The 55,492-nt window shown below is 63.0% G+C and carries 58 protein-coding genes and 1 tRNA gene (1 of these 59 running past the window's edge); 21 read left to right on the top strand and 38 right to left on the bottom strand.

Going from position 1 to position 55,492, the window contains the following annotated elements; all coding sequences use genetic code 11:
* Positions 1 to 19, bottom strand: the beginning of a protein-coding gene (locus IE125_RS10905; RefSeq protein ID WP_189444679.1) for an alpha/beta fold hydrolase. 866 nt of this gene lie to the left of the window's left edge; only the first 19 of its 885 coding nucleotides appear in the window; its start codon is at positions 17 to 19; the stop codon falls past the left edge of the window.
* Positions 20 to 114: 95 nt separating this feature from the next.
* Here IE125_RS10905 and IE125_RS10900 point away from each other — a divergent pair, with 95 nt between their 5' ends.
* Positions 115 to 273: a hypothetical protein gene (locus IE125_RS10900; protein ID WP_189444678.1), complete on the top strand. Its 159-nt coding sequence runs from the start codon at positions 115 to 117 to the stop codon at positions 271 to 273.
* 65 nt (positions 274 to 338) lie between these two features.
* The gene (locus IE125_RS10895; RefSeq protein WP_189444677.1) at positions 339 to 974 is read left to right on the top strand and encodes a LysE family translocator; all 636 of its coding nucleotides are present in this window, start codon (positions 339 to 341) and stop codon (positions 972 to 974) included.
* A gap of 71 nt (positions 975 to 1,045) precedes the next feature.
* Here IE125_RS10895 and IE125_RS10890 read toward each other — a convergent pair.
* The 4 genes from IE125_RS10890 to IE125_RS10875 all read right to left on the bottom strand — a co-directional run bounded on the left by IE125_RS10890 (position 1,046) and on the right by IE125_RS10875 (position 4,117).
* Positions 1,046 to 1,122: transfer RNA gene (locus tag IE125_RS10890), tRNA-Arg, on the bottom strand.
* A 116-nt stretch (positions 1,123 to 1,238) separates the two neighbouring features.
* Entirely contained in the window at positions 1,239 to 2,054 is an 816-nt protein-coding gene (locus IE125_RS10885) for a tRNA-uridine aminocarboxypropyltransferase (RefSeq protein WP_189444676.1), read from the bottom strand.
* A 158-nt stretch (positions 2,055 to 2,212) separates the two neighbouring features.
* Complete coding sequence (locus IE125_RS10880) at positions 2,213 to 3,184, bottom strand: bile acid:sodium symporter family protein (protein WP_189444675.1); 972 nt, start codon at positions 3,182 to 3,184, stop codon at positions 2,213 to 2,215.
* Positions 3,185 to 3,388: 204 nt separating this feature from the next.
* Complete coding sequence (locus IE125_RS10875; RefSeq protein ID WP_189444674.1) at positions 3,389 to 4,117, bottom strand: SIR2 family NAD-dependent protein deacylase; 729 nt, start codon at positions 4,115 to 4,117, stop codon at positions 3,389 to 3,391.
* Positions 4,118 to 4,238: 121 nt separating this feature from the next.
* Between IE125_RS10875 and IE125_RS10870 the strand changes: the two genes are divergently transcribed.
* The 5 genes from IE125_RS10870 (at position 4,239) to IE125_RS10850 (ending at position 7,913) form a co-directional block, all read left to right on the top strand.
* Positions 4,239 to 5,069: a pseudouridine synthase gene (locus IE125_RS10870; RefSeq protein ID WP_189444673.1), complete on the top strand. Its 831-nt coding sequence runs from the start codon at positions 4,239 to 4,241 to the stop codon at positions 5,067 to 5,069.
* Positions 5,066 to 5,929, top strand: a complete 864-nt coding sequence (tcdA, locus tag IE125_RS10865; protein ID WP_189444672.1) for a tRNA cyclic N6-threonylcarbamoyladenosine(37) synthase TcdA — start codon at positions 5,066 to 5,068, stop codon at positions 5,927 to 5,929. Before IE125_RS10870 ends, tcdA begins: the two co-directional genes overlap by 4 nt.
* On the top strand, positions 5,922 to 6,152 hold the full coding sequence (locus tag IE125_RS10860) for a DUF1653 domain-containing protein (RefSeq protein ID WP_373297403.1): 231 nt from the start codon (positions 5,922 to 5,924) through the stop codon (positions 6,150 to 6,152). Before tcdA ends, IE125_RS10860 begins: the two co-directional genes overlap by 8 nt.
* 154 nt (positions 6,153 to 6,306) lie before the next feature.
* The gene (gene purE / locus IE125_RS10855; RefSeq protein ID WP_189444671.1) at positions 6,307 to 6,804 is read left to right on the top strand and encodes a 5-(carboxyamino)imidazole ribonucleotide mutase; all 498 of its coding nucleotides are present in this window, start codon (positions 6,307 to 6,309) and stop codon (positions 6,802 to 6,804) included.
* 2 nt (positions 6,805 to 6,806) lie between these two features.
* On the top strand, positions 6,807 to 7,913 hold the full coding sequence (locus IE125_RS10850) for a 5-(carboxyamino)imidazole ribonucleotide synthase (RefSeq protein ID WP_189444670.1): 1,107 nt from the start codon (positions 6,807 to 6,809) through the stop codon (positions 7,911 to 7,913).
* Positions 7,914 to 8,019: 106 nt separating this feature from the next.
* On the opposite strand, the gene bfr is transcribed toward IE125_RS10850, so the two are convergent.
* From bfr to lptF, 4 genes are all read right to left on the bottom strand, one after another.
* Entirely contained in the window at positions 8,020 to 8,502 is a 483-nt protein-coding gene (bfr, locus tag IE125_RS10845) for a bacterioferritin (RefSeq protein WP_189444669.1), read from the bottom strand.
* 267 nt (positions 8,503 to 8,769) lie between these two features.
* Positions 8,770 to 8,973 (bottom strand): (2Fe-2S)-binding protein, encoded by a 204-nt coding sequence (locus IE125_RS10840; RefSeq protein ID WP_189444668.1) that lies wholly within the window; start codon positions 8,971 to 8,973, stop codon positions 8,770 to 8,772.
* Positions 8,974 to 9,281: 308 nt separating this feature from the next.
* Positions 9,282 to 10,346, bottom strand: coding sequence for an LPS export ABC transporter permease LptG (gene lptG / locus IE125_RS10835; RefSeq protein ID WP_189444667.1), 1,065 nt, complete (start codon positions 10,344 to 10,346; stop codon positions 9,282 to 9,284).
* On the bottom strand, positions 10,346 to 11,425 hold the full coding sequence (gene lptF, locus IE125_RS10830; protein WP_189444666.1) for an LPS export ABC transporter permease LptF: 1,080 nt from the start codon (positions 11,423 to 11,425) through the stop codon (positions 10,346 to 10,348). The genes lptG and lptF overlap by 1 nt, the downstream gene beginning before the upstream one ends.
* 430 nt (positions 11,426 to 11,855) lie before the next feature.
* Between lptF and IE125_RS10825 the strand changes: the two genes are divergently transcribed.
* From IE125_RS10825 to IE125_RS10810, 4 genes are all read left to right on the top strand, one after another.
* Positions 11,856 to 13,373, top strand: coding sequence for a leucyl aminopeptidase (locus IE125_RS10825; RefSeq protein WP_189444665.1), 1,518 nt, complete (start codon positions 11,856 to 11,858; stop codon positions 13,371 to 13,373).
* 186 nt (positions 13,374 to 13,559) lie between these two features.
* A complete protein-coding gene (locus IE125_RS10820; protein WP_229809055.1) occupies positions 13,560 to 14,660 on the top strand; it encodes a branched-chain amino acid aminotransferase in 1,101 nt (366 codons plus the stop codon).
* 133 nt (positions 14,661 to 14,793) lie between these two features.
* Complete coding sequence (locus IE125_RS10815) at positions 14,794 to 15,534, top strand: SDR family oxidoreductase (protein ID WP_189444663.1); 741 nt, start codon at positions 14,794 to 14,796, stop codon at positions 15,532 to 15,534.
* Between the two features lie 432 nt (positions 15,535 to 15,966).
* Positions 15,967 to 16,392, top strand: a complete 426-nt coding sequence (locus tag IE125_RS10810) for a DNA polymerase III subunit chi (protein ID WP_189444662.1) — start codon at positions 15,967 to 15,969, stop codon at positions 16,390 to 16,392.
* Between the two features lie 1,120 nt (positions 16,393 to 17,512).
* On the opposite strand, the gene IE125_RS10805 is transcribed toward IE125_RS10810, so the two are convergent.
* Positions 17,513 to 19,045: a methyl-accepting chemotaxis protein gene (locus IE125_RS10805; protein ID WP_229809054.1), complete on the bottom strand. Its 1,533-nt coding sequence runs from the start codon at positions 19,043 to 19,045 to the stop codon at positions 17,513 to 17,515.
* A 346-nt stretch (positions 19,046 to 19,391) separates the two neighbouring features.
* Between IE125_RS10805 and IE125_RS10800 the strand changes: the two genes are divergently transcribed.
* Both IE125_RS10800 and IE125_RS10795 read left to right on the top strand, forming a co-directional pair.
* Positions 19,392 to 22,244, top strand: coding sequence for a valine--tRNA ligase (locus tag IE125_RS10800; RefSeq protein WP_189444806.1), 2,853 nt, complete (start codon positions 19,392 to 19,394; stop codon positions 22,242 to 22,244).
* Between the two features lie 277 nt (positions 22,245 to 22,521).
* Complete coding sequence (locus IE125_RS10795) at positions 22,522 to 23,238, top strand: phosphatase PAP2 family protein (RefSeq protein ID WP_189444660.1); 717 nt, start codon at positions 22,522 to 22,524, stop codon at positions 23,236 to 23,238.
* 15 nt (positions 23,239 to 23,253) lie between these two features.
* Here the strand turns inward: IE125_RS10795 and IE125_RS10790 are convergent, their stop codons facing one another.
* Positions 23,254 to 24,408 carry a GGDEF domain-containing protein gene (locus IE125_RS10790; protein ID WP_189444659.1) on the bottom strand — a complete coding sequence of 385 codons (1,155 nt, stop codon included), beginning with the start codon at positions 24,406 to 24,408 and terminating at the stop codon, positions 23,254 to 23,256.
* A 275-nt stretch (positions 24,409 to 24,683) separates the two neighbouring features.
* Here IE125_RS10790 and IE125_RS10785 point away from each other — a divergent pair, with 275 nt between their 5' ends.
* On the top strand, positions 24,684 to 25,085 hold the full coding sequence (locus IE125_RS10785; RefSeq protein ID WP_189444658.1) for a DoxX family protein: 402 nt from the start codon (positions 24,684 to 24,686) through the stop codon (positions 25,083 to 25,085).
* Positions 25,086 to 25,158: 73 nt separating this feature from the next.
* Here IE125_RS10785 and IE125_RS10780 read toward each other — a convergent pair whose 3' ends face one another.
* The 3 genes from IE125_RS10780 to IE125_RS10770 are packed head-to-tail and all read right to left on the bottom strand — an operon-like array spanning position 25,159 to position 26,784.
* Complete coding sequence (locus IE125_RS10780; RefSeq protein ID WP_229809053.1) at positions 25,159 to 25,842, bottom strand: uracil-DNA glycosylase family protein; 684 nt, start codon at positions 25,840 to 25,842, stop codon at positions 25,159 to 25,161.
* A gap of 21 nt (positions 25,843 to 25,863) precedes the next feature.
* Positions 25,864 to 26,337 carry a TspO/MBR family protein gene (locus IE125_RS10775; protein WP_189444657.1) on the bottom strand — a complete coding sequence of 158 codons (474 nt, stop codon included), beginning with the start codon at positions 26,335 to 26,337 and terminating at the stop codon, positions 25,864 to 25,866.
* Between the two features lie 6 nt (positions 26,338 to 26,343).
* Positions 26,344 to 26,784, bottom strand: coding sequence for a VOC family protein (locus IE125_RS10770; protein ID WP_189444656.1), 441 nt, complete (start codon positions 26,782 to 26,784; stop codon positions 26,344 to 26,346).
* A gap of 157 nt (positions 26,785 to 26,941) precedes the next feature.
* Here IE125_RS10770 and IE125_RS10765 point away from each other — a divergent pair, with 157 nt between their 5' ends.
* On the top strand, positions 26,942 to 28,012 hold the full coding sequence (locus tag IE125_RS10765; protein ID WP_189444655.1) for a metal-dependent hydrolase: 1,071 nt from the start codon (positions 26,942 to 26,944) through the stop codon (positions 28,010 to 28,012).
* Between the two features lie 104 nt (positions 28,013 to 28,116).
* Here the strand turns inward: IE125_RS10765 and IE125_RS10760 are convergent, their stop codons facing one another.
* The 3 genes from IE125_RS10760 to IE125_RS10750 form a co-directional block, all read right to left on the bottom strand.
* Entirely contained in the window at positions 28,117 to 28,524 is a 408-nt protein-coding gene (locus IE125_RS10760; RefSeq protein WP_308430137.1) for a DoxX family protein, read from the bottom strand.
* Between the two features lie 29 nt (positions 28,525 to 28,553).
* Entirely contained in the window at positions 28,554 to 29,162 is a 609-nt protein-coding gene (locus IE125_RS10755; RefSeq protein ID WP_189444653.1) for an FMN-dependent NADH-azoreductase, read from the bottom strand.
* Positions 29,163 to 29,278: 116 nt separating this feature from the next.
* On the bottom strand, positions 29,279 to 30,088 hold the full coding sequence (locus IE125_RS10750) for an MliC family protein (protein ID WP_189444652.1): 810 nt from the start codon (positions 30,086 to 30,088) through the stop codon (positions 29,279 to 29,281).
* 419 nt (positions 30,089 to 30,507) lie between these two features.
* On the opposite strand from IE125_RS10750, the gene IE125_RS10745 reads away from it, so the two are divergent.
* Positions 30,508 to 31,434: a LysR family transcriptional regulator gene (locus tag IE125_RS10745; RefSeq protein WP_189444651.1), complete on the top strand. Its 927-nt coding sequence runs from the start codon at positions 30,508 to 30,510 to the stop codon at positions 31,432 to 31,434.
* Here the strand turns inward: IE125_RS10745 and IE125_RS10740 are convergent.
* The 7 genes from IE125_RS10740 to IE125_RS10710 form a co-directional block, all read right to left on the bottom strand.
* On the bottom strand, positions 31,409 to 33,043 hold the full coding sequence (locus tag IE125_RS10740; RefSeq protein ID WP_189444650.1) for an ATP-binding protein: 1,635 nt from the start codon (positions 33,041 to 33,043) through the stop codon (positions 31,409 to 31,411). The genes IE125_RS10745 and IE125_RS10740 overlap by 26 nt on opposite strands.
* 74 nt (positions 33,044 to 33,117) lie before the next feature.
* Entirely contained in the window at positions 33,118 to 33,837 is a 720-nt protein-coding gene (locus IE125_RS10735) for a winged helix-turn-helix domain-containing protein (RefSeq protein ID WP_189444649.1), read from the bottom strand.
* 319 nt (positions 33,838 to 34,156) lie between these two features.
* Complete coding sequence (locus IE125_RS10730) at positions 34,157 to 34,804, bottom strand: glutathione S-transferase family protein (protein ID WP_189444648.1); 648 nt, start codon at positions 34,802 to 34,804, stop codon at positions 34,157 to 34,159.
* Positions 34,805 to 34,832: 28 nt separating this feature from the next.
* The gene (locus tag IE125_RS10725) at positions 34,833 to 35,366 is read right to left on the bottom strand and encodes a carboxypeptidase-like regulatory domain-containing protein (protein WP_229809052.1); all 534 of its coding nucleotides are present in this window, start codon (positions 35,364 to 35,366) and stop codon (positions 34,833 to 34,835) included.
* A gap of 95 nt (positions 35,367 to 35,461) precedes the next feature.
* Positions 35,462 to 35,980 carry a retropepsin-like aspartic protease family protein gene (locus IE125_RS10720; RefSeq protein ID WP_229809051.1) on the bottom strand — a complete coding sequence of 173 codons (519 nt, stop codon included), beginning with the start codon at positions 35,978 to 35,980 and terminating at the stop codon, positions 35,462 to 35,464.
* A complete protein-coding gene (locus tag IE125_RS10715) occupies positions 35,977 to 36,267 on the bottom strand; it encodes a DUF3253 domain-containing protein (RefSeq protein WP_189444647.1) in 291 nt (96 codons plus the stop codon). Before IE125_RS10715 ends, IE125_RS10720 begins: the two co-directional genes overlap by 4 nt.
* Before the next feature lie 30 nt (positions 36,268 to 36,297).
* Positions 36,298 to 36,921, bottom strand: coding sequence for a YbhB/YbcL family Raf kinase inhibitor-like protein (locus IE125_RS10710; RefSeq protein ID WP_189444646.1), 624 nt, complete (start codon positions 36,919 to 36,921; stop codon positions 36,298 to 36,300).
* A gap of 213 nt (positions 36,922 to 37,134) precedes the next feature.
* Between IE125_RS10710 and aguA the strand changes: the two genes are divergently transcribed.
* Positions 37,135 to 38,250 (top strand): agmatine deiminase, encoded by a 1,116-nt coding sequence (gene aguA, locus IE125_RS10705; RefSeq protein WP_189444645.1) that lies wholly within the window; start codon positions 37,135 to 37,137, stop codon positions 38,248 to 38,250.
* A 21-nt stretch (positions 38,251 to 38,271) separates the two neighbouring features.
* On the opposite strand, the gene IE125_RS10700 is transcribed toward aguA, so the two are convergent.
* The 8 genes from IE125_RS10700 to IE125_RS10665 form a co-directional block, all read right to left on the bottom strand.
* Entirely contained in the window at positions 38,272 to 39,276 is a 1,005-nt protein-coding gene (locus IE125_RS10700; protein ID WP_229809050.1) for a TRAP transporter substrate-binding protein, read from the bottom strand.
* Between the two features lie 138 nt (positions 39,277 to 39,414).
* On the bottom strand, positions 39,415 to 40,683 hold the full coding sequence (locus IE125_RS10695; protein WP_229809049.1) for an alpha-hydroxy acid oxidase: 1,269 nt from the start codon (positions 40,681 to 40,683) through the stop codon (positions 39,415 to 39,417).
* Complete coding sequence (locus tag IE125_RS10690) at positions 40,670 to 41,725, bottom strand: TRAP transporter substrate-binding protein (RefSeq protein ID WP_189444644.1); 1,056 nt, start codon at positions 41,723 to 41,725, stop codon at positions 40,670 to 40,672. Before IE125_RS10690 ends, IE125_RS10695 begins: the two co-directional genes overlap by 14 nt.
* A 131-nt stretch (positions 41,726 to 41,856) precedes the next feature.
* On the bottom strand, positions 41,857 to 42,984 hold the full coding sequence (locus IE125_RS10685) for an L-talarate/galactarate dehydratase (RefSeq protein ID WP_308430136.1): 1,128 nt from the start codon (positions 42,982 to 42,984) through the stop codon (positions 41,857 to 41,859).
* A 218-nt stretch (positions 42,985 to 43,202) separates the two neighbouring features.
* Entirely contained in the window at positions 43,203 to 43,358 is a 156-nt protein-coding gene (locus tag IE125_RS10680) for a hypothetical protein (protein WP_189444642.1), read from the bottom strand.
* Between the two features lie 15 nt (positions 43,359 to 43,373).
* Positions 43,374 to 44,690, bottom strand: coding sequence for a TRAP transporter large permease (locus tag IE125_RS10675; protein WP_189444641.1), 1,317 nt, complete (start codon positions 44,688 to 44,690; stop codon positions 43,374 to 43,376).
* Complete coding sequence (locus tag IE125_RS10670; RefSeq protein ID WP_189444640.1) at positions 44,690 to 45,265, bottom strand: TRAP transporter small permease subunit; 576 nt, start codon at positions 45,263 to 45,265, stop codon at positions 44,690 to 44,692. Before IE125_RS10670 ends, IE125_RS10675 begins: the two co-directional genes overlap by 1 nt.
* Positions 45,266 to 45,337: 72 nt before the next feature.
* The gene (locus tag IE125_RS10665) at positions 45,338 to 46,393 is read right to left on the bottom strand and encodes a TRAP transporter substrate-binding protein (protein WP_189444639.1); all 1,056 of its coding nucleotides are present in this window, start codon (positions 46,391 to 46,393) and stop codon (positions 45,338 to 45,340) included.
* A gap of 200 nt (positions 46,394 to 46,593) precedes the next feature.
* Between IE125_RS10665 and IE125_RS10660 the strand changes: the two genes are divergently transcribed.
* Positions 46,594 to 46,821 carry a YMGG-like glycine zipper-containing protein gene (locus tag IE125_RS10660; RefSeq protein WP_189444638.1) on the top strand — a complete coding sequence of 76 codons (228 nt, stop codon included), beginning with the start codon at positions 46,594 to 46,596 and terminating at the stop codon, positions 46,819 to 46,821.
* Positions 46,822 to 46,829: 8 nt separating this feature from the next.
* Here IE125_RS10660 and IE125_RS10655 read toward each other — a convergent pair whose 3' ends face one another.
* Positions 46,830 to 47,528, bottom strand: coding sequence for an extensin-like domain-containing protein (locus IE125_RS10655; RefSeq protein WP_189444637.1), 699 nt, complete (start codon positions 47,526 to 47,528; stop codon positions 46,830 to 46,832).
* Between the two features lie 263 nt (positions 47,529 to 47,791).
* Here IE125_RS10655 and IE125_RS10650 point away from each other — a divergent pair, with 263 nt between their 5' ends.
* Both IE125_RS10650 and IE125_RS10645 read left to right on the top strand, forming a co-directional pair.
* Complete coding sequence (locus IE125_RS10650) at positions 47,792 to 48,568, top strand: EAL domain-containing protein (RefSeq protein ID WP_189444636.1); 777 nt, start codon at positions 47,792 to 47,794, stop codon at positions 48,566 to 48,568.
* Between the two features lie 49 nt (positions 48,569 to 48,617).
* Positions 48,618 to 49,973, top strand: coding sequence for a GGDEF domain-containing protein (locus IE125_RS10645; RefSeq protein WP_189444635.1), 1,356 nt, complete (start codon positions 48,618 to 48,620; stop codon positions 49,971 to 49,973).
* An 80-nt stretch (positions 49,974 to 50,053) separates the two neighbouring features.
* Here the strand turns inward: IE125_RS10645 and madM are convergent, their stop codons facing one another.
* From madM to IE125_RS10625, 4 genes are all read right to left on the bottom strand, one after another.
* Positions 50,054 to 50,818, bottom strand: coding sequence for a malonate transporter subunit MadM (madM, locus tag IE125_RS10640; RefSeq protein WP_189444634.1), 765 nt, complete (start codon positions 50,816 to 50,818; stop codon positions 50,054 to 50,056).
* Between the two features lie 14 nt (positions 50,819 to 50,832).
* A complete protein-coding gene (madL, locus tag IE125_RS10635; protein ID WP_189444633.1) occupies positions 50,833 to 51,270 on the bottom strand; it encodes a malonate transporter subunit MadL in 438 nt (145 codons plus the stop codon).
* A 105-nt stretch (positions 51,271 to 51,375) separates the two neighbouring features.
* Positions 51,376 to 52,929, bottom strand: a complete 1,554-nt coding sequence (locus IE125_RS10630; RefSeq protein ID WP_189444632.1) for a malonate--CoA ligase — start codon at positions 52,927 to 52,929, stop codon at positions 51,376 to 51,378.
* 27 nt (positions 52,930 to 52,956) lie between these two features.
* Positions 52,957 to 54,324 (bottom strand): malonyl-CoA decarboxylase, encoded by a 1,368-nt coding sequence (locus IE125_RS10625; RefSeq protein WP_229809048.1) that lies wholly within the window; start codon positions 54,322 to 54,324, stop codon positions 52,957 to 52,959.
* 189 nt (positions 54,325 to 54,513) lie between these two features.
* On the opposite strand from IE125_RS10625, the gene IE125_RS10620 reads away from it, so the two are divergent.
* Positions 54,514 to 55,197, top strand: a complete 684-nt coding sequence (locus IE125_RS10620; RefSeq protein WP_189444631.1) for a GntR family transcriptional regulator — start codon at positions 54,514 to 54,516, stop codon at positions 55,195 to 55,197.
* A gap of 22 nt (positions 55,198 to 55,219) precedes the next feature.
* Here the strand turns inward: IE125_RS10620 and IE125_RS10615 are convergent, their stop codons facing one another.
* Positions 55,220 to 55,378, bottom strand: coding sequence for a hypothetical protein (locus IE125_RS10615; RefSeq protein ID WP_189444630.1), 159 nt, complete (start codon positions 55,376 to 55,378; stop codon positions 55,220 to 55,222).
* Positions 55,379 to 55,492 lie beyond the last annotated feature (114 nt).

Raw genomic sequence — 55,492 nt, 5'->3', positions numbered from 1 at the left:
GCTGAAATCCGTCGAACATCGCTCTGCCTCATGCTCGCCGAGGAATATATTCAGAGTAGACGCGGCGACGATCTGATCCATAGTGGAGGGACAGTCACAGCGGAGGTGTTGATCATGGCCAAGCGATTTCAGGTCGTCGATGAGTCTTCTGAGGACGAACCGCGGTTCGGCATCGAGGATACCCAGACCGGCGAGCGACTCCCCGACGAGTTCGAGCTGAAAGAAGAAGCCGAGGAAGCCTGCGAGTGGCAGAACGTCAAACACGATCATTAGGCCAGGCGCCCGCACCGCCGCTCGTCCGCTATAGTCCCGCCTCTTATCGATAAGGATTCGAACCGATGGATCTCGCCGTCTGGCTTACCTACCTTGGCGTCATCGCAGCGCTGATCGTGTTCCCCGGCCCGAGCGCCCTGCTCTGTATTCACCACGGGCTGCGCCACGGCAGGCGCCGAGCATTGGCGACCGTGGCCGCTGGAGCGTTGGCCTCTCTGATATTGATGACACTCTCGGCGTTGGGGCTGGGGGCGATCCTCGCGACGTCCGAAATGGCCTTCATCGTGCTGAAGGCGGTGGGTGCGGGCTATCTGATCTACCTGGGTATTCAAGCGTGGCGCGCGCCTGCCGAGCCAATGAGCGCTACAGCCATCGAGCCGGAGCTGGCTTTAGGTGCTCGCTCCTCGCGACAGCTATTCATCAAGGGACTGACCGTGGGCCTGAGCAACCCGAAAGATCTGCTGTTCTTCGGCGCCCTGTTCCCCAACTTCATCGATCTGAGCCAGCCGCAAGGTCCGCAGCTCGCCATCCTGGCGCTGACCTGGCTCGTGGTGGATCTAACGACGATGACGACCTACGCCTCGGTCGGTTCCACGGTCAGCCGCTGGTTCGGTACACGCCGGCGCGTGCGTCTATTCAATCGGGCGACTGGCAGCCTGTTCGTCGCGGCAGGAGGGGCGCTCGCGGCGTCGCATCGCTGATCGCGACGCGGCTTTGCTTGGCGGATCACCGCTTGGGCGTGTTCTACGAGGATCGTTCTATAGGCGGGAGATGGCGCCCGAGGCAGGACTCGAACCTGCAACCCACGGCTTCGAAGGCCGTTGCTCTATCCAGTTGAGCCACTCGGGCGAACGGCGTAGACGATAACATCGACCCGGCCTGGAACGCGAGTCCGATCCCGCAGAAATTGCCTCAGGCCGCTTGGGAAGGCGTTGTCTTCGCTGAGTTTTTCGCTGAAGCCTGGTTCACTCCTCTCCCAGGAGTCTTGCGTGAGCGCTACCTGAGAGGCGGCGGTCGAGCAGTCGCTTCATGGGCGCCGTGGGCTTTTCGAGCTTGTGGTAGATCCGGCTCGCGGCGTAGCTCTCGTTGAAGGCATCGAAGTAGTCGTCGAGCACGTTGGCGGCGTCGGTGTCGCCGGTGTTGCGCAGCAGTTCGGCGGCGACCTCGGCGGTGCAGAGGTGCGAGGCGGAAGCCGGCTTACGCAGCCGGTAACGGGTCAAGCGGTCGGTGTGCAGCGGCAGGACCGGCAAGGCTTCCAGGTATGGGCTTTTGCGGAAGATGCGCCTCGCCTGACGCCAGGTGCCATCGATCAGAATGAAAACGGGGATGAAGCCATCCTGCTTGGCACTGACGACCGCACGTTCGTCGACGACGCGGTGCTGATAGTCCGGCTGATCGTCGGGGAAGATGACGAAGGGCACGAAGCGGCGGTCCGCGAGCAGCGCAAGCAGGCGCTCGTCCGGCGCGGTGCGGTACCAGGTGAAGGTCTCGCTCTGTGGCAGAACGTCGGCGATCAGCCGCCCGGTGTTGGTCGGCTTGTTGTGTTCGAGCGGATGCGTGAGCAGCCAGACCCGCGCCTCGCTGGTGGCGCTGACACGATAAGGGCAAAGGCAGTTGAGCACCGGCAGTCGACATCCCTCGCAGCGCTCGACAAAGCTGCCACGTGCCTTGAACTCGCGTCGCGGCGGGCGCGTTTGGCCGCTGGCCGGGTCGCGATCGCCGGTCTCTTCCCGCGTGGTGGGCGACCGGTCCTCGGTGGGGAATTCAGCGTCATCGCGCATGGATGGGGCTCTCTATCAGGGCTCTCTATCAGGGCTATCTGCTGCAGACAAATGCACAACACGCTCAAAAAAGCGGGGCGAGATTCTATCATCTCGCCCCGCTGTTCAGAGCCCGGAATTGCGCAAACATCTGCATCAATTCACGGCGGAGGTTCCGTTCAGCGGCCGGTGCCCCCGCCTGCCCCGCTTTCGGCCGAGGCGTTCGTATCGGCACGCCGCGCGGGAATGCCGCGCTGCTTCCAGTAGCCGGCGAGCAGTGAACCGGAGACGTTGTGCCAGACCGAGAACAGCGCGCCCGGCAGTGCCGCGCCGGCCGTAAAGAACTGGTTGGCCAGCGTGACCGCGAGCCCGGAGTTCTGCAGTCCTACTTCGAAGGCGATGGTGCGCGCGGTGCGCACGTCGAAGCCGATGGCACGCGTCAACCAGTAGCCGGCTGCGAGCCCGATGCCGTTGTGTGCGATGACGGCGAGCGCGACGATCGGCCCCAGCGTGGCGAGATTACCGGCATTCAACGCAACCACGATGGCGATGATCATCACGATGGCCGCCATGGCGAGCGTTGCCAGCGCGGATTCGATCTTGCGAATGCGCGCACCCAGCAAGTGATGGACGATGACGCCGAGCGCGATCGGTGCGATGACCAGCTGGGCAATGCTCAACAGCATGCCGAATACGGGCACATCGATACTCTGGCCGACGAGCAGCCAGGTAATGAACGGCGTGGCGACGACCGAGATGACGGTCGACACCATGGTCATCGACACGGAGAGCGCGACGTGGCCGCCGGAGAGCCAGGTCATGACGTTGGAGGAGGTACCGCCTGCTGTCGCGCCGACCAGGATCATCCCGGTGGTGAGCTCCGGGCTGAGCCCGAGCAGCCGGGAAACCCCGAGAGCGGTCAGCGGCATGATCAGAAACTGCAGTATGACGCCGACGACGATCGGCTTGGGCGCCTTCACCACGCGGGCGAAATCCTCACGCGTCAGCGTCAGCCCCATGGCGAACATGATCACCACGAGCAGCGTCTTGATATCGGCCTTGAAGCCGGTGAAAAGCTGCGGTTGCCACGCGGCGATGACGGCGAGCAGCACCGCCCAGACCGGGAAAAGCCGGTTGATGCGTTCAAACATGATGGTGTGTCCTAGCGATGGTTCTGGCTCGCGGGATGCGAGTCCGAGGCTGCTGAGCAGCTCTAGTCGGTTCCCCGACGGCGATCGCCGGGGGCCGCTATTCTGCCGCACGCGCGGCCGGGACTAAATAGGCAAAAGGCAGGTCAAGGATTGTCGAGCGTGATGATCGGTCCGCGCATCGCTCGCGAGGCGGCACCGGCGGGCTCAGGCGTCGAAACTGCCCCGCTCGACCCAGGATGCCGTCAGCGCGGGAACGCCGCGGCTTGCCGGCTCGCTCACGGGCGTAACGCCGGGCGGCGCCAGCTCGCGAGCATGGGGGTCGATCAGCCAGCAGGGCGCGCCGAACGGTGCCTGGTCGAGCAGCAGCGCGGCCGGCATCACCGCCAGAGAGGTGCCGACGACGAGCAGCGCATCGGCTTCGGCAACCAGCTCGCAGGCTTCGGCGTAGCGCGGAACGGACTCGCCGAACCAGACGACGTCAGGGCGTAGCTGGCTGCCCTTGTCGCAGAGGTCACCGAGCGCGATGCTGCCGCTTGCCGATATCTCGTCCACCGGGTAGCGCAGATTATCGTCTGCCGTCGAGCGCGCCATCAGGATCTCGCCATGCAGATGCAGCACGCTCCGTGAGCCGGCGCGTTCATGGAGATCGTCGATATTCTGCGTAACCACGCTCACCCGAAAACCCGCCTGCTCGAGCTCGGCCAGTGCCCGATGCGCCGCGTTGGGATGCGCGCGGCGCGTCTGCTCTCGGCGCTCATCGTAGAAACGCAGCACCGTCTTCGGATCGCGATGCCAGGCCGCAGGCGTGGCGACGTCCTCGACGCGGTGGTTTTCCCATAGGCCGTCGCCATCGCGAAACGTCTTCAGGCCGCTCTCGGCGCTGATGCCGGCGCCGGTGAGAACGACCAGGTGGGGCGTGCGAGTTTCGGTCATGGAAGATTCCTGGATTGGCACATCTCTGCGCACCCTAGCATGGTGCCACCGGGGCGGCACTTGAGATCGCCCTGCCCAGCCCCGACAATAAGCGCCCATTAGCCACGGTTCTCGCTGCCCGATGTCCACCTCGCCCGCGCCCCTCACGGTGATCTATCGCGACGAAGCGCTGATCGCCATCGTCAAGCCACCGGGGATGCTGGTGCATCGCACGGCACTGGCGCGCGGCGAGACGGTTTTCGTGCTGCAGACGCTGCGGGACCAGATCGGCCAGCATGTCTATCCAGTACATCGGCTCGACCGCCCGACCGGCGGCGTGCTGCTGTTCGCGCTAGATCCGGCCACGGCGGCAAAGCTGACCGAGGCCTTCGCGGCGCACCGCGTCCGCAAGCGCTATCTGGCCGTGGTGCGCGGCTGGGGGCCGGAAGCGATGACAATGGATGCACCGCTACGCGAGGAAGATGGGGTGCGCCCCAAGGCAGAGATGCCGGCGCATACGGCGGTGACACATCTGCGCAGGCTGGCGACGACGGAAATACCGGTCGCCATCGACCGCTACCCCAATTCGCGTTACTCGCTGATGGAAGCCTTGCCGGAGACCGGACGGCGCCATCAGATCCGCCGCCATCTGGCGCGAAGCGGGCATCCGATCATCAATGATGCCAAGCATGGCAAGGGTATTCACAATCGCTACTTCCGCGATCGATTGAACTGCCCACACCTGCTGCTCAACGCGGTCGGGCTCACCTTCGAGCATCCGTGCGCGCGCATCGAACTGACGCTGAGCGCGGCACCCGATGCCGACTTCGCGGCGCTGCTGACGCGCTTCGGTTGGCAGGCCTATCTGACCGAGACGGCTTGCTCGCGCACCTCGCTGCCGCGTGACGAAGCAAAGACGCCGACAGCTCGCGATAGCGTGCCTGCCGACACTATTACCGAAGAGATCTCATGACCGACGCGATTTCGACGCACGCCACCGACCGCCAGCACGATTCGGACGACTATCATTTCCGGTTCGGCGGCATTCGGCGCCTCTATGGCACCCGCGCCGCCAACGCCTTTCGTCACGCGCACGTGGTCGTGATCGGGGTCGGCGGCGTCGGCAGCTGGAGCGCGGAGGCGCTAGCACGCTCGGGCATCGGCAAACTGACGCTGATCGATCTGGACGACGTCTGCGTCTCGAACGTCAACCGCCAGCTCCACGCGCTCGACGGCCAGATCGGCCGGCCCAAGGTCGAGGTGCTTGCCGAGCGCTGCCGGGCGATCTGGCCGGGAATCGAACTCGTCGCCGATGCGGCCTTCATCACCCCGACCAATCTGGCCGAGCGAATTCCGGCGGATGCCGATCATGTGATCGATGCTATCGACCACGTCGGCGCCAAGGCCGCGCTGATCGACTACTGCCGCCGGCGCAAGCTGCCGATCACGGTGACCGGCGGTGCCGGTGGTCAGACCGACCCGACCCGCATTCGGATCGCGGACCTGACCCGAACCGAGCACGATCCGCTGCTGGCCAAGGTACGTTCGAAGCTGCGTCGGGATTACGGTTTCTCGCGCAACCCGAAGAGGCGCTTTTCCGTCGAGTGCGTCTATTCGGACGAGCAGCTGGTCTATCCCGGCAGCGACGGCGAGGTCTGCCTGCAGAAGCCGGCACCGGGTCAGGCGACCCGACTGGACTGCGCCGATGGCTTCGGTGCGGTCAGCGTGGTGACGGGCACGTTCGGCTTCACCGCCGCCGGCCGCGTGCTGACCCGGTTGGCGGAAAAAGCACGCCGAGACGATTCAACGCAGGAGAACGACGATCATGAGTGACATCCAAAAACCCGTGCCGGGCATCTATCGCCACTACAAGGGCCAGCTCTACGAGGTGCTGGACGTGGCGCAGCACAGCGAGACCGAAGCGTGGGTCGTGGTCTATCGCGCGCTTTACGGCGACTACGGTCTGTGGGTGCGCCCGCTGGAGATGTTCTGCGAGCAGGTCACGGTCAGCGACGAGCCGGTCGCCAGATTCGCGCTCGAGAAGGCGTTTCGCTGAGCGCCGCACGAAAACGGCCCTGTCGCGATACGAAGAGAGATCCATCGCTGTCTGCGGTCAGGATGGGTATAATGCGCCGCTTTCCCAACCCCACCCCGGCAGCGCCAGACAATCGATAAACCGCAGCTGCCGAACATTTCCCACGGGAGGAAGCATGAGCGTACGCGTCGGCGTGATCATGGGGTCCAAATCGGACTGGTCGACACTTTGCCACACCGTCGAGACCCTGGAACAGCTCGGTATCGACTACGAGACCCGCGTGGTCTCCGCCCATCGCACGCCGGATCTGCTGTTCGAGTACGCCGAAACCGCTGCCGAGCGGGGCCTGGAAGTGATCATCGCCGGTGCCGGCGGCGCCGCACACCTGCCCGGCATGTGCGCGGCCAAGACGCGCCTCCCGGTACTCGGCGTGCCGGTGAAGTCGAGCACGCTCTCCGGCGTCGATTCACTGCTTTCCATCGTGCAGATGCCGGCCGGCATTCCCACCGCCACATTGGCGATCGGCCGTGCCGGGGCGATCAACGCCGCTCTGCTCGCTGCAGCGATGCTGGCCAATCATGACGAGCGCATTCGCGATGCGCTCGATGCCTTCCGTGCCGAGCAGACGCAGAAGGTGCTGAACAACCCCGATCCCCGCCCGCAGGAGGATTGATCATGACGCGTTCGCTCACTCGCGTGGGTATCGTCGGCGGCGGCCAGCTCGGCCGCATGCTTGCCCAGGCCGGCGCACCGCTGGACCTGCGCTTCACCTTTCTCGATCCCGGCAGCGAACCCTGCGCCAGCGCTCACGGCGAACATCTTCAGGCCGATTGGCAGGACCCGGCGGCACTCGAGCAGCTCGTCGAGACCTGCGATGCGATCACCTTCGAGTTCGAGAACGTGCCGTTCGAGGCGGTCGAGCGTTTGGCCGAGCGCCGCCCGGCCTATCCGCCGGCGCAGGCGCTGGCCACGGCGCGAGACCGCTGGCTCGAGAAGTCGCTGTTTCGTTCGCTGGATATCGCGGTGCCGCCGATCGCGCGGATCGACAGTCAGGCTGACCTGGACGCAGCGGTCGCCGATATCGGCCTGCCAGCGGTAGTGAAGACCCGCACGATGGGCTACGACGGCAAGGGCCAGAAGGTGATGCGCGAGGCTGGAGATGTCGCCGGCACCTTCGACGAGCTGGGTGGCGTACCGCTGATCCTCGAAGGCTTCGTCGACTTCGATCACGAGATTTCAGCGATCGCCGTGCGTGCCCGGGACGGCGAAATTCGCTACTGGCCGGTGGTTCGCAACGAACATCGTCAGGGCATTCTGCACTGCTCGATTCCGCAGACCGCCCATGCGCTGCAGGCCCAGGCCGAGGACTACGCCAGCCGCGTGATGAACGAACTCGACTACGTCGGCGTGATGGCGTTCGAGTTCTTCGTCACCGCAGACGGCCTGCTCGCCAACGAGATCGCGCCGCGCGTGCACAACTCCGGCCATTGGAGCATCGAGGGCGCCGTCACCAGCCAGTTCGAGAATCATGTGCGCGCCGTGACCGACCTGCCGCTCGGCGAGACCGCCCAACTCGCGCCATGTGCGATGCTCAATATCATCGGTGCCTTCCCCGAACGCGAGGCCGTGCTCGCTCTCCCGGGTACGCGCTGGCACGACTACGGCAAGGCGCCGCGCCCGGGACGCAAGATCGGCCACATTACCGTGTTGGCCGTCGACGAGCGCCAGCTCGGCGAGCGCGTTGCCGCCGTCGAGTCGCTGCTGGTCAACGACCTGGGCTGATCGCTTCCGAACGCTGAGCGAAAGAACGGCCCGACAACCAAGAAGGCCCCGATATCATCGATATCGGGGCCTTCTTGATCGAAAAGCGTGACTTACCCTTGGCGGGTCACTCTTTCTCTTCGGTGAACATGTGCTTCTGCAGATAGTTCTGGATACCGACCTTGTCGATCAGTCCCAGCTCCGCTTCCAGCTTGTCGATGTGCTCTTCCTCGTCGTCGAGGATCTTGATGAACAGATCACGGCTGACGTAGTCCCGCACGGACTCGCAGTACGGAATCGCTTCCTGCAGATCGGCGCGCGCCTTGTGCTCGATCTTGAGGTCGCTCTCGAGCATCTCCTGGCAGTTCTCGCCGATGTTGAGCTTGCCCAGGTCCTGCAGATTGGGAAGACCTTCGAGAAACAGGATGCGCTCGATCAGCTTGTCGGCATGCTGCATCTCTTCGATCGATTCGTCGTACTCCCACTTGGCCAGGACGTTGAGTCCCCAGTCCTTGTACATCTTGCTGTGCAGGAAATACTGGTTGATCGCGACGAGCTCGTTGCCGAGCACGGTGTTCAGGTAGGTAATGACCTTCGGGTCGCCTTTCATTGTCGTGTTCTCCTCATCTGTTCGAGCGACTGGCGTCTGGCAATGGGGAGTCACGCTGGCGCCACGAGCTCCCGACATCGATCACGCTAACACAAAACGCTCAGCGTGAAGCGGTCGCGCCAGTATCGCCCGGACGGGGAAGTTTTTACAACCATTACAGCAACTTACGATTTCATCGCATCTGCCAGTCAGTGGCAGATGGAAACGCGGCTGATAACGACTCGCGCTATTGGCGCCAGAAGCGTGAATGGGCCGGCGGGGAGAGGCTCAAACGGCGTAGGCGAGATCCGGCGACATCGCGAGCTCTTGCGTGATCGCATCGCGCATGACGCTCTTCCCGGTGCAGGCACACTTGCCGCACTGGCCGGCGCAGCCCGTCGCCTCACGAACTTCGCGCCAGCTGCGGGCGCCATCGCTGACGGCATTTTCGATATCGCGGTCGGTGACACCGACACAGAGACAGACGTACACGGCTGGGACTCACTGTTAATGTGATAGCAAATGTAAATGATTCGCATAGGCAATTTCAACCCCTGCTTCGCGCCATGCCAGTCACGTTGATGTCAGCCGTGGCGACGTCGGCCTTGTTCACGTCGGCGACGATCACCCGCTTGTCGGCGCCAGGGACAGGAACACCCAGTCCGTGACGGCTATCAGCGTATTCCGCAGGGCTCAGCGAAGGCTTATCTAAAAATCACCGCATTGGAGGCGCGTGGCCCAACGAAAAACGCCGCGCTTGAACCAGCGCGGCGTTGTCGAGTGCGGGCTCTCCGGGAGCGTCAGCCGGTGCGTCGCAGCAGCCAGAACCCCAACAGATAGCAGGCTGCGGTCGGCACGGCGACGGCCAGCGACGGCGAGAAGCCGAACAGCACGGAAGCCGGCCCGAGTAGATCCTGCAGATATTTGAAGGTCAGCCCGACAATGACCCCGTAGAAGATGCGCGTGCCGGCAGCGACCGTGCGCAGCGGCCCGAAGACGAACGATGCCGCCAGCAGCACCAGCCCCGCCAGCGTCACCGGCAGCAGACTCTTCTGCCAGAAATAGAGCAGCGGCTGCGTGGCTTCCTGCCCCTGCCCTTCCAGATAGTTGGCATAGGCCCAGAGACTGGTCATCGGCTGGCTGTCGAGCGGGCGCAGCAGTCGATTGAGCTGAGCCGGCGTCATGTCCGTCTTCCAGGTCTCGCTCGGCAGCGTTTCGGCGCGCGTGCCGTTGTCACCGAAGTGTGTGATGCGAACGTCTTCCAGTGTCCAAGCCTTGCCGTCCCAGACGGCGCGCGCAGCCTGGGTGGCATCGACCAGACGTTGGCCGTCGAAGTGATAGCGGGTGACGTTGATCAGCGTGTCGTCGGCGCGGATGGTTCCGAAGCGATAGAAATCGTCCCCCTCGCGCTGCCAGCCGCCGCGGTGAGAGAGCACCGCATCCGCGCCTTCGGACTGCTCCAGCCGCCACGCTTCGGCGTACTGTTCGGTCTGCGGGCCGACGAACTCGCCGATCGCCATGGTCACCAGGATGACCAGAACCAGCGGCTTGAGCACGCCCAACAGAATGCGTCCGAGCGAGCGTCCGGCGGCCCGCATCACGGTCAGTTCGTTACTCGAGGCCATCGAGCCGAGGCCGACCAGCGCGCCGATCAGCACCGCGACCGGGGCGTATTCGTAGAAGCGCCAGGGCAGCCGCATGATCAGATAGATCAGCACGTCCAGCGCGGTATAGCCGCCAGAGACATCGCCCAGATCGTTGATGTAGGTGATCACCAGGTCCAGCCCCAGCACCATGACCTGGACGACGAGCATCGCGCCCAGCACATTGCGGGTGATGTAGCGGTCGAGACGGTCGAACAGCATCAGCGGCCTCCTCGGGTCTGGTCGCGGCGCAGCAGAATCAGGCCCAGCAGCAGATAGACCACGTGGATCGGCCACATGCCAACGCTGGCCGGCAGGCTGCCGCGAGAGATAGCGTCCTGCGCCGCCAGCAGCAGGCTGAGATAACTGATGTGAAGGAAGAGCGCCGGCAGCAGCTTGGCAAAGCGCCCCTGACGAGGATTGACGCGCGAGAGCGGCAGCGCCAGCAGCGTCAGAATCGGAATCATCAACGGCATGGATATCCGCCACTGCAGCTGCGCCATGGCGTCGTCGTCACCCTGTTCGATCAGGGCCGGCGTGCTCATCAGCTCGCTGTCGTCGTCGATTTCTCCGGTATCGTCGACCGCCAGACGCACCGCGTAGCTACCGAAGCTGAGCTTCTCGGCGACCGGACTACCGGGGTCGACGCTGTAGCGCTCGCCGTCGGTCAGCACCAGAAAGCGGCTGCCGGTCTCTTCGTCGACCGTCTGGTAGCCGCCCTTGGCCCGCGTGATGACCTGCTGGGTTCGACCGTTGTCGCTGGTCGGCTGTTCGCTGATGAAAACGTTCTCCATCCGCGAACGGTCGTCGTTGAGCGACTGCGTGAACGCCGTTCGGCCACTGCCGAAATCCTGGAAACGCCCTGGCGTCAGCAGCGAGAAGTCTAGCTGGCTCTGCTGCTCATCGATCAGCCGCTCGGTGTTGGCCGCCCCTGCCGGGGTCAGCCAGAGGCTGCACACACCGACCAGAATCGCGATCAGCGCCGCCGGCAGTAGCGTCACCCGCAACAGCCGGTTGGGGCTCATGCCACAGGCGACCAGCACGGTGATCTCGCTGTTGAGATAAAGCTGCCCGTAGGCCAGCAGAATGGCGAGGAAGAAAGACAGCGGAAGCACCAGCTCGAGAAAGCTGGGCATGTGGTAGAGCATCAGCGTACCGAGCGCGCTCAGCGGCAGTTCCCCTTGAGCGGCATCGGTGAAATACCGGATGAATCGGCTGCCCATGATGACCAGCAGCAGTACGCCCGCGACCGCTGACATGGTCAGCAGGATTTCTCGCGTCAAATAGCGGAATACGATCAATATCAACTCCTGACAACATCGACTCTGAGCCGGCTTCCGCCGCGACTGCCGCGCCGCCCCTCCGCCCGAGGCACCGCGCCCGTCAACACGCTATCTAACCAGCGCCCGGCTTGCTCATCAGCGCCCGGCTTGTGCAACGCAGGCCGGCTTTGCGTAGACTGACGGCATCGCGGAATCGATCTGTCGCGGCGGCCATTTCACGGCGATCGCTGTGTCTTCACGGCGATCACTGTGTCCTCACGGCGATCACAGTGTCGCGGCGCATGTCCGGGGCTCGGCTTTTCGAAGGTGCGCGCCGTCATCCACCGTTGCCGCCCGACCCGATCCCGCGCCATTATCCTGAATCCTCGCGTGCTTGTCTTGTCGATAGCCGAATCATCGGTGGCGAGACTGAGACGCAGCGCCATCGCAATCGTTCATTGGAGACGACATGGAATTTTCCGTACTGACCGTCAACCCGGCCAAGGTCGAGACCGCATGCCTTGTGGTGCCCTTGTTCGAGGATGGCGATCTGCTGTCTGCCGCGGCCAAGCTGGACGACGCCAGCGAACGTCTGATCGCCCAGCTCCTGGAGCGTGGCGATTTCAGCCCGGAACTGGCCAACGTCCAGTTGGTTCCATTCGCGCCCGGCCTGGCTGCCGAACGCCTGATGCTGGTCGGACTCGGCAAGCGCGACAAGTTCAACGAAGGCGCCCTGCGCAAGGCACTGGACACCGCGTTCACGGCGCTGGCCAGACTGCCGATCGACAGCGTGGCGGTGGCGTTCACCGATGCCACGATCGAAGACCGCGACATCGCCTGGAACGCGCAGATGACGCTGGAGTCCGCTACCCGCGCGGTCTATCGCTTCACCGAGTGCAAATCGACGCAGACGCCGCTGCCCCAGCTCGCCAAGGTCGAGCTGCTGATCGGCGAGCAGGCCCACAGTGATGCCGCCAGTGCCGGTGCGCGTATCGGCGCGGCGCTGGGCGATGGCGTCAACCTGGCGCGTACGCTCGGCAATCTGCCCGGTAACATCTGCACGCCGAGCTATCTGGCAAAGCAGGCGGAAACGATGGCCAAGGAATCCGCTGGCGCGATGACCACCGAGATTCTCGACGAGGCGGAACTCGAAGCCATGGGCGCCCATTCGCTGCTCGCGGTCGGCCGTGGCAGTGAAGAGCCCTCCAAGCTGATCGTGATGAAGTACCAGGGCGCCGACGACGCCGACGAAGCCCCGCACGTTCTCGTCGGTAAGGGCATCACCTTCGATACCGGCGGTATCTCGCTCAAGCCCGGCGCTTCGATGGACGAGATGAAGTTCGACATGTGCGGTGCCGCCAGCGTCTTCGGCACCATGCAGAGCGTGCTGGCGCTGAAGCCGAAGCTCAACGTCATCGCCATCGTCGCCAGCGCCGAGAACATGCCGGATGGCCGCGCGATCAAGCCGGGCGACATCGTCAAGACGCTGAAGGGACTCACGGTCGAGATTCTCAACACCGACGCCGAGGGACGCCTGGTGCTGTGTGACGCGCTGGCCTATGCCGAGCGCTTCGAGCCAGCCAGCGTGGTGGATATCGCCACCCTCACCGGCGCCTGCGTGATCGCGCTGGGCGACTATGCCAGCGGGCTTTTCGCCAACGACGACGATCTCGCACTGGACCTGCTGGACGCCGGCGAGACCGCCTGGGATCGCGCCTGGCACATGCCGCTGTGGGACGACTATCAGGCGCAGCTCGAGTCCAACTTTGCCGATCTCGCCAACATCGGCGGGCGCCCTGCCGGTGCCGTGACGGCGGCCTGCTTCCTGTCGCGTTTCGCCGAAAGCTACCCCTGGGCGCATCTGGATATCGCCGGCACCGCCTGGAACCACGGCAAGGACAAAGGCGCTACCGGCCGCCCGGTCGGGCTGCTGACCCGCTACCTGCTGGATCGGGAAAGCGAGCGGGTGGTCACCACGGAAGCGTGAAGACGGCGGCAGAAAAGAGAGGCGAAGCCCGGCTTCGCCTCTACCCAGCTCAACGCTTTGCGTGCTAATTTAAACGGTCCGCCGCGCGTTTGTGCGTGCAGCGCCCCATCGATGTCATCGACCGCCTGTCGAACGCGCCAAGGCGTTCGGTCCGACAGGCATCAAGGACTGTCAGGAGAAGTCGCAGTGTCCACCTCAGGTTTCGAAGCCCGCCCATCCGCCAATCCTCTCGACGCTGCCTTGCGTAACGAGATTCTTGCCAACCCGGGCTTCGGCCGCTACTTCACCGACCACATGGTACACGTACGCTGGACCAAGGCGACGGGCTGGCAGCGCGGCGAGCTGAAGCCCTACGGCCCGCTCATGATCGACCCGGCCTCGCCGGTGCTGCACTACGGCCAGGAAATCTTCGAGGGCATCAAGGCTTACCGTCATGCCGATGGCTCCGTCTGGACCTTTCGCCCCGAGAAGAACGCCGCCCGTTTCCGCGCCTCGGCGCGTCGTCTGGCGCTGCCGGAGCTCGACGACGAGACCTTCCTCGGCTCGCTCAAGACGCTAGTCGCACAGGACGCCGAATGGGTGCCGACGCCGAAGAACGACGCCGAGGAGTGCAGTCTCTATCTTCGTCCGTTCATGATCGGGAACGGCAAGTCGCTCGGCGTCAAGCCGGCCGCCGAAGTCGACTACTATCTGATCGCCTCCCCCGCCGCCTCGTATTTCAAGGGCGGCGGCAAGCCGGTGTCGATCTGGCTCTCCCAGCACTATAACCGCGCCGCGCCCGGCGGTACCGGCGCCGCCAAATGTGGCGGCAACTATGCGGCGTCACTGCTGGCCCAGGCCGAAGCAGAAGCTCATGGCTGCGATCAGGTCGCTTTCCTCGACGCCGCGGAGAACAAGTGGATCGAAGAACTCGGCGGCATGAACCTGTTCTTCGTCTACCGTGATGGCCGGTTGGTCACCCCGGCGCTGACCGGCACGATTCTCGAAGGCGTCACCCGCGATTCCATTCTGGAACTGGCGCGCGACGAGGGCCTCACGCCGGAGGAGCGCCCGATCAGCATCGACGAGTGGCGCGATGGCGTCGCCAGCGGCGAGATCGTCGAGGTATTCGCCTGCGGCACCGCCGCCGTGATCACGCAGATCGGTCAGCTGGTGACCGAGGAAGACCGTATCGTCACGCCGGAAGCCGGCGCCGAGGCCGTCAGCGGCAAGCTGCGCAAGCGCCTGCTGGACATTCAGTATGGCCGCGCCGAAGACAGCCGCGGCTGGCTCATGCAGCTGGCCTGATTTCGGCCTACGCTGAGCGTGTAACGCGATTCACCAACGACCGCCACTCGGCGGTCGTTTCGTCTGCGGGCCAACCCGGGGCGCCAGGGCTCCGGCTCGCTTCCCCGTCTGCCATCCATAGAAGGATTTCGTGATGAAGCCAGTGATGATCATTACCGGTGCCGGGCGCGGCATCGGCGCTGCCACCGCCATCGTGGCCGCCCAGAAGGGTTACGCCGTCGCGGTCAATTACCGTAGCGACAAGGCCTCAGCCGACAAGGTCGTCGCGGAGATCGAAGCCGACGGCGGTCAAGCGATCGCCGTGCAGGCGGATGTGGTCGACGAGGCTGCCATCGTTACCTTGTTCGAAACGGTCGACCGCGAACTCGGTCGGGTCGATGTGCTGGTCAACAATGCTGGCGTGGTCGACCAAATCAGCCGCGTCGACGAGATGAGCTTCGAGCGTGTCGATCGCATGATGAAGATCAACGTGGTCGGGCCATTCATCTGCGCGCGCGAAGCGATCAAGCGCATGTCGACGAAGCATGGTGGCAAGGGTGGCGCGATCGTCAACGTGGGCTCTGCGGCCTCTCATCTCGGCGGCGCCGGCGAATATATTGACTACGCCGCTTCCAAGGGTGCTATCGACGTGATGACCGAAGGGCTATCGAAAGAGGTCGCCGGCGAAGGTATCCGCGTCAACACCGTACGTCCCGGTGTCATCCGCACCACCATTCACGCCAGCGGCGGCAATCCGGACAAGCCCGACGTGGCCGGCGACGTGATTCCGATGGGCCGCATCGGCGAGCCGGAAGAGATCGCCAGCACCGTGCTGTGGCTGGCCGAGGCCGGGTTTACGACCGGGGCGCTGGTCGATGTCGACGGCGGCGTCTAGTCCTCCATCGATTGGCTGCGCGTCGCCCAGGCGGCGTTGAATCCAGCTGCGCGATACTCATTGAAGCCCCCCTCAACTGCGCTCGCTTAGCTGGATTCGCCTTGCCTGAGGCTAGCTCGCTCAATCGCTCGGAAGCGCCGGAGAGCCTTGTTCGTCTCAGGCTCTCTCAGTGTCAGGGCTGTATTAAATCCAGCTCCGCGATGCTCATTGAAGCCCCCTCAACTGCGCTCGCTAAGCTGGATTCGCCTTGCCTGAGGCTAGCTCGCGCAATCGCTCGGGTTCACCTCAGCCCATTCCTCTCGCTCGGCGACGATTCAGGTAACATTGGTAGCTCGCAACTTGGGCTCGTAGCTCGTAGCTAAAATCGTCTCTCTTCCCGCTTCCCGGCGCGAAGCGCCGCTCTTACTGCTTACCGCTCCCCGAAGGGGATTTATGACCAAAATCGATTTCTACATTCTCCAGGACACCACGTTAGAAGCCCGGCTGGCGTTCGCCTGCCGGCTGGCGGAGACGATCTATCGCAAGGGATACCGTCTGCACGTCCATACGCAGGACGAGGCAATGGCCCGGCAGATGGACGAGATGCTGTGGACGTTCCGCGAGGAGAGCTACGTGCCGCACGCCGTTGTCGGCGATGACGTGGCGCCGGTACCGCCGGTCACCATCGGCTGGGAGAGTACGCCTGAGCCCGGGGTACAAGCGATGCTCAACCTGCACGACGAGATTCCGGAGTGGTTCTCTCGCGTCGAACGGGTCGCCGAGATCATCAACCAGCACCAGGACGTGCTTCGCACCAAGCGCGCCTGCTGGCAGACCTACAAGGATCGCGGCTACCCGGTCGAGGCGCACAAGCTGTGAGACGCGAGCCCGGCCTTGCACCGACTTGCTTCCTCCAACATTAACGGCTCGGGGCATCTGGCAGGAGGGAGCATCACGAGCGAATGGGGTGCACTTGAGCCTTTCGCGAGCAAGCTCGCTCCTACCAAGAACCGGTCCGAGGGGGTTCGTGGGAGGGAGCTTTGCTCACGAGCAGGACGCACGGTTGAGCCTTTCGCGAGCAAGCTCGCTCCAACCAAGAACTGGTTCGAGGGGTTCGTAGGAGGGAGCATCGCGAGCGAACAGGATGCGCGGTTGAGCCTTTCACGAGCAAGCTCGCTCCAACCAAGACCCAGTTCGAGGGGTTCGTAGGAGGGAGCATCGCGAGCGAACAGGATGCACGGTCGAGCCTTTCGCGAGCAAGCTCGCTCCCACCAAGGACCGGTTCGAGGGGTTCGTAGGAGGGAGCATCGCGAGCGAACAGGATGCGCGGTTGAGCCTTTCGCGAGCAAGCTCGCTCCAACCAAGAACCGGTCCAAGGGGTTGGTAGGAGGGAGCTTTGCTCACGAACAAGATGCCCGGTTGGGCCTCTCGCGAGTAAGCTCGCTCCCACCAAGAATCGGTCCGAGGGGGTTGTAGGAGGGAGCATCGCGAGCGAACAGGATGCGCGGTCGAGCCATTCGCGAGCAAGCTCGCTCCGACCAAGACCCGGTTCGAGGGGTTCGTAGAAGGGAGCATCGCGAGCGAACAAGATGCGCGGTTGGGACTTTCGCGAGCAAGCTCGCTCCCACCAAGGACCGGTTCGGGGGGTTCGTAGGAGGGAGCTTTGCTCACGAACAAGATTCGCGGTTGAGCCTTTCGCGAGCAGAGCTCGCTCCAACCAAGAACCGGTCCGAGGGGGTCGTAGGAGGGAGCATCGCGAGCGAACAGGATGCGCGGTTGAGCCTTTCACGAGCAAGCCCGCTCCAACCAAGACCCGGTTCGAGGGGTTCGTAGGAGGGAGCATCGCGAGCGAACAGGACGCGCGATCGAGCCTTTCGCGAGCAAGCTCGCTCCCACCAAGACCCGGTTCGAGGGGTTCGTAGGAGAAAGCATCGCGAGCGAACAGGATGCGCGGTTGAGCCTCTCGCGAGCAGAGCTTGCTTCCACCAACAGCCCTGATCTAGACCTTGAAGCGCTGCACGGCGTCTCTCAGCGCCTGCGAGCGATCCTTCAGCGTATCCGCCATGGCAGAAGTCTGTTCGACGAGCGCGGCATTCTGCTGCGTGGTCTGGTCGAGCTGCGAAACAGCATCGTTGATCTGCTCGATGCCGCCGGTCTGCTCTACCGCAGCGCTGGCGATCTCATCGAATATCGTGTCGACCTCGCGGATGCGGGCATCGATCTCCTGCATGCGAGACTTCGCTTCGCCGACACGCTCGGCTCCAGCATTGATCTGACTGTTGGAGGTATCGATCAGCCGCTTGATGTCCTGAGCGGCGGTGGCCGAGCGATTGGCGAGCTGGCGCACTTCGCTGGCGACGACGGCAAACCCCTTGCCATGCTCGCCGGCGCGCGCAGCCTCCACTGAGGCATTGAGCGCAAGAATATTGGTCTGGAACGCGATGTTGTCGATCAGGCCGATGATCTCGGTGATCTCGCCGGCACTTTGACGGATCTCTTCCATCGACTCGACCGCGGCCAGCACCGATGCCTGTCCTTCCTGTGATGTCTCGCCGGTGCGTTCGACCAGTTCGCGTGCTCGGCTCGCGTTGTCGGCACTATGACGCGTGGTCGCCGTCATCTCCTCCATGCTCGAGGACGTCTGCTGCAGCGCCGCCGCCTGCTCTTCGGTGCGGCTGGCGAGCTCCTGATTGCCGGCCGAAATTTCCGCGGCGCCCTGCTCTACCGCAGAACTCGAGACATGGATCTCGCTGACGGCCTGCTGGAGTTCATCCTGCATGCGCTGGATATCTCGCAACAGGCTGTGTGTCCCGTTCGAGGTCGTGATGCTGCCGGTCAGATCACCGGCGGCGATACGCTCGACCACGCCAGCCGCATAGGCTGGTTCACCGCCCAGACGCCGCAGCACTCTGGCGATCATGAACCAGAACGCGAGCGTCACAAGCATACCGGCGACAAGACCGACAACGCTCGAGTGAAGCAGCTGGCTCAGTACCTGATCATCGACGTCGCCCATGAATACGCCACTTGCGACATAGAGATCCCAAGGCGCGAACCGTGCCACATAGGCGTGAACGCGCGGCTGAGACTCCGCTCCGCGGGCGAAATTGGAACGGTAGTCCGCGAACCCGTGACCCCCGGTGCGCGCCGCATCGATCATCGCGGGGAAGATTCGCTTGCCGGTCGGGTCCGTTGCCTGAGAGACATCCTGGCCCTGCTCGCGCTTGGGGTGCGCCCGGATCTTCAGGTCTCCGCCAAACGCAAACACGTAGTTGCTGTCGTTCTCGAAACGTATCTCGCGCAGCGCTTCGAAGGCGGCCTGCCGTGCATCGGCCTCTTGCATCGCGCCGTTCGCGGCAAGCTGCTGGTAATGGCCAAGCAGCGAAACGCCCATGTCGACCGCCGTGACCATACGCTGCTCGCGCTCCGCGACCAGCGCGTCGCGCATCTGCCAGGCGTTGATGACCAGCATACCGACGACGATGACCCAGAGGATGGCGATACCGATCCAGCGCTGGCGGCGCAGTGACATCTCTCGGCGCTCGCTCGGCGCGGTGCGGTTACGCCGCGTTGCCTCTTGCCGAGTGCTATTTGCGGCGGTAACCGGATAAACGCTTGAGGAATTCATGGTGTAGCGACTGCTCCCTTTCTTCTTCGAATTGACCACTCGCGACGTCCGCCGTCGAGCAGAAAGCTGATATCGCCTGTCGGGAAAGGGAGTTGAGTTTTGATGCTAAATAAAGTGGCGCCCTGACGCCGCATGGCCCCAGAGGGTATAATCGCCGCCATTTTCGCCACGTCGTCGCCGGGCTCTGCTCGGGCGCCGGCGAGCGTCTGTCACCGAATGCCGAGCCGGAAGCCTTCCTGTCATGAACGAGATGGACAAGACCTACCAACCCGATCAGATCGAAACCCGCTGGTACGAGCGCTGGGAGCGTGACAACCGCTTTGCGCCGAGCGGTGAAGGCGAACCCTTCTCGATCATGATTCCGCCGCCCAACGTGACCGGCAGCCTGCACATGGGCCATGCGTTCCAGGACACGATCATGGATACGCTGACGCGCTACCGGCGCATGCGCGGTAACAACACGCTGTGGCAAGTGGGTACCGATCACGCCGGTATCGCCACGCAGATGCTGGTGGAGCGCAAGCTGGCGGCCGAGACCGGCCAGACGCGCCACGACCTGGGCCGGGAGGCATTTACCGACAAGATCTGGGAGTGGAAGGCGGAGTCCGGCGGCCATATCACCCGCCAGCTGCGGCGCATGGGCGCGAGCGTCGACTGGACGCGCGAACGTTTCACTATGGACGACGGTTTCTACAAGGCGGTGCAGGAAGTCTTCGTGCGCCTGCATGACGAAGGACTGATCTATCGCGGCAAGCGTCTGGTCAACTGGGACCCGACGCTGCATACGGCGATCTCGGATCTCGAGGTCGAGAACCGCGAACAGCAGGGCCAGTTCTGGCACTTCCGCTATCCGCTGGCCGACGGCGTGAAAACCGCCGATGGCAAGGATCACCTGATCGTCGCCACCACGCGCCCGGAAACGCTGCTCGGTGACACCGGCGTCGCCGTCAATCCGGAAGACCCCCGCTACGCCTCGTTGATCGGCAAATTCATCGAGCTGCCGCTGGTAGGACGTCGCATTCCGGTGATTGCCGACGAGCACGCCGACATGGAGAAGGGCTCGGGCTGCGTGAAAATCACGCCGGCCCACGACTTCAATGACTACGAAGTCGGCAAGCGCCACGACCATGCGCTGATCAACATCTTCTCCAAGGATGCCACCGTTCTCGAGCGCGCCGAGGCGTTCGACCTGCAGGGCCGTCCGCTTGCCGATGTCGACACGACGTTGCCGGCGGCCTACGCCGGTCTCGGCCGCTTCGAGGCGCGCGAGCGCATCGTCGCCGACATGGACGCCGCGGGCCTGCTGGCGCAGATCGAGACGATCAACAACACGCTACCCTACGGCGACCGCTCCGGCGACGTGATCGAGCCGCTGCTGACGGATCAATGGTTCGTTGCCGTGGAACAGCTCGCCAAGCCGGCCATCGCCGCGGTCGAGAATGGCGATATCGAGTTCGTGCCCAAGAACTACGAGAACATGTACTTCGCCTGGATGCGCGATCTGCAGGACTGGTGCATCTCGCGCCAGCTCTGGTGGGGCCACCGCATTCCGGCGTGGTACGACGCCGAAGGCGGCGTCTTCGTCGCGCGCACCGAAGCCGAAGCGCGCGAGAAATATGGCATCGCCACCGATGTTGCGCTGACCCAGGACGAGGACGTGCTCGACACCTGGTTCAGCTCCGGACTCTGGACCTTCGGCACGCTGGGCTGGCCCGAGAAAACCCCGGAACTCGAGACGTTCCACCCGACCAGCGTGCTCGTGACCGGCTTCGATATCATCTTCTTCTGGGTCGCCCGGATGATCATGATGACGCTGAAGTTCACCGACGAGGTGCCGTTCAAGCAGGTCTACGTCCACGGTCTGGTGCGCGATAGTCAGGGCCAGAAGATGTCCAAGTCCAAGGGCAACGTACTCGACCCGATCGACCTGATCGATGGCATCGACCTCGAAACGCTGGTCGCCAAGCGCACCGGCAACATGATGCAGCCGCAGAAAGCCCGCGCGATCGAGAAGGCGACGCGGGCCGAATTTCCCGACGGCATCGAGGCCCACGGCACCGATGCGTTGCGCTATACCTTCCTGTCGCTGGCGACCACCGGGCGCGACATCAAGTTCGACATGGGCCGTCTCGATGGCTATCGCAATTTCTGCAACAAGCTGTGGAACGCTTCGCGCTACGTGCTGATGAACGCCGAAGGGCAAGATGTCGGGGCAAACGACGAACCGGTATCGCTCTCTCTCGCCGACCGCTGGATTCTGTCGCGGCTGTCGCAGACCGAGGCGCAGGTCACCAAGGCGCTGGACGAGTACCGCTTCGACCTCGCCTCTCAGGCGCTCTACGACTTCGTCTGGAACGAATACTGCGACTGGTATCTCGAGCTCTCCAAGCCGGTGCTGTGGGACGATGCCGCCGCTCCGGAGGCCAAGCGCGGCACCCGACGAACGCTGGTGCGCGTACTGGAGTCGATCCTGCGTCTGGCGCATCCGATGATGCCGTTCGTCTCCGAGGAGATCTGGCAGCGCGTGGCGCCGCTCGCAGGCACCCGGGGGAGCGAAGGCGATAGCCTGATGACCCAGCCCTGGCCGATGGCCGAGAATGCCGGCGTCGACGAGCAGTCGATTCGTGACATCGAGTGGCTCAAGGGCGTGATCATCGCCGTGCGCAACATTCGCGCCGAGATGAACATCGCACCCGGCAAGCCGCTCGATGTGCTGTTGACCAAAGGCGTGGCCGCCGACCGCGAGCGACTCGAGGCCAACCGCCTGTTTCTGGCCAAGCTGGCCAAGCTCGAGAGCGTCGCCTGGCTCGACGATCCAGCGCAGGCGCCGCTGTCTGCTACCCAACTGGTGGGCGATATGGAAGTGCTGGTGCCGATGGCGGACCTGATCGACAAGGAGGCCGAACTGGCTCGGCTGGCCAAGGAGATCGACAAGCAGGACAAGCTGATCGGCGGCATCGAGAAAAAGCTCGGTAACGAAGGCTTCGTTGCCAAGGCGCCCGAAGCCGTGGTCGAGAAGGAGCGCGGCAAGCTCAAGGAGTATCAGGCCGCGCGTCAGCTTCTGATCGAGCAGCGCGAGAAGATCGCCACCCTCGATGCTTGAGCCGGCGGGCGCCTCGTAGCGCTTCCCGCGCCTTGGCGCATCCTCCGATCGAGATCCCGCGCGATCGAATACGAACCCCGGCCCCGGCCGGGGTTCGTGCGTCAAGACCTCGCCCATTCACCGGTATGCGTTCGGCCCGCAATAGCCAGCGGTTAAGAAACATTGTTTCTTATGTTTGTCTTAAATTAAAATGGCACACCGCATCGATGCCCTCGTGCCGACGCTGTTCCGCCAGGTGCATCGAATTCGTCCGCTTTCTCTTTCGAGACGACTCGCCATGCCCCTGACCTCGCCCAATCTCAAACGCATCGTCGCGTTCAACCTGACCGGTCTGCTGCTGCTGCTCAGCTGGGCCTGGCCCCACGGCGTGTTCTGGTTGGATCTGGATGACAAGGTGTTCTGGACCTTCAATCACTGGATCACGCCGGACAACGGCCTTTGGGACGACGCACTGGCGCTGCTCAACACGCGCTTCTTCGATGCTGCCTCGTTCGGCGTCATGGGCGTTCTCTTTACCATCGCCATGCGTCGCGACGCACGCCCTGACCGCGTTAGACGCTGGGTCGGCATCGGCATGACGATGCTGGTGACAGCCGGGGTGCTCGCGCTCGTCACGGACAAGGCGATCACCTACGGGCATCCCAGTCCGACGCGCTTTTTCGCCAACGCCATGCATCTCACCGATATCGTCAGCATTCCGACCAAGGATGGTGCCGCCAACAGTTTTCCCGGTGACCACGGGCTGATGCTGATGATCTTCGCCGGTTACATGCTGCGCTTCGCCGATCGGCGTGTCGCCACGTGGAGCGTGGCTTTCGTGGTGCTGCTGAGCGCGCCGCGAATCATGGTCGGCGCTCACTGGTTCAGCGACGTCTACATGGGCGCGCTGAGCATTGCGCTGCTGGCCTTGCCCTGGGTGCTCTGCACGCCGTTGGCAAGCCGCAGCGCAGGTGCCATTCAGCGCGGGTTGTCACGTTTCAAGCCAACCCGCTGAGGCGGCCGTTCGCGCTCACGCCGTCTCTTTTTCACCGGCGCTGGCCGAGAGCGCACTCTCGGCCCCCTCGGCCAGACGCTGAGCATTGCGCGAAGCCGCGCTGCGATCATGACCTTCGACCACGACCCGATCCCGCCCCTCGGACTTGGCGGCGTAGAGTCGCCGATCCGCAAGTTCGACGACATCACGTAGCGATCGCCCTTCTCGAGACCTGGCGACCCCCATGGAGAGCGTGACCGGCAGCGCAACACCGTCGAACAGACAGGGCTGCCTGGCGAGACGGTCTCGAATGCGCGCCGTGGCGGTCAGCGCCTCACCCGACCCGGCCCCGGGCAGTAGAATTAGAAACTCCTCTCCGCCCACGCGGCCGATGCAGTCGTCGCCGCGCAGCGAATCCCGCAGCAGGCCGGCCAGGTGATGCAGCACCGCATCGCCAGCGGTATGGCCGTAGTTGTCGTTGATCTCCTTGAAGCGATCGGCATCGACCAGCACGACGGAAAAGCTGCGGCCCGCCTTCCACAGCAGCGAGGCACGCTCGAAAACGGCACGGCGATTGAGCACGAGCGTCAGCGAGTCGTGCATGGCGTCTCGGCGATAGCGATGCTCCAGCCGATCGGTGATCGTCAACGTGCGCAGAATCACGATACAGAGCATCACGAAGACCAGCGCCAGGCCAAGATCGGAGAGCAGCGAGTCAGCGACCGACACCGCGCTGGATGCCGGCATCGGCAGGTGAGTGACGATCAACGAGAAAACGATCAGCCCCGCCGTCGCGGCGATCTTGGTCCGCCGGTGCAAATCGGCCAGCATCAGCTCGACCTCGGCAAACAGCAGGTAGTAGATCAACGATGTCGTCTGTCCATCACCGACCACGACGACGCCGTAGCTGACGAAGAGCAGAAAGGCACTCAGCTTGAGCGCCAGCGCCCAGGCCACCAGCAGGCGACGATGGAGCCAGAGTGCACCCGCGTAGGCACAGAGGCAGAGCAGATCGAGATGGCCGAGAAAGGCGTGGCCCACGGCGTAGATCAGCGGTGCGGCGGCGGCCTGTACGCAGAACGCCAGCAGGTAGATCTCGGCCATGATCTCGTAACTGCGCCGGCGCTCGACCGCGAGCTCGTCGGGTGGCATGGCGATGGCGCGCCATATCGAGAACAGGGGACTCCGCATGGAAAGGACTCGTTATCTTGTTATGGCGGCGCACGAGCAGATCCCGAGGCATCCGGCGCCCCCAAACCGTTCGTCAGAGCATGCCGACTTGGGCCATTTTGTCGCGGAGAGTATGGCGCTTTTTACACGGGATTTACATGACGAAAATCACTGCCCGTGATGTACGCGAAGGCTTACACCGATTCGAGCGATTGGCCCCCGAGCAGGCTCGCGCCTTCTGGTAGCCTAGGCACGCCCACAAGGCACCGAACCGATAACCACAGGAAGCATTCCCCATGCGGTTTTTTCACAACGATGATCTCGGCAAGCTGCTGCTGCGGCTTTGCGTCGGCTTGCTCGTTCTCCTTCACGGTCTCAACAAGCTCGCCGATCCCACCATCCTTAACGGCATCGCCAACCAGCTGGTGCACATGGGGCTACCCTCTTTCGTAGCCTATGGCGTCCTGATCGGGGAGATCGTGGGACCACTGATGACGATCATCGGCTATCAGGCCCGCATCGGCGCGCTGCTCATCGCCATCAATATGGTCGTTGCCCTGGCTCTGATGCATCTCTCGCAGCTCTGGACCCTCAATGCCCAGGGGGGCTGGACGCTGGAGCTGCAGGGCATGTTCCTGTTCGGCGCGCTGGCGGTACTTTTCTTGGGCAGCGGGCGCATGGCGGCCAGGCCCGATTGAGCCCGTCGACGGCACAGCGTCTCACTCGATGCCGAGCGCTGTTGAACTCAGTCGACGCCGAGCGCTGCTGAACTCAATCGACGCCGAGCGTCTTTAGCCGCTGCTGCATCAGGTCCGGGAAGCGCTTGAACCAGCGCTGATTGAGAGGCGAAGGGTGGGGCAATGGCGCTAGCGTCAACTCCCGTGCCGTGCCATCCGCCAACGCGAGGCGTGTTCGATGCGTGGCGTCGAAGCGATCCTCGCGCTGCCAGAATGCCTCCAGCGACTGGCGTACGTCGCGGGGCTGGTCGAGGCCGAACCACAGGAAAGCTTCGCGCCCCAGCGTGATGACGGTCTCCCCTCGCCAGGTCTCGAGCAGTAGGCGGGCCATCATCGGTTGGAATCGTCGCTTAACCGCCATCGACCACGCCTTGTTGCCAAGCGGCTTGTACGGCACGGTGTTGATCCAGAAGACTTCGTGACCGACGTCTACTGAACGCTCGAAATCCGGCAGCGCCTCGCCGTGACGCCGCCGATACAGAGCATCCCTCACCTTCTGTCCGCCGGCGCCCACGAATGGCTGTCCGATTTCCACTTCCTTGCGACCGGGGTCGCGCCCCATGATCGCCAGCTTGGCATCAACCGGACCAAGACCGACGATCGGCGCCAACGGATCACGCTCGAATTCGGCATAGACATCGCGGTCGAGCCGCTCGAGCGCCTCGGCCTCGCGCCGCATCGCCCGTTCGAGCGCGGTCGGTATCGCGACCTTCTTCAAATAAATCGCCTCGCATCGCGGTCAGGGGAATGTGGCATTGAGCACCCACAGCGCCGCGTTGAGATAAACGGCAAAGCTGACCCACACGAGATAAGGCACCAACAGCCAGACCGCCAGCCGAGAGTGACGCGAGAAGCTCACCAGCGTCCACACGATCAATCCCCACAGCAGCAGCAGATCGAGGAGCCCGAGCAGCATCCAGTGCGCGGCGAAGAAGAGCCACGACCACAGACCGTTGGCGACGAGCTGAGCCACGAAAGGCGTCAATGCCTGACGTCGACGATTCGCCGGTGCCATCAACGTGACGCGCCAGGCAGCGACGGCCATCATCACGTAGAGCAGCGTCCACGCCGTGGGGAACAGCCAGTCCGGCGGCGTCAACGGCGGCTTTTCCAGCGCGGCATACCACGCCCCGGGCGGTGCGAGAATGCCGCTGCTGGCGGCGATCGCCACCAGCAGCAGCCAGCCGATCAGCAGGCGTGACGAGCGACTCACCGACGCTTACCAGCTGCCGGTGTTGGGCATGGAGGCCCACGGTTCCTGCGGCGCCAGGGAGTCACCCTTCTGCAGCAGCTCGATGGAGATATCGTCCGGCGAGCGCACGAATGCCATATGGCCGTCGCGCGGTGGGCGATTGATCGTCACGCCGCCGTCCTGAAGCTTCTGGCACAGCGCGTAGATGTCATCGACGCGGTAGGCGAGATGGCCGAAGTTGCGCCCGCCGGTATAGGTCTCGGGGTCCCAGTTGTAGGTCAACTCGACCATCGGCGACTTCTCCGCCTTCGCGCGAGGCGTGTCGTTCGGGGTCGCGAGGAAGACCAGCGTGAAACGCCCTTTCTCGTTCTCCTGGCGCGAAATCTCCTGCAGGCCCAGCAGGTCACAGTAGAAATGCAGCGAAGCGTCGAGATCGGTGACGCGAACCATCGTGTGCAGATATTCCATGGAATCTTCCTGATTCGTCAGTGTGTTGGACGCATTCATGGTAGACCAGGAACGACTGTCGGTGAATGCGGGCTCGACGTTTGCGCCGGGCTTGCGCAGACTCGGATCGCACGCCTGATGCGTGACAGGACGGCATATCCGCTTTCAAGGAGATCGAATGGACTCGCTGACCCAAGCCTGCCTGGGTGCCTCCATCGGCGGCGCGGTCATGCCCCGCCTGGGCAGGCGCGCGTTACTGATCGGCGCCGCGCTCGGCACCCTTCCCGACCTGGATGTCGTCATCGATTACGGCAACGCGGTCGCCGACTACACGCATCATCGAGGTTTCAGCCACTCGCTGTTCGTGCTCACCGGTGTGGCGACGCTGCTCACTCTGATCACTCGCCTGCTGCCGCGATCTCGAGATGTCGCGACATTCGGGCACAGGTGGCTGCTGTTCGCGCTCTGCCTGCTGACTCATCCGCTGCTCGACGCCTTCACCACGTATGGCACGCAGCTGCTGTGGCCGCTGAATACCCCGCCGATCGCCTGGCACAGCCTGTTCATCATCGACCCGTTCTACACCCTGCCGCTGCTGATCGGTGTGATCGTGGTCGCCGTCTGGCCCCGACGGCATCGCCTGCTCCGCTGGGTGCTGGGCCTCTCCTGTCTCTATATCGGCTTCAGCCTCGGTGCGCAGGCGTTCGTGGAATCACGGGTTCGCACGGCGCTGGCCGAACGCGGCCTGGAGAGTGCCCCGCTGATGGTCCAGCCGGCGCCGCTGACCACGCTGCTCTGGCGCGTCACCGCGGTGGGCGACACCGACATCCAGGAAGGCTGGGTGAGCCTGTTCGATGGCAACGCGCCGATCGTCTTTCAAGAGTGGCCGATCGGAACGCTCGGGCGCGATGTGGCTCTGAAGACCGACGACGGCCAGCGCCTTGCCTGGTTCAGCGGCCCCTTTCTGCGCTATGCGCATCAGCCAATGCCGGACGGCGGCGACCGTCTGATCGCGATCGATGTTCGCCTCGGCATTCCCGGCACGCATCCGTTCGCCTTTCCGCTGGCGCAGCGTGCCCCGGCCGAAGGCGGTGCCCAATCACAGTGGCGCGCTATTCATGGCGAGCGATTGAGCCAGGGGCGGCCGGATGGGGCCGTGCTGACGCGCCTGATGCAGCGCCTCGTCGACCCGACGGTCGTGCCCATTCCGGCACCGCCTGAAGCCGATGCCTTGACGTGGGCTCGCTAACGCACCAGCGGCGCTCGGCCACGGGAGCTCCCGACAGGCGAGAACGCAAACCGCCCGACATCGACGATGCCGGGCGGTTTCCAGGTCGACCGTGAAACGAGCGATCAGTCAGGCTTGACGGCGAATCGACCGCTGCCGAGGAACATCACCACCAGCGCACCGAGCAGGTACATCGCCTGCAGCTCCAGCATCCAGCCGCCCTGCTCCGTCAACAGACCGAATTGCGGCAGGTGTACCAGGGCGACGGCGACGATCATGTTGCCCGCCATGAGCAGGCCACCGATTCGAGACTGCCAGCCGACGATCACCATCAGCGGCCCGACTACCTCCCCCAGCAGCACGCCGTAGGCAATGAAGGACGGGAGGCCATGCGCAGCGAGGGTCTGTCCCAGCCAATCGAACGCCGCCGGGTGGGCGATCTTGTTGATGCCATGAAGCAATATGAGGCAGCCCACACCCAACCGCAGAATGAGCTTGCCCAGGTCGTCCTGCTGCAGCAGCTGACGCATCATGTGTTCCTCGTAGGATGAGCGTCGAGCGCTCAGAAGTGGGACGCCACGTAGTGGCCAACTGCCTGCTCGGCTTCCTGAAGCGACTGCTGCTTGCGCGCATCGCCCATGTTGAGGCCTTCGGCATAGATCGCTTCGACATCGGCAATGCCGATCAACTTGAGCATGTGCTTGATATGCGGCGTCTGCGAATCCATCTCGGTTCCGGCGTACATGCCGCCGCGCGCCGCCAGGATCAGACCGGACTTGCCCTCGAGCAGGCCGACAGGACCCTTCTCGGTGTACTGGAAGGTCTTGCCAGCGCGCAGAATACGATCGAACCAGGCCTTGAGCTGACTCGGGATACCCAGGTTGTAAAGCGGAACCGCGAGCACGATGACGTCATTGGCGTCGATTTCCGCCAGCATCTCGTCGGAGATCGCGGCCAGCGCCTGCTGCTCCGCGCTGCGTTCGGCCGGGTCGGTCATCCAGCTCATCATCTCGGCGCTCGACAGGTGTGGCAGCGCCTCGGCCACGACGTCACGCTCGGTCAATTCGACATCGTGCCCGGCGAGCGATGCCTTGAAGGCCGCGGCCAGCGCGCTGGACTGGCCGTTTTCACCGAAGAGGGAACTGGTAACGAGGAGAATGCGCTTTGTCATGACAATGCCTCCGTGGAGCCGCCCAGCGGGCGTTGAATGTGGAGGCATTATTCATTGCGCTTTTTCAAATGAAAAACGCGAAAAATGGGATATATCGTTCGATTTCATAATCGAAATCAGCGACTCGCCTCGACCCCCTGGCCACACCCATGCCATTCACTGTTGCCGTAGCGCAGCGTCACCTTCACCGGCCACGGCTGGCCGCTCATGTCATCGAAGCAGGCCCCGGCACGTAGATCCATCTCCAAGGGACGGCGGCCGCTGTCACTGACCAGCACCATGCGCGCCTGACTGCCGTTTTTCACCGAGGCGACGCGATAGTCGAAGGTGTCTCTCGCCTGGCCGTAGTCGGAAACCAGCGTCAACGTCGTCGTCCTGCGGTCCAGCGACACGTTCCAGCCCGGTTCATTGCCGCTGGCGTAGAAAATGCTCTGTGGATGCGCTTCGCGCGTCGTGGTTTCCCGCTCGCTGCCGATCGTACAGACCAATTGCCCGTTGTCGCTCTCGACGCGCGCGTCGCGCCCCTTGCGCCAGAACGAGAGTCCGCCCAGCGCGTAGCGCTCGCCACTGCCGACCACCGCCGCCGGCAGCTCCGTTTCGCCCAGCGCCGTCCACAGCCGCAGTCGCTCCTTGTCCGGCGTGGTGGTGACCAGATCCTGCGACGGCGTACAGCGCCAGGCAGTGAAGCGTGCGCCGCCGTCGGCAAAGAAGGCGCTCGGCAGCAGCGGTGACTGGACCGCATCGGCAGCGACCGACATCGACGAGGCCGCATCGACGCCCTCGCCATCCTCGACGGAGTGCGGCCCGGTCGCGCAGCCCCCGACCGCCGCCATGCCGAGCACGAGGAGTCCACGGTGGCAAACGCGACTGACGGCGGCAGAGACGGCATGGGCAGCGAAGGCGTTAAGGCGAGCGGCTTGAGGCATATGAGAACTTCCCGAGCTGGCGACAGGGTCAAGGCAACAGGGTCAAAGGATGAACCCGTGAAAGCGCCGTGAGGTCGGTTCGCGGCGCGGCACAAAGCCTAACACGTCACGTCATCCCCGTTGACCGCCGGCTCACCACACCGTTCGGGACGACCGGATGGCGCGGGGTCGAGCCAGCCGCCGACGGTGAGTGAATCAGGCTCGGCATTGCGCTTCGCCCGCTGCCTGGGTAGGGCCTTCCGGCGTTAACAGGTAGAATGCGCAGATGACGTCGTGAGGTTCGCTTGGCGCGTGTCTCGTATCGTCCGGCGCCAGTCTGTCTATTGCCTTACTATCGCCTCATTATCGTCTCACTCTGTGCGGCTTCAGCCTGAACCCGACACACTTGTCCCATCTCCCACGTGAGCTAAATTCACAGCATGCTCGAACTCCGCCACCTTCGTACCCTGATTGCCCTGCGTGACACCGGCTCGCTGGTCGAGGCGGCGGAACGCGTTCATCTCACGCAGTCGGCGCTTTCGCACCAGATCAAGGATCTGGAGTCGCGACTTGGCATGCCCCTGTTCACCCGCAAGACGAAACCGGTCAGTTTCACTCGCGCCGGCGAGCGCCTGTTGATGCTCGCCGAACAGGTGCTGCCTCAGCTTCGATTGGCCGAGCGCGACCTGGCCAGGCTTGCCGGCCACGAACACGGTCGTCTGAATATGGCGATCGAATGCCATAGCTGCTTTCAATGGCTGATGCCGACGATCGATCATTTCCGCGATCACTGGCCGGAGATCGAGATCGATATCCCCAGCGGGCAGAATTTCGACCTGCTCCCGGGACTGACGCGCGAAGCGCTGGATCTGGTCATTACCGACAACCCGGAGCCGCTGCCCGGCGTGCACTACGAGCCGCTGTTTCGTTACGAGGGACTCCTGGCCGTCGCCAACCAGCACGCGCTGGCCGGCCGGCCCTGGGTCGAGCCGGCCGATCTGAGCGCGGAGACGTTGATCGTCTATCCGGTCGATCAGTCCCGACTCGATGTCTTCACCCAGTTTCTCGATCCTGTCGGCATTCGCCCGCAGGAGATTCGCAGTGCCGAACTCACGGTCATGATGATGCAGCTGGTCGCCAGCGGTCGCGGCGTCTGCGCGCTGCCCAACTGGGCGCTGACCGAGTATCTGGACCGAGACTACGTCAAGGCACTGCCGCTCGGCAGAGAGGGGGTGTGGAGCACGCTCTACGCCGCGATCCGGGAGGACAATCGTGCACTGCCGTGGATGGAGGATTTCGTGCGCACCGCTCGGGATACCTCCTTCGCGGTGCTCAGCGGCATCAAGCCGGCTCTTCCTCGAAGTTGAGCGGGTGAATCGCCTCGCGTCCCTGGATCGGCAGTAGCAGACTGAATCGGGCGCCGCCGAGGGTCTCGCTGCGGTCGACGACGACGTTACCGCCGTGCCACGCCATGATCTTCTGCACGATCGAGAGCCCCAGGCCGTAACCGCCGGAGCGCCGCGTTCGGCTATCATCCAGCCGGGCAAACGGCTTGAAGATGGCGATGCGATCGGCTTCCGGAACGCCAGGACCGTCGTCCTCGACATCGATTCGCACCGCGCGAGGCTCCTGATGCACGGTGACCGTAACGCGCTGCTCGGCATGACGGCAGGCGTTGGCGACCAGGTTCTGGACGGCCCGCTGCAGATAGCGAGGTTCGGCCTCGACCTCGAGTTCGGCACCGTCGGTCACGCTGAGCTCCAGATGCGGATGTAGCGGGCTCAAGGTCTCGACCACCCGCCAGGCGACGGCACGACACTCCAGACTCTCGGTTTTCAGGCTCACGCCCTGGGCATTTTCGCTGTCGAGTTTGGCGTAGGTGAGAATCTCGTCGATCAGACGATCGAGCTCGGCGATATCCTCGTCGATGCCCTCCAGCTGCCGACGCGCGATATCCTCCTTGCTCAAATCCTCGAGCATCTGCACGGCAAACCGGATTCGCGCGACCGGCGTGCGCAGTTCGTGAGAGACCGCACGAATCATCTCCTGCTGGCTACGCAACAGCGACTGCACCTGCGCAGCCATGCCGTTGAGCGCCATGCCCAGACGCCCGAGAAAGTCGCTGCTGTCGACGCGCACCCGCGAGTTGAGGTGCCCCGCCGCAATTCGGGTGGCTGCCCGCTCCAGCCGGCCGACACGCCCTTCGACGCTCCACACGATCAGATAGATCGCCCCGGCCAGCGTGATCAACACCATGATCAGCAGCGCCAGGGCCAGCGACAGCGGCATCGCCTCGAAGCTGGGTAGCGGACCGATTCGCAGCCAGCGGTCCGGACCGACGCGAGCGTGGATGTAGAGCGAGCTGAGGCCGGTGTCGAGACGCACCACGACTTCGCCGGCGTCGAGGCGCGTCGCCTGGATCGGGTCGACATCCGTCGGCGGCGTGGTGTAAAGCCCGACGGGGATATCGAACTGATGCTCTATGCGATCGAGACGCTTGGTCTGCACCTGCTCGGACTCGCCGCTCAGCCAGGTTCGCATCACCTCCGTGATACCGCGCAGCTGCATCTCGTTGAGACTGTTGATGCGGGCCGCCAGCACCCAGTCCGAGTGGGGCAGCTGATAGAGCGAGCGCCAGCCATCCTCCGTCGACTCGATCACCGGCCGCTCGCCGCGCAGCCGCGCACGCTCGAAGTAGTTGAGCGATAGATCGTCGAGTTCGAAGAGGCCCAGCGGCATCCCGAGTGTCGAGGCCATCGAGGCCAGCCAGTCGTTGCGGTTTTCCAGCGGCTGCCGCGAGACGAGGTCAGCCAGCAGCGCCAGCGGGCCGCTGACCAGGTTCTCGCGATAGTGCTCCTGGCGCACCTTGTCGACCATCAAAAAGCCGAACAGCGCCAGACCGAAAGTGATGATTAGCGCCGCCAGCAGCGACGCGTAGAAGCGCAGAAAAGTGCTGTCGGTCAAAGAACGGCGCATGGGGATCTCGCGCGGGGAGTGCGTTTCGGAAATGGCTTTCGCGAATGGCGGGGGCGGCCGTCGACCGCCCCGGCTCAGCTATCCCTCACGAACAGGTAACCTTTGCTGCGCACGGTCTTGATACGGTGAGGATGATTGGGATCATCGCCGATCTTCGGCCGGATTCGCGAGACGCGCACGTCGATGGACCGATCCTGGCCGTCATACTTGATCCCGCGCAGCTGCGAGAAAATCTCTTCGCGGGTCAACACGCGGCCGGCGTTGTCCGCCAGCAGCCACAGCAGGTCGAACTCGGCGCTGGTGAGGTCGATCCGCTCCTCTTCCAGCCACGCCTCGCGCGTCGCGCTGTCGATGACCAGATTATCGAACGTCAGCCGCGTGGCGCCGCTCGATGACACCAGACTATCGGCCCGACGCATCAGCGCGCGCATTCGCGCCAGCAACACTCGCGGCTGTACCGGTTTGGGCACGTAGTCGTCGGCGCCCATTTCCAGACCCAGAACCTGATCCATGTCGTCGGTACGAGCGGTCAGCATCAGAATGGGGCCGGCGTAATGCGGTCGGGCACGGCGGCAGATCGACAGGCCGTCCTCGCCGGGCAGCATCAGGTCGAGAATCACCATATCCGGCTGCTCTTCGACGATCCGCTCCACCCCATGGGCGCCATCGTGCTCGAGCCCGACCTGAAAACCGTTGGCTTCCAGATACTCTCGCGTCAAATGGGCAAGACGCTCGTCGTCTTCGATGATCAGTACGCGATCTTGATGTGCAGTGCTGTCCAAGCTGTCTTCCATCCCTATGAGTTGGCCTCGAAACCCTGCATACCACCGATTCATTTATTATGAGGCATCGTCTTTCGCGTGACCGGCCGAACAACCCCGCCCAACCAGCCGTTTCACGAAACCCTCAAGAAACGATACCTGACGCTACGCTAGACTGCTAAACGTAGCGGATAGACCCGCATCATACCCGAATTGTTCCCTTTGTAATCCTGTAACAGGATCACGAAGCGCATTGTCGGACGAAATGGCGGGATAATTCGCCGGTTAGCGACCCAATTTCCCATCCAGCACCATTCTCTTCTAGAACTATCTCGTACTCGACGGGGATGGTTCAGTACGCCAATCGGCCGTATAACTCTTCGAAAGGACGCATGACGTTGCACCGGTAGGCCGGACGATCCATGAGCCGCTCATACCATGCTTCGACATTGGGTAACGACGGCCGAGGGATATCGAGTTCGAAATAACGATACAGCGTGGTACCGGCAGGAATATCCGCCAAACCCAGCGCTTCACCACTGAGGTAAGGGGCTTTTGAAAGTTGAGCATCGAGTATCGAGTAGAGTCGGGCACATTTTTCCAAAGCTCGTGTGATCGCTTCGGCGTCATGCCGTTCGACCGGAGTGCGATAGAAACCCCAGAACACCCCAGTAAAGAATGCCGGTTCCAGACTCGTCGACGCCCAGGCCATCCAACGGTCGATATGGGATTGCGCGGCGGCCGATCGCGGCGAGAACGCCCTGCTGGCGTAAGCCGACGAAAGATAACGGAGAATCGCATCGGTTTCCCACACAACGAGATCGCCGTCCTCGAGCACAGGTATTCGGCCGTTGGGATTCATGGACAGAAAGGATTCGGCGTCCAGCCCACCGGTTTCACCCCCGGCCAGCCGGTGCCGATAATCAATGTTCAGCTCGTCAGCCAGCCATAGAACCTTCTGGACGTTATAGGAATTGCGGCGGCCCCAAATAGTCAGCATTAGCCTCTACTCCCTATCCCTATCCCCATCACCGGCTCAGATCGACGTCACGCGTCTGTCCATCGCCGAGCTCGACCTGACGAATGATGATCGGGCTACGCGACTTGCCGCCCGGCATCAGCACGCTGCCGGCGACATAGAAAACGCCCGACGGAATACCGCGAACGACGAAGTAGCCGCTGTCGTCGGTGGTGGCGTAGTGGGTGTATTCACGAGCCCGCGGGTCGGCAGGTTCGATCTTGCGTCCGGAGAGCGCGACATCGGCGGCTTCGGCCGCATAGCGCGTTGCCGGCGCGACGGAGACGGTCTCATCGGCGCCGATCAGCGTCTGACCGGCATCGGTGGTATAGGTCAGTCGCCCCTGAACGGCAGAGGTGCCGTGCTTGTCGAGCCGGGCGTACTCCTCGGCGGGAAACGCTATCTGGCGCTTGACCACGTTTTCGTCGCTGGGCGAGCTATCGAATATCTCCGGCATCGAAAAGGAGCCGGTCGACAGGCTCCCGCAGCCCGCAAGCCCCATCATCACTGCCGCCATCGCCCCCTGGCGCATCCTGGCCATCATCGATATTCCTCCCTGGCTTTATTCGCACCGAGCGCCCCGAATGCGCCCGCCAGCGCGAAGCATAACCGACAATTCCGCATCTACCGCGCAAATCGTCAGCGCGTAGCAGGTGCAACGACCATCTCGTCGCCGCGAATGCGAATGTCGTAGCGCCCCAGAAAGCTCATCCCCAGCAGCACGGTGTCGTCGTCGAATCCGTCGTGAATCGACCCGGGCACATGCCGGGACCGCAAGCCACCCAGCGTCACGCTATCGAGCGTCGTCAGATGGCCGCTGACACGCCCATTGGCAGTGGTAAAGGTCACCTCGGGGCCGGGCTCTAGCTTCAAGGCATCGGCCAGATTTCGCGACAGAGAGACGTAGGTTGCGCCGGTATCGACGAGAAACGTCACGGCGTGACCGTCGATGTCGCCAGGGGCCACGAAGTGGCCATAGGCGTTGCGCTTCAGCTGGACCGGCTGGTGGTCGACGGTGAGGCTGGCAAGATCGGCGTTAGGGTTCTGTCGGTGCTGCTCGAGATCGCGGAACCAGAACATCGCCAGCGCCAGGAGCACGATCCAGCACAGCACCAGCATGCCGATGCCTGCACGCCGCCCTGCCTTTCGCTCGCTCACCGGGTCTGCCCGCTGTTCTCACCGCCCGGCGGCAACCCCAGTCGTATCGCGCCCCGCCAAGTCTCGTCGACATCCAGCGTCTGGCCGCGCTGTGTCGCCGCCAACCGGCCTTCATCGACCAGCTCACGGGCCGCCTGGCGAATCTGCGGCATCAGCGCTCGCCAATCGTCGGGCGGGCCGAGGCGCCTGGCGAGCTCGGAGGGACAGAACGTCTTGCCATGCCCTCGCTCGCTGGCCAGCGCCAGCATCTCCCGGTGCAGTCGCTGTGCCGAGAACGTCGCTTCCATCCTGGACTGTCCAAAACGCGGCGATACGCGTCAGCGTACCTTCGGGTTGAGTGTGTAGGTCCCGGTGACGCTCGCCTCCGCGAGGACGTGGCCAGCCATCGCCTCGCGCACCTGCTCGCCAGTGAATTCGCCCGCGAGCCCCAGGGTAGGAATATCCAACGCATGAAGACTGAAGGTATAGCGATGGACGATCTCGTCGTTCCACGGCGGGCAGGGACCGTCGTAGCCGCCGTAAACCCCGGCCATGTCGGGATCGCCGGCGAGAAATCCGGTATAGCCGTTGATACCGGCGATGCCCTTAGCAGTCTGCCCGTGCGGCTTGCCTTTGGGCACGACGCCATCGGCCATCTCGCCCTCTTCGATCAGCGCAACATCGGCGGGAATGTCGACCAGCACCCAGTGATAGAAGTCGACTCGCGGCAGGTCGGCGGGCAGCGTCTTGCCCTCCTGGTTGACGTCATCGGCTACGCCCGGCACGTCCGGGTCGGTGACCAGCACCACGAAACTCTGCGTACCTGTCGGCGCATCCAGCCAGCGCAGCTCCGGATTGCGATTATCACTCAACCGCATGTGCTGATCGGGGTCGGGAACGGCAAACGCGAACTGGGCCGGAATCGGTCGGTTGTCCTCGATACCCTTGACGGTAAAACGCATGACGCTCTCCTCCTTATGAACGTGCCGAGTGGTGAACGTGACGATGTCTGACAGACGTTTCGATGTCGAGGACTCGCTGCGCAAGCGAAGGTCCGGTGCTACAGTCGCCGTCAGAACGTATCGTCGATCGATGTAAAGAAAATCGATGTACGAAAAATCGATGTATCGAAAACCTATTTACCGAAAACCTTAGTTTCCCTGCGGGCATTTGTCATGAGCGACGTCTTTGTGCCGAACTCCTCTTCTCTTTCCACCACGCCGGCGCAACTGGGCTATCGTATGCCCGCGGAATTCGCCGTGCACGACGCCTGCTGGATGCTGTGGCCGCAGCGGCCCGACAACTGGCGGCTAGGCGCCAAGCCGGCACAGCGCGCATTCGTCGAGGTCGCGACGGCGATATCCGAGAGCGAAACCGTCTTCGTCGGCGTCAACGACGAACAGTACGAGAACGCCAGGCACCATCTCCCGACGCAGGTGCGCGTGGTCGAGCTCTCCAGCAATGATGCCTGGATGCGCGACGTCGGCCCCACCTTCGTCATCCATCCGGAAAGACGACTCGCGGTGGTCGACTGGGACTTCAATGCCTGGGGCGGCCTCAAGGGCGGACTCTACTTTCCGTGGGACAAGGATCGCCGCATCCGCCGCAAGATCGCCGAAATGCTCGGCGTGCCGTGCTTTTCGGCGCCGCTGGTGCTCGAGGGCGGCGCGATTCACGTCGACGGCGAAGGGACGCTGATCACGACCGAGGAGTGCCTGCTCAACCCGAATCGCAACCCGGAGCTGACGCGCGATACTCAGGAGCGGCTGTTGGCCGACTATCTGGGGATCGAGAAGGTGATCTGGCTGCCGAGCGGCTGCTACCAGGACGAGACCGATGGCCACGTCGATAACCTCTGCTGCTTCGTCGCGCCGGGTGAAGTGGCGCTGACCTGGAGCGATGATCCCGACGATCCGCAGCGGGCGATCTCTCAGCAAGCGCTGGACATCCTGGAATCGAGTACCGACGCCCGGGGCCGCCGGCTCAAGGTGCACAAGCTGCCGCAGCCGGGTCCGCTCTATCTGCAGGAGGAGGAAGCGGGCGGCGTCGACCGGCTGTCGAGCTCGCGGCCGCGCCGCGGCGGCGACCGCATGGCCGCCTCTTACGTCAATTTCTACATCGGCAACCGCGCGGTGGTCATGCCGCTGCTCGACCCCGCCCACGATGACGAGGCTCGCGCCAAGCTGGCCGAGCTGTTTCCCGGCAGACGCATCATCGGCGTCCCCGCGCGCGAGATTCTACTCGGCGGCGGCAATATTCACTGCATCACCCAACAGCAGCCGAGGCCCTGAACGTTCACGGATGCCAGACACTCAAGGCGTCGCATCAGCCCCTTTCGAGCTGGATGGCATCAGGCCGATCTGGCGCATGTACGCCAGATGCGCATCCAGCGCTTCGGTGGCCAGCTCGCTGCGTTCAGCGTACTCGCGCCAGGCGGTCTCGGCGATCTCGCGGAACCTGTCGCGCTCGGCCTGCGGCCAGTCGATCACCGTGATATCGCCCTTGGCCTTGTCGCGAGCCGCCAGCTTCTCATCCTGCTGGTGGACCACCTTGGCCAGATCCTCGAAGGCGGCGTAAAACCACTGATGCAGCGCCTGTCGATCCTCTTCGCTCAGGCTCTTCCAGACATCCTGATTGAGCGTGAACTGCTGGGCTCCCATGCTGTGGATGCCCGGATAGATCGGATACTTGGCGATATCGTTGAGGCCCGCAGCGTCGTTATTGACGTAGGCGCTGGCATCGGCGGCGTCGACGACGCCCTGCTGCAGCGCGGTGAACACTTCCGAGTAAGGCAAATTTACCGGCGTGGCGCCCGCCTGCTGAAATACGGCCGCTTCCAGCCCTTCGGGTGTCCTGATCTTCACTCCGTCGAGATCATCGACACCGCGAATCGGCACGGCCGCCACCAGCGACTCCTTCTTGTAGGGGCCGCAACCGATCACATGAATGCGGTCAGGCAACTGCTGGTCGATCGTCTTCTGCAGCGCCTGTTCGCCCCCGCCGTCGCGACAGAAGCCCAAAAACTGCTCCGGCGTGTCGTAGCCGGCGACCAGATCGCCGAGGATCGCGAAGGCCGGATCGCGTCCCGTGAAGAAGAACGGCGAGGTGAGCTCACCATCCAGCAGACCCATCGCCGTGGCATCGAGCGTCTCCTTGTAGGGCACGACACTACCGATCGGCATGATGTTAAGCGCCACGTCACCGCCGGTCATCGACTCGACCTTCGGGACCCAGTTCTCCTTGAGATACTGGAAAGCGTAATCCCCGGCGTTGAACGAAGACTGGATGCTGAGCGTCTGCTGCGCTTGTGACGGCACTGGAGACGAGGGCAGCGGCGACGACTGCGGTGTGGAACTGGCTTGTCATGAGCTGGCGGATCATGAGTGCTCCCCTTCTCGTCGATATCGTTATGGTGATTCCTGCTGGGACATCCATCGTTCACCGGGGCCAAGCGTTCAACGAACCCGGTAGAGGCGCTCGGCGGTCATCTCCTCGAGAGCATTGATCCCGAGCATGCCCATGTTGCGGCGCACCTCCGTCGCGAGAATACCGATGGCATGATCGACGCCCGCCTCCCCCGCCGTGGTCGCCGCATAATTGAACGGGCGGCCGACGAAGACGAATTTCGCGCCCAGGGCGATCGCCTTCAACACATCCGAGCCGCGTCGGAATCCGCTGTCGATCATCACGTCGATGGTGACTGCCGCGGCGATCCCCGGAAGCACCCGCAGCGGCGAGACATCGCCGTCGAGCTGGCGCCCGCCATGGTTGGAGACAACGATACCGTCGATGCCCATCGCCTCTGCGCGCGTGGCGTCCTCCACCGCGAGAATCCCTTTCAACACCAGCTTGCCCTTCCACTGCTCGCGGATACGGGCGATGTCGTCCCAGTCGAGGTGCTCGCGCCCGGAGAAGTCGCGCTCGACGTTTTTCGCGACCAGCGCGACACCCCGCTCGGCATTGACGTTTTCGAAGTGCGGCATGCCATGACGCCGAATGGTGCGCATGAGCGTGCACAACGCCCATTCGGGATGGGTCGCGCCCTGCCATATCAACTTGAGATCGGGCCGAATCGGCGTCTTGTAGCCGGAGCGGACGTTATTCTCGCGGCTCGGCACCACCGCCGAATCGACGGTGATGACCAGCGTCTCGATCCCGGCCTTCGCGACTCGGTCGACCAGCGCGCGAATGCCCTCCGCATCCGGCGGCATGTAGGCCTGGAACCAGACATCCGGGTTGACCGCGGCAATCGACTCCATCGCGATCAATCCGGAGGCGCTGATGACCATCGGAATGCCGGCACGCCGCGCGGCGCTGGCGAGGCGAATATCGCCGCGATAGGCCGTCAGGGCGCTCACGCCCATCGGCGCGATACCGAACGGCTGGGCATACTCCCGGCCCATCAGCGTCGTGCCTGTCGTGCGCTGGCTGACGTTGATCAGCGAGCGATGAACGAAGGCGTAGTCGCGAAACGCGCTAAGGTTGTCATCGTGGGAGGCATTGGTCTCGGCCGCGCCGGCCACGTAGCCGTAGATCGAACGGGGCAGCAGGCGCCGCGCATGGCGTTCGAAGTCTTCCAGGCAGAGAACGTCTTTCAGTCGCCGCGCGAACCGCCAGCGCTCCCAGGCGGTGATCGCCAGGCTGACGCCCTCGGCGGACGATGACGAAGCGCCCTCGCTACGGGCTGCCATCGCACCGCCCGAGAGGCGGTCACGAGTCGCCATCGCTCTCCCCTTCGTCCATCAAGCCAATCCGCTTCATGTAATCCAGATGCGCCTGCAGTGCCGCCTGCGCTTCGGGCGTCGAATCGGCGTAGCGCATCCAGGCACCGCGGGCGATCTGACGGAACCGGTCGCGCTCCGACTGCGGCCAGTCGACCACGGTAATCTTGCCGCCCTGACGATCTCGCGCCACAAGCTCCTCGTCCTTGGCATGCACGACCTTGGCGAGATCGTTCATCGCGGCGTAGAACCACTCATGGAGCGCCTGGCGGTCCGCCTCATCGAGCGACTCCCAGGTCTGCTGATTGAGCGTGAACTGCTGGCTCGACATGCTGTGGATGCCCGGATAGATCGGATAGTGGGCAATCTCGTTGAGCCCGGCGGCATCGTTATCCGAGTAGGCACTGTTGTCGGCCGCATCCACTACGCCTTGCTGGAGTGCTGTGAATACTTCCGACAGCGGGATATTGACCGGCGTGGCGCCGGCGCGCTTGAACACATCGGCGACGAGGCCTTCCGGCGAGCGGATCTTGATGCCCTGGAGATCGTCGACGCCGCGAATCGGCACCGCGGCCACCAGCGATTCCCGCTTGTAGGGGCCACAGCCGACGACATGCACCTGATCCGGCACGACGGAGTCGATGGCGGCCTGCAACGCCTGCTCGCCACCGCCTTCGCGGCAGAAATCGAGAAACTGCTGGGGCGTGTCGTAGCCTGCCGGCAGGTCACCCAGAATCGCGAACGCCGGATTGCGACCAGTGAAATACGCCGTTGCCGTCAGCTCTCCGTCGAGCAGCCCCATGCCGACCGCATCCAGGGTCTCCTTGTAAGGCACGACACTGCCGCTCGGTAGCATCTGCAGCGTGACGTCGCCATCGGTCATCTCCTCGAGCTTGGGTACCCATGTCTTCTCGAGGTACTGATAGGCATAGCTGCCCGCGGTCCAGGAGACCTGGATACGAAAGGTCTGCTCGGCGCTGGCCGCAACCGACCAGCCGGCAGCCACCATCGCAGCGGCGAGCGTCAAGATCTTGAACTGGCGCATAGGTCATTCCCCGTTATCGATTTATCGTGATGAGCCCGTTATCGATTTGTCATGATGAGCCCGTTATCGATTTGTCATGGAGAAAGGCAGAGGCGAGCGGCCGGGCGTGCGCTACCGCTCACCGGGCAAGATCAGGCGCTGCCGTAGCGGTCGCTGGCCACGGTCCAGTGGCGAGTCTGCTCACTGATACTGAGCCCCAGCCCCGGGCGCGTCGGCACCTGCATGCAGCCATCGCGAATCTCGATGCGCTCCTCGAACAGCGGCTCCAGCCATTCGAAGTGCTCGACCCAGCAGTCACCGGGATAGGCCGCGGCGAGCGGCAGGTGGATCTCCATCACAAAGTGCGGTGCCAGCTTCAAGCCGGCTTTCGCGGCCTCGCCAGCGAGACTCATGAACGGGGTGATACCGCCGATACGCGGGGCATCCGGCTGCAGAAAACCGACCGAGCGATGATCGATCAGCTGCTGCAGCGATTCCTGGCTGGAGAGCATCTCGCCAGTAGCGATCGGAGTGTCCAGGTTGGCGTTGAGCCAGGCATGACCTTCATAGTCGTGCGCGCTGACAGGCTCCTCGATCCAGGTCAGCGAGAGATCGTCCACCGCGCGGCCGAAGCGCATGGCGGTCTCCCGATCCCACTGCTGGTTGGCATCGATCATGATCGGCACCTCGTCGCCGAGATGTTTGCGCAGTGCCGTCACGCGGCGGATATCCTCGGCCACGTCAGGCTGTCCGACCTTCATCTTGACGCCGCGAATGCCATTGGCGCGAGAGCGGTCGGCGTTGGCGCACACCTCCTCGATGGAGGTACCGAAATAGCCACCGGACGTGTTGTAGGTAGGCACCGCATCCCGATACGGACCGAGCAGCTTGGCAAGCGACAGACCGGCGCGCTTGGCCTTCATGTCCCACAGCGCGGTGTCGAAGGCGCCTATCGCCTGCACGGCAACGCCACAGCGCCCGACAGAAGCCCCCTGCCACGCCATCTTTTCCCACAGCCGGGGAATGTCGTTGGGGTCTTCGCCGATCAAGAACGGGGCCAGATCCTGCGCGTGAGCGTACTGCGCCTTACCGCCGGCACGCAGCACGTAGCCGAAGCCCATGCCCTGGTGCCCATCCTGCGAAGTGATCTCGACGAACAGCAGCGAGACCTCGGTCATCGGCTTCTGAACGCCGGTCATGACCTTGGCGTCGCTGATCGGTTTGGGCAATGGCAGCAAGACATGGGAAAGCGCTATCTGGGTGATCTTATCCTGGGACATGACTCCTCCTGAACGGAACGCAACGGGTGACTGGACGACCGCTAAGTTGTCATACATCGTATGTAAAGCCATAGTAGACCTTGGATTCACGACCAAAGTCGCAAGTCGCACGATCAGGCGCTTCCGGCCTCGCCTACCCCGAAACGCGAAGCGCCCGCCGGTGATCGGCGGGCGCTGACGCAAAACGCGAATATCGACCTGCGAACGAGGTTCGCGCGCTACTGGAACATCCACCAGATGATCGCGAGCGTTCCGATCAGCCCGACGATCTCCGGCCAGACCCCGAAATCGAACTGATTGACCTCTTCGGGCGACTCGGTCAAAACGATGTCATCGTCCTGGCCGTCGCGGATCAGCTTGTCATCGAGTTTCATGGCGTTCTCCCGGCGTTAGTTGAACAGCAGATTGGGCAGCCACAGCGCCAGCTGCGGGAAAAACAGCACCAGCAGCATGCCGATGATCTGCAGCCCGATGAACGGCAGGACCGCGCGGAAGATATGCTGCAGCTCCACGCCTTCCGGTGCCACGCTCTTGAGGAAGAAGCAGGCAGGTCCGAACGGCGGCGACAGGTAGTAGATCTGGATGTTCATGGCGAAGAGCACACCGAACCAGATCGGATCGAAACCGAGACCGACCACGACCGGCGCAAAGATCGGCACCGTGATGAAGATGATCGCGATCCACTCGAGGAAGGTCCCCAGAATCATCACGATCCCCATCATCACGGCGATCACGGCCAGCGGCGGTAGATCGAGTCCTTCCAGCACCCCGCGCAGGAAACTGATGCCGCCGATCAGGTTGTAGATACCCACCAGACTCACCGCGCCAAGCACCAGCCAGATGATCGAACCGACCGTCAGCACCGTCTGGCGCATTGCGTCGCGGATCATGCGGTAGGAGAACTGCTTGAGAATGATCGCGATGATCATCGCCCCGACGGCGCCCATCGCTGCCGCTTCGGTCACCGTGGTGATGCCCGAGTAGATCATGCCGAGAACCGCACCGATCAGAATGAACGGTAGCACCGCACCTTTCAGATACTTGAGGCGCTGACGCAGCGGCAGCGCGGCTTCCGGCGCATCGTTGATCGGCGCCAGCGAGGGGTTAAGCCGGCAGCGGATCAGAATATAACCGACGAAAATCGCGGCCAGGATCAGGCCGGGGATGACCCCGCCCGCGAACAGCTTGGTGATCGAGACCTGCGCGGCAAGACCGTAGACGATCATGACCACCGAAGGCGGGATCAGCGTGGCCAGCGCCCCGGCGGCACAGATGATGCCGATCGACAGATTGCGATCGTAGCCCAGACGCAGCATCTGCGGCAGCGCGATCAGGCCGAGCATGACGATCTCGCCCCCCATGATGCCGCTCATTGCCGCGAGAATGACCGCGACAACGCAGGTCTGCACCGCTACCGAGCCGCGAGCGCGGCCGCCGAGAATCGACATGCTGTCGAACAGCGCGCGGGCAATGCCGGAGCGCTCGAGCACATTGGCCATGAAGACGAAGAAAGGCACCGCCACCAGCTCGTACTTCTCGAGCACGTGATAGACGTTGGAGGCGACCAGGAACAGGCCCTTGGGACCGAAATAGATCAGTGACGTGGCGACGGAGACCGTCAACGTCGTGACGCCCAGCGGAATGCCGAACGCCATCAGTCCCAGCAGTGCCAGGACGATCAGCAGCGTGACGACTTCGATACCCATCAGACGTCCCTCTCCCGGTTGGCGTGGTTGGCGTTATCGGCAAACTGGTGGTCGCTGCCGGCACTGACGGCAGCGCCAGTCGACGGACCTTCGAACCAGTGAATGATGTTCGACAGCAGCTGCAGGATGTAGAGAATCGCGCCGACGACCAGCATCGGCTTGAGGTACGCAGGCAGCGGCGGATTGAACGAACTGCCGCTGCGCTCGGGGCCGTGCATCGACATCAGGGCCGGCTCCCAGGCCGCCCAGACCAGCGCAGCCAGCGCGAACACCGCGACGACCATCGCCACCAGTTCCATCTTTCGCCACACCGAGGCCGGCACGACCAGTTCGATCATGGTGATGGCGATATGCCGACGACGTTGCGTCACGTAGCCGCTGGCCAGCACCCAGCTGGTGGCACAGACCGCCATGACGGTCTCGAAGGTCCATTGCGTCGGCGCATTGAAGACGTAGCGCATCACCACTTCGAATGCCGAAAGCAGGATGCAGACGAAGAACAGCACGGCGCACCCATAGCCGATGAAGGCGCTGAGGCGATCCATGCCGGCGGCAAGTCGACTGAGTAGTCGCATGTCAGGCTCCAGTGACAATCGGGCCGCGACGAGAACGCCGCGACCACAGGATCGGAATGACCGGGTGGCGAATTACTGTGAGGCGCTGTCGCCGTCACCCTTCATCAGGCCGATCTTCTTCATGTAATCGAGGTTGGCCTGCAGTGCGGCTTGGGCTTCCGGGCTCTTCTTGGCGTAATCGCTCCATGCCTGGCGAGCGATCTCGCGGAACTTGTCGCGCTCGGCCTGCGGCCAATCGATCACCGTGATGTCACCCTTGGCCTTGTCTCGCGCCACCAGCTTCTCGTCCTGCTCGTGGACCGCCTTGGCCAGATCCTCGAAGGCCGCATAAAACCACTCGTGCAGCGCCTGCTGGTCCTCGTCGCTGAGCGACTCCCACAGATCCTGGTTCAGCGTGAACTGTTGGCTTGCCATGCTGTGAATGCCCGGATAGATCGGATACTTGGCAATGTCGTTGAGACCTGAAGCGTCGTTATTGACGTAGGCACTGGCATCGGCCGCTTCGACCACACCCTGCTGGAGTGCCGTGAACACCTCGGAAAACGGCAGATTGACCGGGGTCGCGCCGGCACGCTGGAAGACGTCGGCTGCCAGCCCCTCCGGCGAGCGGATCTTGATGCCCTTGAGGTCGGCAACGCTGCGAATCGGTACCGCCGCCACCAGCGCTTCGCGCTTGTAGGGACCGCAACCGACGACGTGAATCTGCCCGTCGGCAATCGTGTCCAGCGCCGTCTGCAGCGCGGCTTCCCCACCGCCCTCGCGGCAGAAATCGAGCAGTTGCTGCGGCGAGTCGTAGCCGGCCGTCAGATCGCCCAGAATCGCGAACGCCGGGTTACGGCCGGTGAAGTAGGAAGGCGCGGTGAGATCGCCATCGAGCAGGCCCATCGCGACGGCGTCCGGGGTTTCCTTGTAGGGAACGACCGCCCCCGTCGCCATGATGTTGATGCTCAGATCGCCATCGGTCATCTCCTCGAGCTTGGGCGCCCAGTGCTCCTGAAGATACTGATAGGCATAGTCACCCGAGTTGAACGAAGACTGGACCCTCAGTTCCTGAGCAGCCTGGGCCGAGTTCAACGAGACGGCGGAAAGGGTCAGAAGACCCAGGGCGGACAGTATTTTGTGTTGCATGATGTTCCCTCGCGAATCCATGACATGAAATCGAAGTGCCGATCTCACCTCCGACTCGCGAACGTTGTCATACATCATATCTGTGCAACATTAGACGTTAGGCTGGCTTGTTTTTCTTGGACTTACGTCAAAAACATCCAAACTGGCACTCTGCCCATGCTCTCCTAGACTGTTACTGAATCACTCAAGGAGAACCAAAAATGCTACGGAACATTACATTTCTGTTCGCTGCGACCTGTCTGCTGAGCGCCTGCGGCACCACGACCGGCGAGCGCGCTGCCAGCGGTGCCGGTGTCGGCGCAGCCGTCGGCGCGGGCGCCGCGGCCGTCACCGGCGGAGACGTCGGCACAGGCGCGGTCGTAGGGGGTGGCGTGGGTGCCGCCACGGGTGCGGCAACGGATGAGGGCGATATCGATCTCGACGACTGAGCGTTCGCTCAGCGGCAGATCCCGAAGCCGCGCATGCCGAGATGAAAGTGGTTGGCGTGCGCGGCGTTGTAATCGGGGCCGAGCGTGGTGCCGAAGTACCGGCAGGCGCCCTGCTCGGCATCGCGCAGGAACTGCCCTTTCCGGCCACCGTCGTCCCAGTCGTTCAGCACGCTGATACGCTGCCCGTCGGCGAGTTCGAATGCGGCGACGTCGAGCGCGGACGCGGTCGCGTGATCGCTGCGCCGGGCGTTTTTCCGATGATAGATATTGCGGCAGGCGAAAGAGCCATAATGCTGAACGCCGGAGACGTTCTGATCGAAGGTGCGCTGCGCCAGTGGCTGTAGCTCGTGCCGCTCGAACATGATCCACGCCAGCGCCAGCGGGCAACTGGCCAAGAAACTGGCATTGAATCGGACCTCTGAATGGCGAACTCTCACCACGTTCTCCAACGGGCAGCCGGCGACCGGGGTGTCATCTTCCAGTGGCGTGTAGGCAAGCGTGGGCGCGCTATCCAGCGCCACCAGACACCCCTGCCGATCCTCGGCCAGCCACTTTAGCTTGAGCCGCGTCACCGGCGTCACGGGGTCGCTCACGACGAGCGGCGCCAGCGGATTCCACTGCCGTGGTATCTGCCAGACGCCCTTGTCGAAGGCGACGCCAGTGGCGATCAGCGCCAAGCATAGCAGTGTGGTCAATCGGATTTTCATGAGCGAGCTCGCCCGTCGTTGCCAGGCTTTCCATTATCGGAATCACACTGAATACGCGATAACGCGCCTCTTAGACGCGTGGTCCTTCTTCACCAGATGTCGTCAATCGGAGACGCAAATAGCCGGAGGTTCACACTTTTCTACCGAATGAATGCTATTCGATCATAGTCAACTGCTCTAAGCTTATTTAACTTCCTGGACAAGCAAGGAGCGCGTGTCCGGAAAGTCGACTCATCCAACCGCAGTCGGTCAAGGAGGACACGATGCCGGGATGTGCCCGATATGAAGGTCGGTGCGTGCGCTGCGAGTCGCCACTCGCCTTCGACTTCACCATGGCTTTTCAACCGCTGGTCGACGTCTCCCTGGGAAAGGTTTACGGGTTCGAGGCGCTGGTCAGAGGGCCGAAAGGCGAATCCGCTGAATCGGTGCTGAATCAGGTCGACGACAAATCGCTATATCGGTTCGACCAGGCTTGCCGCGTTCGCGCGATCGAGATGGCCGAGCATCTCGGCATCGAGGGGATGCTGTCGATAAACTTCTTACCCAACGCCGTATACGAGCCGGAGGCCTGCATTCAGGCAACGCTCGCCACGGCAGAGCGTGTCGGTTGGCCAGTAGACAGGCTCTGCTTCGAAATCATCGAGACCGAAAGCGTCAGGGACAGGCGTCATCTGCAAAACATCGTCGATACCTATCGGGCCATGGGCCTCAAAACGGCCGTCGATGATTTCGGTACAGGCCACGCCAATCTCGATCTGCTGATCGACATACTGCCGGATGTATTGAAACTCGACCGCCAGCTGATCAGTCATATCGATGAGTCGTCGCGACAGCAGATCATCGTGGATCAGCTCATCGTGCTGGCAGCGCAGCTCGATATCACGCTGATAGCAGAAGGTGTCGAGAGGCTTGAGGAAGCACGCTGGCTCTACCGGCGAGGCATCACCCGACAGCAGGGTTACTGGTTCGCCAGGCCCGCCACCGGGGCGCTTCCCCGTTGCTCGGATACCAGCCTCGCGCTGGTTCGCGGTGTGCACTGAATACACCAGTGCTGTCTGCTCGCAACCGTCACTTACGGTAATCAGGCTTATGATCGAATCTGGACAGACCGGTTCGCGTCACGCCGGTCAAGACCCCAGTCTCGCGGGACTGGATACACTGGACATTGCCGCGCTGATTTACCGAATCGACGCTGGCGTTCCCCTGTTGATCGCCAGCAACGACTCGGCGATGAGCCAGTTGAATCTCGGCAAGCGGTTTCCCATGGCCGATCCCTGGCAGTGGCTAGATGCCCAGCTCCAACCAGCCAGCGGCGTGGATCACCCCGCGCTGCAGACCGGCCCTGCAGCCGAGGACCGCCAATGGCGCTGCTATCATATTCGTCAGCATCGGCAGCCACTGAGAGCCCTGCAGCTAAAGGTCACGCCACTCGACGGTGGCCATGCCAGTGAAAAGCGGGTTCTCGTAGCGATCAGCGACATTACCGACGTCGATAGCGTCTCTACCCAGTTGCCGCAATCGTTTTCGCAGCTGAGGCGCCTGATCGGCACCCTGCCGATGGGCGCCTGCATCATTGATGTGGAAGGCTATCTGCGGCTGGCCAATCCCGCTTTCTGCGCATTTTTCGGGTATACGGAAAGCGAACTGCTGAACGCGCATTTTCGTAAGATTCTGCCCTCTGCACAGTACGAAGAAGCCACACTGCGCCATCAGGCGAGCTTCTCGCGCGGCAACGCGCAACGGCGGGCGGTAGACGTCAAATTACGCGACGGGAAACTACGAACCGTCATCGTGGAAGACATGATCTGCCACAAAGATGATGGGCAACCGCTGCGAGTCGTCTTTTTGGTCGACATCACCGAACGGCGAAATTTCGAGCGACGCCTAGAGGAGAAGAATCGACGGCTCGAGTACCTGGCCACCCGAGACGAACTGACTGGCCTACATAATCGCCGCTTCGGTCTCGAGCTACTTGAGCAGTCCGTCGAACGCAGCCAACGTTACGGCGAGCGTGTTTCCGTGGCGATGCTCGATATCGATCACTTCAAGACAATCAATGACACCTACGGCCATGCAGTCGGAGACACCGTTCTGCAGGAGTTCAGTCAACATCTGGATCAGGCCCTGCGCACCAGCGACACACTGATTCGCTGGGGAGGGGAAGAGTTTTTGCTGATCCTGCCGGGCATCGACCGATTCGCAGCCCAACGCACCATCGACAGGCTGCTGCATGCACTGCGCCAACAGCGCCTCTCGACAGCCTCGCTCAGCGTCAGCTTTTCCGCTGGCGTCGGCGAGCACCGTCAGGAAAGCACCGATCAGTTACTGGAAGCCGTCGACAGCGCGCTATATCAAGCCAAGTCGGCCGGCCGAAACTGTGTGGCGATTGCTCCGCTTTACGCCGGCGCTCGTGAAGATGAGAGCCGGCCGTGCTCCTCGACCTAGATGGCAAAAAACTTGGCATCGATCCATCGAGTGACGTCTCGAGAGCTACGCCCTACCGAAAAGCGTCACGCTCGGTGCCTTCACCCCATTACTCCTCTGACGATCAGAAAGAGGACGGTCGGCGCCAGCAGAATACCCAGCCCAGTGTAAAACGTCGCCGTCATGGCACCGTAAGGCACTAACCTTGCATCGGTCGCCGCAAGTCCCGCCGCCACGCCACTGGTGGTGCCGATCATGCCTCCGAAAATCATGGCCGAGCGCGGATTGTCCAGTCCGATCAGCCGTGCGGTCATCGGTGTGGCGATCATGGTCAGAATCGATTTCACTAAGCCGGCCGCGATCGATAGCGCGATCACCTCGGAACTCGCCCCCAGCGTTGCACCGGTCACCGGGCCGACGATGTAAGTCACGGCGCCCGCGGCGATCGTCGTGATATCCACCGGATCGGTGTAGCCGAACCCGACCGCCACGACCGCGCCGGCGACAAAGGACACCAGCACCCCGAGAAAAAGGGCAATGACGCCGCGCAGACCCGCTTTCTTCACCTCCTGAAACCTGACGCCGTAAGCCGTAGCGATGATCGCCAGGTCGCGGAGCATGCCACCGCCCATCAGCCCCAACCCGGAGAACAGCGTGACGTCTGCCAATCCATCCTCTCCGCCCGTCTGAATCCCGCCGACATACGCGAGAATCAGACCGATGATGATGGCGATGGCGGAGCCGTGAAGCCGGCCGGCGGTAAGATGACGGCTGAGCCAGTAGGCGATGTACATCGTCAATCCGATGACAGCGAACGCCGCAATCAGATGATATTTGTCCACCAGCGAAACAATCGAATCGTTCATGTCGTTCGCGCCTCTCAATGACCGATACGGGTGGGGCCGGCGGGGACATCCGACTTACCGAGACCCTGTTCCGGCACGGCATCAAGCGGCCGGGCATCCTCGGTGCGTTTTCCCGTCAAAACGGGCACCAGCACCAGCCCGAGCGCAACCGCCAGCACGCCGGCAAGGATTGCCACCATGCCGCCACTGAAGGCCGCCGCCACGTTCTGACTCGCGGCCATCGCCACTACGATCGGGATATACATCGCGTTCCAGAAATTGATTCCGCTCTCGGTCGTTTCCGGCAGCTTGCCGCGATCCTTGAGATAGCCTGTCACGAAGATCAACAGCAGCATGGCGATGCCCACGCCACCCAGATTGGCGTCGATGCCAAGTAGCTGTCCGAGCACGTCACCGATTATCAAACCGACCAGCATGCAGCCGGCCAGCAGTGCTACACCGTAGATCACCATGGTTGTCACCTCTCGTGGGTGTTCTTGTTTCGTGCACATCGTTAAGGTCTGGCGTGGTGCCACGTTACCCACGTGGCGAGGGATTCCATTCGGTTGGCACAAGCGTTACTTGCCTACTGCCTCGGTACGCCGATGGTCGGCATTCTGGTAGGTACCTGCGTAGCGACTGCGCAACTCGTTCTTCTGCACCTTGCCCATCACGTTACGCGGCAGACTATCGATGAAGAACACGCGCTTGGGCTGCTTGTAGCGAGCCACCTTGTCGGCGAGCGTCGAGAGTACCTGCGACTCTTCCAATACCTGTCCGGATTTGAGTACCACGCAGGCCGTCACGCCTTCACCGAGATCCGGGTGAGCAACGCCGATCACGGCCGATTCGAGCACCTGGGGCAGTTCGTCGATCCACTGTTCGATTTCCTTGGGATAAACGTTGTACCCGCCGGAGATGACCAGATCCTTGTCGCGCCCGACGATCGAGAGATAGCCGTCGTCATCGATGACGCCGAGATCGCCGGTAATGAAGAAGCCATCCTCGCGAAATTCGGCAGCGGTCTTCTCCGGCATGCGCCAATATCCCTTGAAGACGTTGGGCCCGCGGACTTCGACCGCTCCCGTTTCGCCTGGCGGCAATATCTCGCCGCTCTCACGTTCGGTGATGCGCACTTCGCTGCCCGGTAGCGCGAATCCCACGGTGCCGGGACGACGCTCGCCATCATAGGGATTGGAAGTGTTCATGTTGGTTTCGGTCATGCCGTAGCGCTCGAGAATCGCGTGCCCGGTGCGCGCGTGAAACTCCTGATGGGTCTCGGCAAGCAGGGGCGCCGATCCCGAGACGAAAAGACGCATGTTCGCCACCGCGCTCCGGTCGAGGCGTGGGCTTGCCAGCAGGCGCGTATAAAATGTCGGAACGCCCATCAGCACTGTTGCCATAGGCATCAGATCGATCAGCAGCTCCGGATCCAGACGTGGCAGAAACGTCATCGAGGCGCCGACGGTGAGCACGATATTGCAGGCGACAAACAAGCCATGCGTATGAAAGATCGGCAGCGCGTGCAGCAGGTGATCGTCAGCGCTGAAACGCCAACTTCGTGCCAGCGCCTGACTGTTGGCGGCAAGATTGGCATGCGTCAACATCGCTCCCTTGGAGCGGCCGGTGGTGCCGGAGGTATAGAGAATCGCCGCCAGATCGTCGGCTTGAAGAACGGCAACGCTGTCGTCCTCGGCGGCATCGGCGACCCGCTGCATCAGGCTACCCTCGCCTTCCGCGCCGAGGGTCTCCAGCGCGGCGACACGACGCTGGCCCGCGAGCTCCCGCGCTGCCGTCTCGTCCGCCGGCCGACACACATAGAGTGTGGGCTCCGCGTCGCCAAGAAAGTAATCGACCTCCGCGCCGGTATAGGCCGTATTGAGCGGCAGATAAACCGCGCCTACCTGCAGGCACGCGAGATAAAGCATGATCACCTGCGGGCTCTTGTCGACCTGCACCACCACCCGATCGCCGGGCGCGACACCGGTATCACGCAGCACGTTGGCCATGCGTCGGGAGATCGCCAAGACATCGCGATAGCGGAAACGCTCATCGTTCGGCGTGTCGATCAGCACCTTGTCGGGTTGGCGTTCGAAATTGTCGGCAAACTGTAGATAGAGATTCTGGTTCATCGGACTTCTCCTGCGGAAACGGGTCGCTCAGGCATCGGCCTGCGAGGGACGTTGCCTTTTCGCCTTGCCCTGCTTGGCGTCGCGCCGAATATCGCTGGTACAGACGACGGTGCCCTCGCGACTGAATGCCTCGTGGTTCTGCTCGATGCGCTCGAGTTCGTAGAGGTAATTGACCATCAACCCATGCGACTGCTGCTGCCCCTTGGGAGAACTGTCCCCAGGCCAGTTGAGCCGGTGCAGGCTGGCACCATTGCCGAGATGAAAGCGAGCCACCGGGTCGAGCGGCATGCCGCTGCCACGTTTGGCTTCGACGAGGTAGTGGGCAGCCAGCGCGCGTATCTCCGCGGCGACGCGATCACGCTGGCGGCCATCGTCGGATGGTTGACCGCCCTCCAGCATCGAGACGAGTTCCTCGGAAGTCTGCACGGCGTCGTCACGGCGCTGCTCCGCTAGCCAGGCGGCAAAGCCGGGCACCGGTGACAGCGTGACGAAGTGCTCGAGGTTGGGCAGTTCGCGCTTGAGTTCCTGCACGACCTGCTTGATCAGGAAATTGCCGAAGGAGATGCCCTTGAGCCCAGCCTGGCAGTTGCTGATGCTGTAAAACGCTGCGGTATCAGCTTCCGCCGGGTCCACCGACTCTTCACCCGCAAGGATGGTTTGAATGTTGTCGGGGATACCCCGGCAGAGGGCCACCTCGACGAAAATCAGTGGCTCGTCACCGGTAGCCGGGTGGAAAAAGGCATAGCAGCGACGATCCTCGGGGTCCAGGCGCCGGCGCAGATCTGACCAGTCGCCGATGGCATGCACGGCCTCGTAGTGAATGATTTTCTCGAGCACCGCCGCCGGCGTATTCCAGTCGATGCTCTCGAGGACCAGAAAGCCACGGTTGAACCAGGAAGCGAACAGATGCGCGAAATCGGCATCCAGCGGTGCAAGCGCCGGGTTCGCCTTGAGCGCGCGAAGCAGATCTGCGCGCATCCTGACCAGCTCGTAGGTACCACCGGGACAGAGATTCAGCCGCCGGAGTAGATGCTGACGACGTGGCTCGCACACGGAGAACAACTGCTGGAGGCTTTCGTTATCCTCGCTGTCTCGGTAACGCGCGTAGGCTTCGTGAATCTGCCCCGGGTCGGCGGAATAGTGCTCCGCCAGCAAATTGAAGAAAGCCAGTTTTCCGGTCTCGTCCAGGGAGGCGTAGCGCTCCAGCGCCTCCTGAGCGATTAGAATACGGGAAGCCTCCCCGCTAGGCTGCATCAAGGTCTCGCAGACCGAGGTCAGCCTCGCCAGACTGCTGGGGGCCAGCGCCTTGTCGCCATGATCGCCGTGACTCTGACCTCGGGTACGACGACCGATGCTCGACAAAAGCTCCTGCAGGAAATTCATGTTGACGTTCATGCCGGCCCTCTCGGGTCGAGGTGAGAAATGCCCTCCTTCGAGGGAGCATCGTCCAGATCTGGAGCCAGCGTCCCAACCCTAAACGCCGGCAGTGGTTAACATACATGTCACGGATCTGTTATATACAACATTCAGCTCCCGCCCCATGTGAGTCAACATGGGAAAAGGTCTAATGAAAGAAGGTCGAATATGGCCAGGATTCCCCAAGCACAGCGTCTGCGAGACCTACTGGAAGACGCCATCGTCGAGGGGCGCTATGCCCCCGGTGACCGGCTCGATCCGATCGCGCTGGAGCGCGAATATGATTGTTCACGCACCCCGATCCGCGAAGCGCTTCAGCAACTTGCGGCCTCGGGCATGGTTCGCGTCCAGCCCAAGAGAGGCACGTTCGTTGCCCAGCTCGGCGTTACCGAGCTGGTCGAACGCTTCGAAGTGATGGCGGAACTGGAGGGAATGTGCGCGCGACTCGCGGCACGGCGAATGACCGCCGATGAGTTCGAAGCGCTAGAGCAAGCCAACGGCGCCTGTCGGCGCTGTCTGGAGCATGGCGATATCGATGGTTACTACTACGAGAATGGGACCTTTCACCATCTGATCTATCAGGCCAGCCACAACGCCTTTCTAACTCAGGAAGCCTCGCGCCTCCACGCCATTCTCAAACCCTACCGACGCCTGCAGCTCCACGCGCGACATCGCATGGCAAGCAGCTTCGACGAGCACCAGGCGATTCTGAAGGCGCTGGAACACGGTGACGCCGCGGGGGCCGAGGCAGCCATTCAGTCTCACGTGCAGATTCAGGGTGAGCGTTTCAACGACCTCGTTGCCTCGATGCGGCGCCTGCACAGCATGGGCAGCGCGCAGCGATCGCGTTAGCCCATGGCAGGTTGGGAGTGCACTAGAACAGCAAGGTGACCAGCAGCGCCAGGCCACCGACGACCATCGCGGTCGTCACGAAAATCGTGACCAGCCGATTGAGCCAGCGGTCGAGCCCGGTCTCGGCGGGAGTCACGGCGCGGCGGGTAGCGCCCTGAGCCGGGCGGCGGTGGGATTTCATTGGCGGCAATATCCAATCGACAATCACTGGCGGTGCGGCCTTGGCCGACCGCTGCGGTCCTGTCCGTGTTAACGGCAACCTGGCTCTTAAATTAAGCCGGGCGCGGCACTTTTG

The sequence above is a fragment of the Salinicola rhizosphaerae genome, assembly GCF_014652715.1.
Taxonomy (GTDB): Bacteria; Pseudomonadota; Gammaproteobacteria; order Pseudomonadales; family Halomonadaceae; genus Salinicola; species Salinicola rhizosphaerae.
The sequence above is the reverse complement of the archived record's forward strand: the minus strand, read 5'-3'. Positions and strand labels throughout refer to the sequence as shown.

Bases quoted from the DNA above. Each gene is read 5' to 3' on its own strand.
- bfr (WP_189444669.1), bottom strand. From the start codon at position 8,502: ATGAAAGGCGACCCGAAGGTCATTACCTACCTGAACACCGTGCTCGGC.
- madL (WP_189444633.1), bottom strand. From the start codon at position 51,270: ATGGTGATCTACGGTGTAGCACTGCTGGCCGGCTGCATGCTGGTCGGT.
- IE125_RS10685 (WP_308430136.1), bottom strand. From the start codon at position 42,984: ATGTCCCAGGATAAGATCACCCAGATAGCGCTTTCCCATGTCTTGCTG.
- IE125_RS10615 (WP_189444630.1), bottom strand. From the start codon at position 55,378: ATGAAATCCCACCGCCGCCCGGCTCAGGGCGCTACCCGCCGCGCCGTG.
- IE125_RS10885 (WP_189444676.1), bottom strand. From the start codon at position 2,054: ATGCGCGATGACGCTGAATTCCCCACCGAGGACCGGTCGCCCACCACG.
- IE125_RS10850 (WP_189444670.1), top strand. From the start codon at position 6,807: ATGACGCGTTCGCTCACTCGCGTGGGTATCGTCGGCGGCGGCCAGCTC.
- IE125_RS10645 (WP_189444635.1), top strand. From the start codon at position 48,618: ATGATCGAATCTGGACAGACCGGTTCGCGTCACGCCGGTCAAGACCCC.
- purE (WP_189444671.1), top strand. From the start codon at position 6,307: ATGAGCGTACGCGTCGGCGTGATCATGGGGTCCAAATCGGACTGGTCG.
- IE125_RS10875 (WP_189444674.1), bottom strand. From the start codon at position 4,117: ATGACCGAAACTCGCACGCCCCACCTGGTCGTTCTCACCGGCGCCGGC.
- IE125_RS10800 (WP_189444806.1), top strand. From the start codon at position 19,392: ATGGACAAGACCTACCAACCCGATCAGATCGAAACCCGCTGGTACGAG.
- tcdA (WP_189444672.1), top strand. From the start codon at position 5,066: ATGACCGACGCGATTTCGACGCACGCCACCGACCGCCAGCACGATTCG.
- IE125_RS10680 (WP_189444642.1), bottom strand. From the start codon at position 43,358: ATGAAACTCGATGACAAGCTGATCCGCGACGGCCAGGACGATGACATC.
- aguA (WP_189444645.1), top strand. From the start codon at position 37,135: ATGAGCGACGTCTTTGTGCCGAACTCCTCTTCTCTTTCCACCACGCCG.
- IE125_RS10760 (WP_308430137.1), bottom strand. From the start codon at position 28,524: ATGATGCGTCAGCTGCTGCAGCAGGACGACCTGGGCAAGCTCATTCTG.
- IE125_RS10895 (WP_189444677.1), top strand. From the start codon at position 339: ATGGATCTCGCCGTCTGGCTTACCTACCTTGGCGTCATCGCAGCGCTG.
- IE125_RS10755 (WP_189444653.1), bottom strand. From the start codon at position 29,162: ATGACAAAGCGCATTCTCCTCGTTACCAGTTCCCTCTTCGGTGAAAAC.
- IE125_RS10715 (WP_189444647.1), bottom strand. From the start codon at position 36,267: ATGGAAGCGACGTTCTCGGCACAGCGACTGCACCGGGAGATGCTGGCG.
- IE125_RS10710 (WP_189444646.1), bottom strand. From the start codon at position 36,921: ATGCGTTTTACCGTCAAGGGTATCGAGGACAACCGACCGATTCCGGCC.
- IE125_RS10670 (WP_189444640.1), bottom strand. From the start codon at position 45,265: ATGCGACTACTCAGTCGACTTGCCGCCGGCATGGATCGCCTCAGCGCC.
- IE125_RS10655 (WP_189444637.1), bottom strand. From the start codon at position 47,528: ATGAAAATCCGATTGACCACACTGCTATGCTTGGCGCTGATCGCCACT.
- IE125_RS10695 (WP_229809049.1), bottom strand. From the start codon at position 40,683: ATGGCGACTCGTGACCGCCTCTCGGGCGGTGCGATGGCAGCCCGTAGC.
- IE125_RS10860 (WP_373297403.1), top strand. From the start codon at position 5,922: ATGAGTGACATCCAAAAACCCGTGCCGGGCATCTATCGCCACTACAAG.
- IE125_RS10795 (WP_189444660.1), top strand. From the start codon at position 22,522: ATGCCCCTGACCTCGCCCAATCTCAAACGCATCGTCGCGTTCAACCTG.
- IE125_RS10745 (WP_189444651.1), top strand. From the start codon at position 30,508: ATGCTCGAACTCCGCCACCTTCGTACCCTGATTGCCCTGCGTGACACC.
- IE125_RS10625 (WP_229809048.1), bottom strand. From the start codon at position 54,324: ATGAACGTCAACATGAATTTCCTGCAGGAGCTTTTGTCGAGCATCGGT.
- IE125_RS10770 (WP_189444656.1), bottom strand. From the start codon at position 26,784: ATGGAATATCTGCACACGATGGTTCGCGTCACCGATCTCGACGCTTCG.
- IE125_RS10785 (WP_189444658.1), top strand. From the start codon at position 24,684: ATGCGGTTTTTTCACAACGATGATCTCGGCAAGCTGCTGCTGCGGCTT.
- IE125_RS10825 (WP_189444665.1), top strand. From the start codon at position 11,856: ATGGAATTTTCCGTACTGACCGTCAACCCGGCCAAGGTCGAGACCGCA.
- IE125_RS10665 (WP_189444639.1), bottom strand. From the start codon at position 46,393: ATGCAACACAAAATACTGTCCGCCCTGGGTCTTCTGACCCTTTCCGCC.
- IE125_RS10750 (WP_189444652.1), bottom strand. From the start codon at position 30,088: ATGCCTCAAGCCGCTCGCCTTAACGCCTTCGCTGCCCATGCCGTCTCT.
- lptG (WP_189444667.1), bottom strand. From the start codon at position 10,346: ATGCTGTTCGACCGTCTCGACCGCTACATCACCCGCAATGTGCTGGGC.
- IE125_RS10630 (WP_189444632.1), bottom strand. From the start codon at position 52,929: ATGAACCAGAATCTCTATCTACAGTTTGCCGACAATTTCGAACGCCAA.
- IE125_RS10725 (WP_229809052.1), bottom strand. From the start codon at position 35,366: ATGATGGCCAGGATGCGCCAGGGGGCGATGGCGGCAGTGATGATGGGG.
- IE125_RS10790 (WP_189444659.1), bottom strand. From the start codon at position 24,408: ATGCGGAGTCCCCTGTTCTCGATATGGCGCGCCATCGCCATGCCACCC.
- IE125_RS10810 (WP_189444662.1), top strand. From the start codon at position 15,967: ATGACCAAAATCGATTTCTACATTCTCCAGGACACCACGTTAGAAGCC.
- IE125_RS10740 (WP_189444650.1), bottom strand. From the start codon at position 33,043: ATGCGCCGTTCTTTGACCGACAGCACTTTTCTGCGCTTCTACGCGTCG.
- IE125_RS10650 (WP_189444636.1), top strand. From the start codon at position 47,792: ATGCCGGGATGTGCCCGATATGAAGGTCGGTGCGTGCGCTGCGAGTCG.
- IE125_RS10690 (WP_189444644.1), bottom strand. From the start codon at position 41,725: ATGCGCCAGTTCAAGATCTTGACGCTCGCCGCTGCGATGGTGGCTGCC.
- IE125_RS10620 (WP_189444631.1), top strand. From the start codon at position 54,514: ATGGCCAGGATTCCCCAAGCACAGCGTCTGCGAGACCTACTGGAAGAC.
- IE125_RS10815 (WP_189444663.1), top strand. From the start codon at position 14,794: ATGAAGCCAGTGATGATCATTACCGGTGCCGGGCGCGGCATCGGCGCT.
- IE125_RS10660 (WP_189444638.1), top strand. From the start codon at position 46,594: ATGCTACGGAACATTACATTTCTGTTCGCTGCGACCTGTCTGCTGAGC.
- IE125_RS10730 (WP_189444648.1), bottom strand. From the start codon at position 34,804: ATGCTGACTATTTGGGGCCGCCGCAATTCCTATAACGTCCAGAAGGTT.
- IE125_RS10870 (WP_189444673.1), top strand. From the start codon at position 4,239: ATGTCCACCTCGCCCGCGCCCCTCACGGTGATCTATCGCGACGAAGCG.
- IE125_RS10880 (WP_189444675.1), bottom strand. From the start codon at position 3,184: ATGTTTGAACGCATCAACCGGCTTTTCCCGGTCTGGGCGGTGCTGCTC.
- madM (WP_189444634.1), bottom strand. From the start codon at position 50,818: ATGAACGATTCGATTGTTTCGCTGGTGGACAAATATCATCTGATTGCG.
- IE125_RS10765 (WP_189444655.1), top strand. From the start codon at position 26,942: ATGGACTCGCTGACCCAAGCCTGCCTGGGTGCCTCCATCGGCGGCGCG.
- IE125_RS10900 (WP_189444678.1), top strand. From the start codon at position 115: ATGGCCAAGCGATTTCAGGTCGTCGATGAGTCTTCTGAGGACGAACCG.
- IE125_RS10675 (WP_189444641.1), bottom strand. From the start codon at position 44,690: ATGGGTATCGAAGTCGTCACGCTGCTGATCGTCCTGGCACTGCTGGGA.
- IE125_RS10805 (WP_229809054.1), bottom strand. From the start codon at position 19,045: ATGTCACTGCGCCGCCAGCGCTGGATCGGTATCGCCATCCTCTGGGTC.
- IE125_RS10735 (WP_189444649.1), bottom strand. From the start codon at position 33,837: ATGGAAGACAGCTTGGACAGCACTGCACATCAAGATCGCGTACTGATC.